Origin of the sequence: Pelagerythrobacter rhizovicinus (genome assembly GCF_004135625.1) — a bacterium.
GTDB lineage: Bacteria > Pseudomonadota > Alphaproteobacteria > Sphingomonadales > Sphingomonadaceae > Pelagerythrobacter > Pelagerythrobacter rhizovicinus.
In genome coordinates this window covers 1,242,869-1,299,971 of the sequence record NZ_SDPV01000002.1, presented here as the reverse complement: position 1 = coordinate 1,299,971, position 57,103 = coordinate 1,242,869, and the positions used below count along the sequence as shown (strand labels likewise).

Below are 57,103 nucleotides of genomic sequence, written 5' to 3'. Positions count from 1 at the left end.
TATGCGCCGAGCCGCTTGGCCGAAATGACGAACTCGCGGCCGAGCTCGCCCGATCCGAGGAGGAGAATCTTCGCAGTGAAAGCCATGCGCCGCTCTTAGCGGCAATGCGCCGGCACGGCCACGGCGAACGGCCTCACGCGCGCCGACGGCCCCCGTCCGGCAGATCCTCGTCCGCTTCGATCCTGCCCCGTCCACGCCCTTTGGCGGCGAGCAGTGCAAGGTCCGCACGGCGAAGCGTGTCGTCGGCGGACAGATTCAGCGCAGCCAGTCCGACGCTGGCCGACAGGCGCGGCTCGTCCGAAGGGCGCGGCGGCGACGCCTCCGCGAGCGCCGCGAGCACCGCCGCGACGGTGCTCCTTGCGGCGGCAAGGTCGTGGTCGGGCAGGAGGACACCGAAGCTCTCGCCGCCGATCCGGGCCACGATGTGCTCGTGCCGCAGCGTGCTGCGCAGGAAATCGGCGAAAGCGACGAGCACGCGGTCGCCGGCGCTCGCGCCGTGGCGCAGGTTGATCGCGCGAAAATGGTCGATGTCGAACAGCGCGAGGGTGCCGCCCTGCCGCCGGCGGACGAGGTGGCGCAGCATCATCTGGAACGCACGGCGGTTGGCAAGGCCGGTGAGCGGATCTGTGACCGTGGCGGTGAACAGCCGCTCCTCGAGCTCTCGCCGTTCCTCGAGCGACCGCATGATGCCGATCGCCCCGCTGGCCCGCCCGTCCATATCGAGCAAGGGACGGAGCTGAAGCGTGAACCAGTTCGTGCTTCCGTCCGCCATGTGCGCGGCGAATTCGAACCAGCCGGTTGCCGATCCTCCGCGCATGACGACCTCGAGAAAGGCGCGCAGCTTCTCGGCCTGCGCCGGCTCGGCGAGGTCGGCCAGATGCGGTGCGATCAGCATGTCGGGAATGGCGAGACCGAGCCGCCCGATGGCCGCCGAGGCATGAACCACATAACCCGCACGATCGACCTTCAGGACGATGTTGCGCCCGCCCTCCGCCAACAAGTCATACAATGCCGCCCCTTCATGAAGGGTGAAATCTTCCACCATGCGATTACGCCCCGACCTTTGCCCGCCTACGCCGATTCACAAATGATGAAGAACAATATCGGGAGAGAACTCCCGGTATGAATTGCACTCCACAATTACCGTTATACGTGTTGTATAACTTAACTGACTTGCGAATCGTCTTATGCAGATATTAACCAAGCCGATGAATTTTCGGGAGTCATTTCACGTACTGCGACAAAGTTTTGCAAAGACTGGTCTTACAATTCGATCATGATCCTGATCTTAGCCGGCTCGGTTCCGAAGGCGCGGGCGATGACCTCGCGGCTATGTGCGAGCACTTCGCGGGCCTCCGCGCTGTCGTGTACGTCCGCCAACTCCTGCTCGGACACGCCCAGCACATCGGCGATCGCGGCGATCCGGCTCTCGATCGGGCGCGCCTTGCCCTTCTCCCAGGCCCAGACCGTCGGCTTGCTGACGTCGAGCCGTTCGCCGAGCTGTGCGAGCGTGAGCCCGCGTTCCTTGCGCAGACGCTGCAGCCGGCTGCCGAAGGATTCAGGCGCCGATGCGTGCACGCGCTCCAGCTTCAGGCCCGCGTCGCTGCGCAGCTCCGCCGCGGCGAGCGTGCCGGGAGAGATCGGCTCGTCGAAACGGCAGCCGTAGAGCGTGCCGCTCGCCCAGACGACGCGGGCGGGCGTCACTCCGGCGTGCGGGAAGTCGATGTCGATCCCCTCGTCAATGGAGAGTTCGGCGTCGCACTCGAGTAGCAGCCCGGTGCGCGAGGCGTTGTGCACCCGGACCGGGAGAACCTCGCCCGATTCGCGCCCGCCGACGGTTTCGAAGCGCAACGTCAGGCGCTGCGCGTCTCGCCTTGCCTGATCGCTGCGTTCGAGATGTGCCGCGATTACCATATGTGCCGCTCCTTTCGCTCAAGGAGTCGGCGCTTGCGGTTAAGGAATCGTTAGCCCGGAGGCCTCCCGCGACTAACGGGCCTCAGGCCGCCTCGTCGCTCGCGTCCAGCCCGTAGGCGGTGTGCAGCACGCGGACGGCGAGCTCGGTCTCGTCTTCGTCGATCATGACCGAGACCTTGATCTCGCTGGTCGAGATCGCCTGGATGTTGATCCCGCGCTCCGCGAGCGACTTGAACATCGTCGCCGCGACGCCTGCATGGCTCTTCATGCCCACGCCCACGACCGAGATCTTCGCGATCTTGCTATCGGTGATGATGCGGTTGAAGCCGATGTCCGGCCGCCGATCCTCGAGCAGGGCCTGCGCACGCGCGAGGTCGGCCTGCGGCACGGTGAAGGTCACGTCGGTCTCACCCTTGTCGCGCCCGACGTTCTGAATGATCATGTCCACGTTGATACTCGCCTGCGCGAGCGGCTCGAAGATATGCGCCACCGCGCCCGGCTTGTCGGGCACGCGGGTAAGGATCACCTTGGCCTCGTTCTTGTCGTGCGCGATGCCGGTGACGAGCTGGCGTTCCATATCGCCCTTCTCCACTAGTTCGTTCATTTCCTCTTCCGACACGATCATCGTGCCGGGAAGGTCGTCGGCGGGGGCCGCATCATCGCCGATGAAGCTGGAGAGCACCTGGACGCGCACCCCTTCCTTCATCGCGAGCCCGACCGAACGGGTCTGCAGCACCTTCGCCCCCACGCTCGCAAGCTCGAGCATCTCCTCGTACGTCACGGCCTTGAGCTTGCGCGCTTTCGCGACGATCCGCGGATCGGTGGTATAGACCCCATCGACGTCGGTATAGATGTCGCATCGGTCGGCTCCGACCGCCGCTGCAACCGCCACGGCGGACGTATCCGAGCCGCCGCGGCCGAGCGTCGTCAGCCGGCCGTCGGCACCGATGCCCTGGAAGCCGGGGATGACCGCGATCTCGCCCGCCTGCATCGAGGCGATCAGGTCGTCCGAATCGATATCTTCGATCCGCGCCTTGGCGTGCGCTTCGACCGTGCGCACCGGCAGCTGCCAGCCGAGCCAGCTGCGCGCCTTGCAGCCGAGCGACTGGAGCGTCAGCGCGAGCAGTCCGCTCGTCACCTGTTCGCCGCTGGCGACGACGACGTCGTATTCGGCCGGATCGTACAGCGCATTCGCCTCGCGGCAAAAGTTGACCAGCCGATCGGTCTCCCCCGCCATGGCGGAGACGACGACGGCAACCTCATGCCCGGCGGCCTGCTGCTTGCGCACGATACTGGCGACGCGGCGGATGCGTTCGGTTCCGGCCATCGAAGTGCCGCCGAATTTCATCACGATACGCGCCAAGTCCGTGCCTCCCCTGCATTGGTGCCCGTCAGGCGGGCGCTGGTGCCGGTCTGTGCGCGCTGTTAGGGAGGGCGCATGGGCGATGCAACAATATCGGGCGAAACCAATTCTTCAGGCGGACAAACCATCCGCCCCGAAGAAGCCGCCCACTTCGGTAGTCTGGCGCGCGACTGGTGGGACCCGAAAGGCTCTTCCGCCATGCTGCACAAACTCAACCCCGTGCGGCTGCAGTTCGTGCGCGCGGCGATCGACGCACACTGGGGCGCCGATCCGGAGAGCCTGCAGCCGCTCGCGGGCAGGAGCGCGCTCGACGTCGGCTGCGGCGCGGGCCTGCTGTGCGAACCCCTCGCGCGGCTCGGCGCGGACGTTACCGGAGTGGACGCCGCGCCGGAAAACACCGCAGCCGCTGCGCAGCACGCCGAAGGCGTCGGCCTCGATATCCGCTACATCGCGGGCGAGATCGCGGCGCTCGATATCGGCACGTTCGATCTCGTGACCTGCATGGAAGTGATCGAACACGTCGCCGATCAGCACGCCTTCGTGGCCGCCCTCGCCGACCGCCTTGCTCCCGGAGGGCTGCTGATCCTGTCGACGCCCAACCGGACGCCGCAGTCGCAGCTCCTGCTCGTGCGCGCCGCCGAAGCCTTGGGCGCAATCCCGAAGGGCACGCACCACTGGGACGATTTCGTCACGCCCGAGGAGCTGCGGGGTCTGCTTGCCGATGCGGGGCTTACGATGGGCGAGCCGCGCGGGATAGGCTTCTCGCCCGGCAAGGGCCTGCACCTGTCCGGCGATCTCGCGCTCAACTACATCGTCACCGCCACCCGCGCCTGAGCCTTGCCACGAAGACAGGGGGAAAACTCGCACCGCGGGTTCACCGGCTCCGACAGGCTGGCTATCGAGCGCGCCAACCGATTCTCACATCATCCGGAGTTAGAACATGGCCGAAGCCACCGACGACCGCCTGCGCCTTCTGATCGAACGCATCGAGCGCCTCGAGGAGGAGAAGAAGGGCATCGCCGACGATATCCGCGACGTCTATGCCGAGGCGAAGGCGGTCGGCTACGACGTCAAGATCATGCGCCAGATCGTCCGCCTCCGGAAGATGAAGCCCGACGACCGCGCGGAAATGGAAATGGTGCTCGACACCTACAAGGCGGCGCTCGGGCTGGGCTGATCCGCCGCCGCGGCGGAGCGGGGAACGAGGCTCCGCTCCCGTCGATTGCTTTCGTGAACACCCGATTCACGGAGCGAACGATGAACGATTCAACCGAAACCGTCGACAAGGCCTTCATCGAGGAAACGAACGAAGAGCCGAAACTGCCCGGTCACGAGACTGCGATGGACGACAAGCCCGAGTGGGAGCCCCGCTATCCCGGCTCCGGCCGGCTCAAGGGCAAAGTGGCGATCGTCACCGGCGGCGACAGCGGCATCGGCCGCGCCACCGCGGTGCTGTTTGCGCGCGAGGGTGCGAAAGTCGCGATAGCCTACCTCGAGGAGGACGACGACGCGCGCATTACCATCGACGCCATCGAGCGCGAGGGAAGCGAAGGCCTGTTCCACCGCGGCGACCTCGGCGATCCGGAAGTCTGCAAGGCTCTGGTCGCAAAAGTCATCGATAAGTGGGGCCGGCTCGACGTGCTGGTCAACAATGCCGGCGAGCAGCATCCCGACAAGGAAGTGACCGAGATCACCGCCGAACAGCTCCAGCGCACGTTCCAGACCAACATCTTCTCGATGTTCTATCTCGTCCAGGCGGCGCGGCCGCATCTCACCAAAGGCGCGGCGATCGTCAACTGCACCAGCGTGACGATGTACAAGGGCTCGGGCGGACTGCTCGACTATTCCGCGACCAAGGGCGCGATCACCGCCTTCACCCGCTCGCTGAGCGAGAACCTGATCAAGGATGGCATCCGCGTGAATGCCGTCGCGCCCGGGCCGATCTGGACACCGCTCAATCCCTGCGGCGGCGCGCCGCCCGAGAAGGTCGAGCATTTCGGCGAGGGCACGCCGATGGGCCGCCCGGGCCAGCCGAACGAGGTGGCGCCTGCGTTCCTGTTTCTTGCATGCGAGGATTCGTCCTATATGTCGGGGCAGGTCCTGCACCCCAATGGCGGGATCGTGGTCAACGGCTGAGGAGTTTCGGATGGCTGGTCCTTGGAAGGATGCGAGGGGCATCGTCGTCACCACCACGCCCACGATCGAGGGGCGGCCGATCCAGGACTATCTCGGCATCGTCACCGGCGAGGTGATCGTCGGGGCGAACCTGTTCCGCGATCTCTTCGCCAATATCCGCGACATCGTCGGCGGCCGCTCGGGCAGCTACGAGCGGATCCTGCGCGATGCGCGCGAGCAGGCGATTCAGGAGCTGCAGGCCGAATGCGGCTCGCTGGGCGGCAACGCCGTGGTCGGGGTCGATCTCGACTACGAGGTGATCGGCGATACCGGCTCGATGCTGATGGTCTCCGCCAGCGGCACCGCGGTGCGTATCTGAGCACGGGCTCCGACTTCTCGGTCGCGCGGATCGCCCGCGGCGACCTCGCGCGCTTCCGCGCGATGAACCGCCTGTTCGCGGAGGTCTTCGACGACCCCGAAAGCTACGCCTCGCGCCCGCCCGACGACGCCTATGCCGAAGCGCTGCTTGCGCGGGCCGATACGGTGCTGCTTGCAGCGGAGGCGGACGGCGAAATGATCGGTGCGCTTGCAGGATACATCCTGCCCAAGTTCGAGCAGGCGCGCAGCGAGCTCTACATATACGACCTCGCCGTCACCGAGAGCTGGCGGCGGCGTGGCGTCGCCACCGCGCTGATCGAAGAGACGCGGCGGATCGCGCGCGAGGCGGGCGTATGGGTCATCTACGTCCAGGCCGACACCCAGCCGGAGGACAAACCCGCGATCGCGCTCTACGACAAGCTCGGCACGCGCGAGGAAGTGCTTCACTTCGACATCGCACCCTGACCGCCCGCCGCCGATTGCTCGTGCGCCCCGGCTTCGCTAGGAGCGCGTCACAATGCGGCCCGCACCGCCGGGTCACAGGACAGACCAAATCCCGGGGTTACTATGGCAGGCCATTCCAAATTCAAGAACATCATGCACCGCAAGGGAGCGCAGGATAAGAAGCGCTCCAACCTCTTCTCCAAGCTGAGCCGCGAGATCACCGTCGCGGCGAAGATGGGCGCCCCAGACCCCGACATGAACCCGCGCCTGCGGCTGGCGATCAACAACGCCAAGGCGCAGTCGATGCCCAAGGACAACATCCAGCGCGCGATCGACAAGGCATCGGGCGGGGACGAGGATAACTACGAGGAAGTCCGCTACGAGGGCTACGGCCCCGGCGGCGTCGCGCTGATCGTCGAGGCGCTGACCGACAACCGCAACCGCACCGCCACCGCCGTGCGCACGGCCTTCTCCAAGAACGGCGGCAATCTCGGCACCGAAGGCTCGGTCGCGCACGGATTCGAGCGCAAGGGCCTGATCGAATATCCGGCGAGCGCGGGCGACGAGGAGAAGGTTCTCGAAGCCGCGATCGAGGCGGGCGCCGACGACGTCGAAAGCGACGAGAACGGCCACACGATCTGGACCGAAATGGAAGCGCTGCACGAAGTCGCGAGCGCGCTGGAAAAGACCCTGGGCGAGGCGGAGAACGTCAAGCTGGCGTGGAAGCCGAACATCACCGTGGAGATGGACGAGGGCTCGGCCGGCACGCTGCTCAAGCTCGTCGACGCACTCGATGACGACGACGATGTCCAGACCGTGTGGGGCAACTACGAGATTCCCGACGAAGTGATGGAGAAGCTGGGTTGATCCCATTCCCCTCCCGCTTGCGGGAGGGGTCAGGGGTGGGCTTCGGTCGACCTCTCACCCGCCCCCTGCCCCTCTCGCGTGGGCGGGAGGGGGAGGAGGAATGCTGATCCTCGGCCTCGATCCTTCGCTCAGTTGCACCGGCTGGGGTCTTGTGCGGGCGGAGGGCGCGCGGCTGTCGCACGTCGCCAACGGGCAGATCCCGACCGATGCCAAGGCCCCGATGGCCGAGCGGCTCGCGGCGTTGCATTCGGCGGTCTCCGCAGTGATCGCGCAGCACCGCCCGGACCGCGCCGCGGCGGAGGAAGTCTTCGCCAACAAGAATCCGCAATCGACGCTCAAGCTCGCACAGGCCCGCGGCGCAGTGCTCGCCGCCTGCGGGGCGGCAGGGATCGAGGTGCACGAACATGCCGCGCGGCTCGTTAAGAAGGCGGTCGTCGGCACCGGCGGCGCCGAGAAGCAGCAGGTGCAGGCCATGCTCAAGATCCTGTTGCCCGGGGCGGCGATCGCCGGGCCGGACGCGGCCGATGCCCTCGCCGTTGCGATCGCCGATGCACACCTGAAAGGACGCTGATGTTTCTCGTCGTATTCCGTAACCGCAAACGAGCCGACATCGATTACCCCGCCTATGACGCCGAAGCCGACCGTATGCTCGAACTCGCACAGGCGCAGCCCGGCTTCCTCTCGTTCAAGAGCTACACGAGCGACGACGGCGAGGTGATCGCGCTCTCGGAATGGCAGGACGAAGCCTCCGCCCGCGCCTGGGGCCGCGTGGCCGAGCACCGCGTGGTGCAGAACCGCGGCCGCAGCGAGTTCTACGAGAGCTACACCCTGTTCGCCTGCGACGCCCCGCGCATCCACCGGTTCAACAGCAAGGACGCAGCATGAGCATCGAGGTTTACGGCATCCCCAACTGCGACACGATCAAGAAGGCCCGCCAGTGGCTCGACGCGCGCGGCGTGGACTACGCGTTCCACGACTACAAGAAGGAAGGCGCCGATCCCGGGCGGCTGCGGACGTGGATCGCCGCGCGAGGCGTCGACGCCATATTGAACCGGCGCGGGACGACTTTCCGCAAGCTGTCGGACGCGGAGAAGGCGGACATCGATGCCGAGAAGGCCGTCACGCTGCTGCAACAGCACCCGAGCATGATCAAGCGGCCGGTGGTCGAGCACCCCGGCGGTCTGCTCGTGGGGTTCAAGGAGGACGAATGGGCCGCAGCTTTTTCCTGAGCGCGCTGGCCGCGCTCGCGCTGGCAACGCCGGTGGCGGCGCAGGATGCTTCGGACGTGCTCGTGATCGCACACCGCGGCGCAAGCGGCGAGCGGCCCGAGCACACGCTTGCGGCTTACGAGCGGGCGATCGATCAGGGTGCGGACTATGTCGAGCCCGATCTCGTCGCGACCAAGGACCTTGTGCTTGTCGCACGGCACGAGAACGAGATCTCCGGCACGACCGACGTGGCGGATCGCCCGGCGTTCGCCGACCGGCGCAGGACCAAGACAATCGACGGGCGGCCGGTGACCGGCTGGTTCGTCGAGGATTTCACGCTTGCCGAGCTGCGCACGCTGCGGGCGAAGGAGCGGTTGCCGCACCTTCGCCCGGTGGGTGCGCGATTCGACGGGCTCTTCCAGGTTCCGACCTTTGCCGAGATCGTCGCGCTGGTGAAGGCCAAGGAGGCGGAGACCGGCCGCCGGATCGGCCTCTACCCCGAACTCAAGCACCCGCAGTTCCTGCTGCGGGACGAAGGCATCGACACGGTCGACCTGCTGCTGCGCGAACTGGCAGCGGCCGGGATCGGAGCAAACGACCCGATCTTCATCCAGAGCTTCGAGATCACACCGCTCAGGCGCCTGGACGAGCGCAGCGATTACAAGCTGGTGCAGCTCGTCGGGGCCGCTGGCGGCCCGGCGGACGAGCCCTCCATGCGCTATGGCGCGATGGTCACCATGGATGGAGCGGCGCGGATCGCAGACTATGCCGATGCCATCGGCGCGGACATCAGGCTCCTGCTGGAGGAAGACGGAACGCCCAGCGGGCTGGTCACCGCCGCCCACGCGGCAGGACTGAAGGTACATGCGTGGACTCTGCGCAAGGAGAACGCCTTTCTTCCGCCGCCGCTGCGGCACGGGGAGAGCGAAGGCGGGCGCGGTTGTCCCGAGAAGCTGTGGACGCTGCTGGTGCGTGCCGGCGTGGATGGGGTGTTCACCGACGATCCGGCCATTGCCGTGGCGGCCCGCCAAGGCTCGACATGCGGCCAGCCATAGCGCGCCCGATGGGCCTTTATCGGCAGTCGCATTCGTATCCACGGCCGCGCTTTCCCTTGTCTTGGCCCGCGCCTCTGGCGTAGCGCAGCATCCATGCAAAAGCTCGATCCGCGCGCCCGCAAGGTCAAGATTCTCGCCACCACCGGCCCCGCCAGCCGCGAGCCCGACATGCTGCGGCGGCTGTTCAAGGCCGGCGCAGACGCCTTCCGCGTCAACATGAGCCACGGCGATCACGCGACCCACGCGCAAACAATCCAGGCGATCCGTGCGCTGGAGAAGGAGTTCGGGCGGCCGATCGCGATCTTCTGCGACCTGCAGGGCCCCAAGCTGCGGGTCGGCGAGTTCAAGGATGGGCAGGCGGTGATCCGCCATTCCGGCCACTTCACGCTCGACCGCAATCCCGAGCCGGGCGACGAGACCCGTGTCCACCTGCCCCACCCCGAGCTGTTCGGGCTGCTCGCCAAGGGGCAGCGGCTGCTGATCAATGACGGCAAGATCCGCCTGCGCGTCATCGAGGCGGACGAGGACCGGATTTTCTGTTCTGCAGAGGTCGGCGGCGTGATCTCGAACCGCAAGGGCGTGAACGTACCCGATGCCGAAATACCGATCCCGGCGCTGACAGAGAAGGACCGCAAGGATCTGGCCTTCGCGGTCGAGCACGGCGCAGACTGGATCGGCCTCTCGTTCGTGCAGCGGCCGGAGGATCTGGCCGAGGCGCGCAAGCTGATGGGTGGCCGCGGCTCGCTCTGCGCGAAGATCGAGAAGCCGATGGCCGTGCGACGGCTGGACGAGATCGTCGAGCTTGCCGACGGAATCATGGTTGCGCGCGGCGATCTCGGCGTAGAGCTGGAACCGCAGGAAGTGCCGCCGCTGCAGAAGAAGATCGTGAACAAGACCCGCACCGCCGGCAAGCCGGTGATCGTCGCGACGCAGATGCTCGAATCGATGATCGAGAGCCCCGCGCCAACCCGCGCCGAAGTGTCGGACGTGGCCAACGCGGTCTATGATGGCGCCGATGCAGTCATGCTCAGCGCCGAGACCGCTGCAGGCGAATGGCCCGAGGAAGCGGTAACGATCATGGACAAGATCGCAACCCAGGTGGAGCGCGACGATGCCTACCTGGACCGCGTCCGCTTTCTCGACACCCCCCCCGACCGTACCACCGCCGATGCGCTCGCCCATGCCTGCATGACCATCGCGGACACGGTCGCGATCGAGGCTGTGACGGTCTTCACCGGTACCGGCTCGACCGCACGGCGCGTCGCGCGCGAGCGGCCGTCGGTGCCGATGCTGGTGCTGACCCCGTCGATGACGACCGCGCGCCGCCTCGCGCTGCTATGGGGCGCGCACGCCGTCGTCACGAAGGACATCGGGAGCTTCGAGGAGATGATCGCCAAGGGCAAGCGCATGGCGCTGCGGCACGGCTTCGGTCGGGCGGGCAGCAAGCTGATCGCGCTCGCCGGCGTGCCGTTCGGGACCCCCGGCTCGACCAATCTGCTCCACGTGGTGACGCTGGTCGGCAACGAACTGGAGAAGCACGGGGCGTAGGCCGAGGCCCCCTCGCGTCATCCCAGCGAAAGCTGGGATCGCGGGCCGTGAAGTCCGACCTGGCGGATAGCGATCCCAGCTTTCGCTGGGATGACGATCATTACTATCCCTTCGCCGCCCGCTCCAGTCTCGCGCGCGCCTCGACCTCGCCGATCAGCGGCAGCAACTCGGCCATGTCCGGTCCGTGGTCCATGCCGGTGAGCGCCTGGCGCAGGGGCAGGAACAGCGCCTTGCCCTTGCGCCCGGTCGCCTGCTTCAGTGCGGCGGTGAGCGCGTGCCATGGATCCTCGCGCCATTCGAGCAGCCGCGCCGCTTCGGCGAGATAGGCGCGGTCTTCGTCCGAAAACGCGGGTTGCGCAATCGGCCCGGTCACCAGCCGCCACCATTCGGCGGCGTCGCCGACGGTCGCGAGATTGGGCTGCACGGCATGCCAGCCCGCGGCGTCCATGCCCTGCGGCAGCCGGTCCGCGACCACCGCGTAATCGAGCTGATGGACGATCGCGGTGTTGATCCGCTCGAGTTCGGCTTCATCGAACCGGGCCGGCGCCCGGCCGAACGTCGCGAGATCGACGCTCGCAACCAGCACACTGCGGTCGGCGATCGGCTCGACCGGAAGGGAAGTACCGATCCGGGCGAGCAGCGCGACCAGCGCCTCCGGCTCGATCCCGCGCTCGCGGAAGGCGTCGCAGCCGAGCGAGCCGAGCCGCTTCGACAGCTTGCCCTCGCTGCCGACGAGCAGCGCCTCGTGTGCGAAGCGCGGCATCGCCCCGCCGTCGCCGGCAGCGATAAGAGCGCTGAACATCTGGATCTGCACGGCCGTGTTCGAGACGTGGTCCTCGCCCCGGAGGACATCGGTCACGCCCATGTCGAGATCGTCCACCGCGCTCGGCAGCATGTAGAGCCACGATCCGTCCGCCCGGCGGATGACAGGATCGGAAAGCTGCGCCGGATCGAACTTCTGCGCTCCGCGAATGCCGTCGTCCCAGGCGATCGGCTCATCGTGATCCAGCTTGAAGCGCCAGTGCGGCGCCACGCCCGCCGTCGCCTTGGCCGCGTGATCGTCCTCGGTCAGCGCCAGCGCCGCGCGGTCGTAGACTGGCGGCAACCCGCGCCCGAGCAGGACCTTGCGCTTGAGATCGAGCTCCTGCGCGGTCTCGTAGCAGCGATAGACCCGGCCCGCCGCGCGCAGCCGCTCGAACGCGGTCTCGTAGCGGTCGAGCCGCGCCGACTGCCGCTCCTCCCCATCGGGATCGAGCCCGAGCCAGGCGAGATCGGCGCGGATCGCGTCGACGTATTCCTCGCGGCTGCGTTCCGCATCGGTGTCGTCGATCCGCAGCAGGAATCGACCGCCGGCCTTCCGGGCGAGCATCCAGTTGTGCAGCGCGGTGCGGATATTGCCGACGTGCAGGCGCCCCGTGGGCGAGGGGGCGAAGCGGGTGGTCACGGTCATGACCGGCCCGATAGCCGAGCCACGCGGCTATTGCGAGAACAGGGTGACGCTGTGACCGCCGCCCGTCAGTTCGATCCCGTTCGAGGGCGTCCGCTCCGCCCGCGTCACCGCATCGAGCGCGGCCGCGAGCCGCTGCTTCTCCGGATGAACCGCGATTTCGCATATCGGTGCATCCATGGGGCGATCTGTGGTCAATGCGCCACTCTCGTAAGTGTACGTCCACTCGAGGCCCGCGCAGCGCGGATCGTAGAAGATGCTCTCCTCGGTGATCGACAGGGCGATGCCGATCTGCCCGCCAACCTCGGTGCCGTCGATGCCGGCGACGCGGTATTCGCCGACCAGCGAAGCCGGCGCATTCGCCGCGGGTGCCGGCGTGTTGCTGTCCGTGGCGCCCGTGGGCGTCGCCGCCGCGCCACTGTCGGCGGGAGGCGTGGCGGGCGCGGCAACCTCGTCGGTTTGCTGGCAGGCCGCCAGCGCGGCGGAAGCGGCGAGGATGATCAGCATTCGGCGCATGTCCGGCGTTCTCCCGTGCGAGTGCGAAGACGCCGCAGGCTAGCCCCGATCGCGCGCACGAAAAAGCCCCGCCGGATCGCTCCGGCGGGGCTTCGTGTCGCTTGGGACGGGTGTCTTATTCCCCGTCGGCAGTCTGGGTGGCTTCGCCCTCGTCCGACTGCTGCAGGTATTCGCCCGCATCCGCATCGGTGCCGTGGGTCTCGCCTTCGACCCGTGCCAGCGGATCGTCGCCGATCGCCGCTTCGGGGCCCTGGGCGAGCTCCGCCTCGTGCTCTTCGGCAGCCGTCTGCGCCGCGACCAGCGCTTCCTGCTGCTTCTTCCACTGGGCGCGGAGGGCAGCGTCGCGGCTGGAGGCGGTGATGCGAACGCGGTTCATCGCCGCGCCGGTGCCGGCGGGGATGAGACGGCCCACGATCACGTTCTCCTTGAGGCCGATCAGCGTGTCCTTCTTCCCTTCGACCGCCGCCTGCGTGAGCACGCGGGTGGTCTCCTGGAACGAAGCGGCCGAGATGAAGCTGCGCGTCTGCAGGCTCGCCTTGGTGATCCCGAGCAGGATCGGCGTGCCCTCGGCCGGCTTCTTGCCCTTGGCGAGCTTGGCATTGACCTCGTTCATCTCCTCGAGGTCCACCTGCTCGCCCGGCAGCAGCGTGGTGTCGCCGCCGTCGGTGATCTCGACCTTCTGCAGCATCTGGCGAACGATCACCTCGATGTGCTTGTCGTTGATCTTCACGCCCTGGAGCCGGTAGACTTCCTGGATCTCGTTGACGAGGTACTCGGCAAGGGCCTCGACCCCCATCACCTCGAGGATGTCGTGCGGGTTCGGGCTGCCCGAGATCAGGGTGTCGCCCTTCTTGACGAAGTCGCCTTCCTGGACGTCGATCACCTTGGTCTTGGGGATCAGGTACTCGACCGCATCCCCTTCCTCCGGCACGATCGCGATCTTGCGCTTGGCCTTGTACTCGCGGACGAACTCGATCTTGCCGGAGATCTTGGCGATGATCGCATTGTCCTTGGGCACGCGTGCCTCGAACAGCTCGGCAACACGCGGCAGACCGCCGGTGATGTCGCGCGTCTTGGCCGCTTCACGCGAGGCACGGGCCAGGATGTCGCCGGCCTCGACCTGCTGACCGTCCTCGACCGAAAGCGTGGTGCCGGGGGCAAGCAGATAGCGCGCCGCCTCGGTCTCCTCACCCTTCTTGCCGCCTTCCTCGCCCAGCAGGGTGAGGCGCGGACGGAGATCGTCCTTCTTCTTGCGGCCACTGGAGCGCAGTTCGGTGACGACGCGCTGGGCGATTCCGGTGGCCTCGTCCACACGCTCTTCCATCGTCTGGCCGTCGATCAGGTCCTGATAGCGGACGACGCCCGACTGCTCGGTGATGATCGGCAGGGTGAACGGATCCCACTCGGCCAGGCGATCGCCTTCTTTCACCTTGGCGCCGTCCTTGTGCATCAGCACAGTGCCATAGGGGACCTTGTGGATCTCGCGCTCGCGCCCTTCGGCATCGATCACCGCCAGCTCGCCGTTGCGGGCGAGGCTGAGGATCCGGCCCTTCTTGTCGGTGATGGTCGGCATGTCGCGATAGACGACCTTTCCGTCCGACACCGCCTCGAGGTGGCTCGTCTCGTTGAGCTGCGCCGCACCGCCGATGTGGAAGGTCCGCATCGTGAGCTGCGTGCCCGGCTCGCCGATCGACTGCGCCGCGATGACGCCCACGGCCTCACCGATGTTGACCGGCGTGCCGCGCGCGAGGTCACGCCCGTAGCAGCAGGCGCAGACGCCCTGCTCGGCCTCGCAGACCAGCGGCGAACGGATCTTCGCCACCTGCACTTCGGCGTCCTCGATCGCCTTGACCATCGGCTCGTCGAGCAGCGTGCCCGCCTTGACGATGACTTCGCCGGTCTTGGCGTTGACGAGGTCCTCCGCCACGGTGCGGCCGAGGATGCGCTCGCCAAGCGACGCAATGACCGAACCGCCCTGCACGATCGCGCGCATCTCCAGCGCGTTCTCGGTCTTGCAGTCGTCCTCGACGATCACGCAGTCCTGCGACACGTCGACCAGACGGCGGGTCAGGTAGCCCGAGTTCGCCGTCTTGAGCGCGGTGTCGGCCAGGCCCTTGCGGGCGCCGTGGGTCGAGTTGAAGTACTCGAGAACGGTGAGGCCTTCCTTGAAGTTCGAGATGATCGGCTGTTCGATGATCTCGCCCGAGGGCTTGGCCATCAGGCCGCGCATGCCGGCAAGCTGCTTCATCTGCGCCGGCGAACCACGCGCGCCCGAGTGGCTCATCATGTAGATCGAGTTGATCTGCGTCTCGCGGCCGTCGTCGTCCTTCGCGCGCGACTTGATCTTGTCCATCATCGCGTCGGCCACCTGGTCGCCGCAGCGGCTCCAGGCGTCGATCACCTTGTTGTACTTCTCCTGCTGGGTGATCAGGCCGTCCTGATACTGCTGCTCGTAATCGGCCACGAGCGCCTTGGTATCCTCGACCAGCTTCACCTTCTCGTGCGGGATGATCATGTCATCCTTGCCGAACGAGATGCCGGCCTTGAACGCGTGACGGAAGCCGAGCCCCATGATCGCGTCGGCGAACAGCACAGTGTCCTTCTGGCCGGTGTGGCGATAGACCTGGTCGATGACGTCGCCGATCTCCTTCTTGGTGAGAAGGCGGTTGACGATGTCGAACGGAACCTTGTGGTTCTTGGGCAGGCATTCGCCGATCAGCATGCGGCCCGGCGTCGTCTCGAAGCGCTTCATGACGACATTGCCGTCCTCGTCCGCCTGGGGGACGCGGCTGACGATCTTCGAGTGCAGCGTGACCGCGCCGACGTGCAGCGCCTGGTGCACTTCGGCCATGTCGGACAGCATGCGGCCTTCGCCCGGCTCGCCTTCGCGATCCATCGACAGGTAGTAGAGACCGAGCACCATGTCCTGCGAGGGCACGATGATGGGCTTGCCGTTGGCGGGCGAGAGGATGTTGTTGGTCGACATCATCAGCACGCGCGCTTCGAGCTGGGCTTCCAGCGAAAGCGGGACGTGCACGGCCATCTGGTCGCCGTCGAAGTCGGCGTTGAACGCGGCGCAGACCAGCGGGTGGAGCTGGATCGCCTTGCCCTCGATCAGCACCGGCTCGAACGCCTGGATGCCGAGACGGTGAAGCGTCGGCGCGCGGTTCAGGAGGACGGGGTGCTCGCGGATGACTTCATCCAGGATGTCCCAGACTTCCTTGCGCTCCTTCTCGACCCACTTCTTCGCCTGCTTGAGCGTCATGCTCAGGCCCTTGGCGTCGAGGCGGGCGTAGATGAACGGCTTGAACAGCTCGAGCGCCATCTTCTTCGGCAGGCCGCACTGGTGCAGCTTGAGCTCCGGACCGGTCACGATGACCGACCGGCCCGAATAGTCGACGCGCTTGCCGAGCAGGTTCTGACGGAAGCGGCCCTGCTTGCCCTTGAGCATGTCGCTGAGCGACTTGAGCGGGCGCTTGTTGGCGCCGGTGATCACGCGGCCGCGGCGGCCGTTGTCGAACAGCGCGTCGACAGCTTCCTGCAGCATGCGCTTCTCGTTGCGCACGATGATGTCGGGCGCGCGCAGTTCGATCAGCCGCTTGAGGCGGTTGTTGCGGTTGATGACGCGGCGATAGAGGTCGTTGAGGTCCGAGGTCGCGAAGCGGCCGCCGTCCAGCGGCACCAGCGGGCGCAGCTCGGGCGGAATGACCGGAATGACCTCGAGGATCATCCACTCGGGGCGGTTGCCCGATTCGATGAAACTCTCGACGACTTTCAGGCGCTTGATGATCTTCTTCGGCTTGAGCGCGGACTTGGTGGTCTCGAGCTCCTGCAGCAGGTCGGCCCGCTCCTGCTCGAGATCGAGGTCCATCAGCATGATCTTGACGGCTTCCGCGCCGATCCCGGCGGTGAAGGCGTCCTCGCCGTATTCGTCCTGCGCCTCGAGCAGTTCGTCCTCGGTGAGGAGCTGGAACTTCTCAAGCGGCGTCAGACCCGGCTCGGTGACGATGTAGGCCTCGAAGTAGAGCACGCGCTCGAGCTGCTTGAGCTGCATGTCGAGCAGCAGGCCGATGCGACTCGGCAGCGACTTCAGGAACCAGATGTGCGCGACCGGTGCGGCCAGCTCGATGTGGCCCATGCGCTCGCGGCGGACCTTGGTCACAGTCACTTCGACGCCGCACTTCTCGCAGACGACGCCCTTGTACTTCATGCGCTTGTACTTGCCGCACAGGCACTCGTAGTCCTTCACCGGACCGAAGATGCGCGCGCAGAACAGGCCGTCACGCTCGGGCTTGAACGTGCGGTAGTTGATCGTCTCGGGCTTCTTGATCTCGCCGAAAGACCACGAACGGATGCGCTCGGGGCTCGCGATGCCGATCTGGATCTGGTCGAAAGTCTCGGGCTTGGCGAGCTGGTTGGTGAATTTGGTCAGTTCGTTCATTTCTTCTTCCTTTGTCCCCCTCCCGCTTGCGGGAGGGGTTAGGGGTGGGTCTGTTCCGGGCGGGCGGTCAGGCCCACCCCCCGACCCCCTCCCGCGAGCGGGAGGGGGAGAAACGCGTTATTCCGCCGCTTCCGGCCACTGGTCCTCGTCGTCTTCCTCGTCGGTCAGCGACTTGAGTTCGACGTTGAGGCCGAGGCTGCGCATTTCCTTCACGAGCACGTTGAAGCTCTCCGGAATGCCGGCTTCGAAGGTGTCGTCGCCCTTGACGATCGCCTCGTAGACCTTGGTCCGGCCGATCACGTCGTCCGACTTCACGGTGAGGATTTCCTGCAGCGTGTAGGCGGCGCCGTAGGCCTGGAGCGCCCAGACCTCCATCTCGCCGAAGCGCTGGCCGCCGAACTGCGCCTTGCCGCCCAGCGGCTGCTGGGTGACGAGCGAGTATGGGCCGATCGAGCGTGCGTGGATCTTGTCGTCCACCAGGTGATGCAGCTTGAGCATGTACATGTGCCCGACGGTCACCTTGCGGTCGAACGCGTCACCCGTGCGTCCGTCGTAGAGCGTCACCTGGCCCGAGCCGTCGAGCCCGGCGCGTTCGAGCATCCGGGTCACGTCGGCCTCGCGCGCGCCGTCGAACACCGGGGTGCCCATCGGAACGCCCTTGGTCAGGTTGCCGGCGAGCTCGACGACTTCGACGGGCGAACGCGCGTCGATCTCGTCGTGATACTGCTCGCCGTAGACCTCCTTCAGCTTGCTCCGCACCGCCTCGGGCGCCTGCCCCGCTTCCGGATCGGGATTGGCCGCACGCCATTCCTCGAGCGCCGCGGCGACTTGCTGGCCGAGGCCGCGGGCCGCCATGCCGAGGTGCGTCTCGAAGATCTGCCCGACGTTCATTCGCGACGGCACGCCGAGCGGGTTCAGCACCATGTCGACGTGGGTGCCGTCTTCCATGAACGGCATGTCCTCGACCGGCAGGACGCGGCTGATGATGCCCTTGTTGCCGTGGCGGCCGGCCATCTTGTCGCCGGTCTGCAGCTTGCGCTTCACCGCAACGAAGACCTTGACCATCTTGAGCACGCCAGGGGCGAGCTCATCGCCGCGCTCGAGCTTTTCCTTGCGATCCTCGAACTTGTCCTGGATGCCCTTCACCGCCTCGTCGTACTGCGACTTGACGGCCTCGATCTGCGCCTGGCGATTGTCGTCCGCGACCGCGAACTTGAACCACTCGTGCCTCTCGACCCCGTCGAGCACCTCTTCGGTAATCTCGGCGCCCTTCTTGACGCCCTTGGGCGCGGCCGAAGCGGTCTGGCCGAGCAGCATGTCCTTGAGGCGGTTGTAAGTCGCCCGGTTGAGGATCGCGCGTTCATCCTGGCTGTCCTTGCGCAGGCGCTCGATTTCCTCGTTCTGGATCGCGCGGGTGCGGTCGTCGATCTCGATGCCGTGACGGTTGAACACGCGCACTTCGACGATCGTGCCTGAAACGCCCGGCGGCAGGCGCAGCGAGGTGTCGCGCACGTCGCTCGCCTTCTCGCCGAAGATCGCGCGGAGGAGCTTCTCCTCCGGTGTCATCGGGCTTTCACCCTTGGGCGTGATCTTGCCGACGAGGATGTCGCCCGGATGCACTTCGGCGCCGATGTAGACGATGCCCGCCTCGTCGAGGTTGCGCAGGGCCTCCTCGCCGACGTTCGGGATGTCGCGGGTGATGTCCTCCGGCCCGAGCTTGGTGTCGCGGGCCATGACCTCGAACTCCTCGATGTGGATCGAGGTGAACACGTCGTCCTTGACGATGCGTTCGGAGATCAGGATCGAGTCCTCGTAGTTGTAGCCGTTCCAGGGCATGAACGCGACCAGGCTGTTCTTGCCCAGCGCCAGCTCGCCGAGATCGGTCGAAGGACCGTCTGCGATGATGTCGCCCGGCTCGACCGTGTCGCCCACCTTCACCAGCGGGCGCTGGTTGATGCAGGTGTTCTGGTTGGAGCGCTGGAACTTCTGCAGCGTGTAGATGTCGACGCCCGACTGGCCGGGTTCGACATCGCCGATCGCGCGGATCACGATACGGGTCGCGTCCACCTGATCGACCACGCCGCCGCGGGTGGCGGAGATCGCCGCGCCCGAATCGCGGGCCACGGTCTCTTCCATGCCGGTGCCGACGAACGGCGCCTCGGCCTTGAGCAGCGGCACGGCCTGGCGCTGCATGTTCGAGCCCATCAGCGCGCGGTTGGCGTCGTCGTTCTCGAGGAACGGGATAAGCGACGCGGCAACCGAGACGAGCTGCTTGGGGCTGACGTCCATTAGCGTGATCTGCTCGCGCGGGAGCATCACGAACTCGCCGTTCTGGCGAGCCGAGACCATCTCCTCGACAAACGAGCCGTCCTCGTTGAGCTCCGCCGAAGCCTGCGCCACGGCATGCTTCTGCTCTTCCATCGCCGAAAGATAGACGACTTCGCTCGTCACCTTGCCGTCGACGATCTTGCGGTACGGCGTCTCGATGAAACCGTACTTGTTGACCCGGCTGAAGCTGGCAAGCGAGTTGATGAGGCCGATGTTCGGCCCTTCCGGCGTCTCGATCGGACAGATGCGGCCGTAGTGGGTCGGGTGCACGTCGCGGACTTCGAAGCCCGCACGCTCACGCGTGAGGCCGCCCGGCCCGAGCGCCGAGACGCGGCGCTTATGCGTCACTTCGGACAGCGGATTGGTCTGGTCCATGAACTGCGAGAGCTGCGAGGAACCGAAGAACTCGCGCACCGCGGCCACCGCGGGCTTTGCGTTGATCAGGTCGTTCGGCATCACGGTCGAGACGTCGACCGAGCTCATCCGCTCCTTCACCGCCCGTTCCATGCGCAACAGACCGATGCGGTACTGGTTCTCGAGCAGCTCGCCGACCGAGCGGACGCGGCGGTTGCCGAGGTTGTCGATGTCGTCGACCTCGCCCTTGCCGTCCTTCAGGCCGACCAGTTCCTTGACCACCGCGAGGATGTCTTCCTTGCGCAGCGTGGTCACCGTGTCCTCGGCATCGAGGCCGAGGCGCATGTTGAGCTTCACGCGGCCGACCGCGGAAAGGTCGTAGCGCTCCGCGTCGAAGAAAAGACCTTCGAACAGCGCTTCGGCGGTTTCCTTCGTCGGCGGCTCGCCCGGGCGCATGACCTTGTAGATCGCCTCGAGACCCTCTTCACGGTTCTCGGCCTTGTCGGCCTTGAGCGTGTTGCGGATCCAGGGGCCGGTGTTGATATCGTCGATGTCGAGCAGCTCGATCCGGTCGACGCCCGCCTTGTCGAGCACCTCGAGGTTCTCGGGGCCAACTTCGTCGCCGGCTTCGATCCAGATGCGGCCCGTCGCTTCATCGATCATGTCGTTCGCGGCGTAGCGGCCGAGGATTTCCTCGGTGGGGATCAGCAGGTCCTTGAGACCGTCCTTCTGCGCCTTGTTTGCGGCGCGGGGAGAGATCTTCTGGTTGGCGGGGAACACCTCCTCGCCGGTCGCGGCATCTACCAGCGGGAAGGCCGGCTTGGCGCCGCGCCACTGCTCGGGCACGAACGGCATCTTCCAGCCTTCGCCCTTCTTGCCGGAGACGCGCTCCCACACGACGGTGTCGTAGAAGTAGTGAAGAATCTGCTCGCTATCGAGGCCGAGCGCATAGAGCAGCGCCGTGACCGGCAGCTTGCGCTTGCGGTCGATCCGGACGTTCACGATGTCCTTCGCGTCGAACTCGAAGTCAAGCCACGAGCCGCGATAGGGGATGACGCGCGCCGCGAACAGCAGCTTGCCCGAGCTGTGCGTCTTGCCCCGGTCGTGATCGAACAGCACACCCGGCGAACGGTGCATCTGCGAGACGATGACGCGCTCGGTACCGTTGATGAGGAAGGTGCCGTTCTCGGTCATGAGCGGCATGTCGCCCATGTAGACGTCCTGCTCCTTGATATCGAGCACGGAACGGGTCTCGGTCTCCTGGTCGACCTCGAACACGATCAGGCGCAGCGTGACCTTCATCGGCGCCGCGTAGGTGATGCCGCGCTGGCGGCACTCGGTCGTGTCGTACTTCGGCGGCTCGAGCTCGTAGTGCACGAAATCGAGTTCGGCGGTGCCGGCGAAGTCGCGGATCGGGAAGACGCTGCGCAGCGTCTTTTCCAGGCCGGAGACGTAATCAATCGAAGGATCGGAGCGCAGGAATTGCTCGTAACTCTCGCGCTGGACTTCGATCAGGTTCGGCATCTGCACGACTTCGTGGATGTCGCCGAAAATCTTGCGGATGCGCTTCTTTGCGGTGCCGGTGTTCGCCGATGCCTTCGCGCCGGTCGCCTTTGCCTTGGTCGCCATGGAGGTGATTCGCCTCTTCGTGCTGCGCCGGAGGCATCGCGCCGCCGGCATTGAAATTCATGCGCTGCGCGTGGAGCACCACATCGCGAGACGCCAGAAAGCCGCAGCAAATCGCGCCCTTACGGGGCCTGCTGCAGCTCGATCGAACGTCGCGAATATGGAAAGCCGCTTCCATTCCTTGGTCCGATCCCGCGCATGAACGGACCTTGCTCGAAGCGTGCGGTCGGAGGGCATGTAGGATTTGCCGCCTGCGCTGTCAACGGGCCGGCAGATATCCAAAACAAAGCGCCATATCGTTTTTCGATATTATCGATTGACAATAAGGCCGGGCGATATTATCGACTATCGATATCAACTGCTAAAGGGGAGAATCATCATGAAGGATCCATTGCTGCGGCTCAGCCGCTTCGCCATCTGGATCATGGCGGGAGTATTCGCCGCCGGCGGCGCGTTGCTCCTGATCGGTCTCGTGACCTATATCGTCTGGCAGACCGGCGCCCTTGGGCTGATGCCGCCATCGGCGAGCGCACTTGCTCCCGAACACCTCTCCGAGTTGCCGCTGGCACTCCTTCTGGCGCTGCTGGCTTCCGGAATCGCTTTGTTTTTCGCGCTTCAGCTAGGCCGCATCGTGGACAGCGTCGGAGCAGGCGATCCATTCTCCTGTTTGAATGCTGACCGTTTGCGGACGATGGCGCTGCTCGCCATCGCGTATCAGGCTGTCTCTTTCGGTCTGTTCTCAATAGGGATTACCGTAGCCCGCATGGAGCCGATGGAGGCACTGGTTTCGGGCGAGGACATATCGCTGAACGGACTGATGCTCGCGCTCGTCCTGTTCATTCTCGCGCGCGTTTTTCGCCAAGGGGCCACCATGCGCGAAGACCTGGAAGGGACCGTGTGATGTCCCTTACGAATGTAACCGCAGAAGGGAGCAGAATCATGGTGCATCTCGACGACCTGCTGCGCGAACGCCGCATGACCCTGACCGAACTGGCGGAGCGCGTGGGCCTTACGCTCGCCAACCTCTCCATTCTCAAGACCGGCAAGGCCAAGGCCATCCGCTTCTCGACTCTCGAGGCGATCTGCCGCGAGCTCGAGTGTCAACCGGGAGATCTGCTCGTCTATGACGAAGGAGATGCAAATTAGTTCGTGATTCCGGGAACCGAGCGGGATTGTGGCAATTATATGGCGAGTAACCAAAGGAGCCTACCCATGAAAAAGCTCGCACTTGCCGCCCTTCCGCTCGCCATTGCGCTCGGCGCATGCGGTGATCCTGCAACCGATACCGAGGTGCCGGAAGACACGACGGCCGACACGATGGCCAACGACACGATGACCGATCCGGCGCTGACCGACGACACCATGGCCGATCCCACGATGACCGACCCGACCATGACCGACGACACAATGGCGGACGACACGGTGACGGACGATACGACGACTTCGGACGAGGAGCCGACAACCGAGCCGATGTAAGTCGGCCGGCCCCGCGGTGGCTTGACCCGCCCGGACTTTCTGCTAGAGGCCCGCCCCGACCGGCGGGCCTCTTTGCGTTTCGCCAGTCATCCGTCCGAGACAGCCGGTGCCCCGTCAGGGGCTTAATCTCCGGCCTAGACGGGGAAAAGAGTTTCTCCCGCAGGTGCCTTGCACCCGCGGTTCGCGCCAGTCGGCGCATCTCCTTCCCTGATCGACGGACTCGCCCGTGCCGGGTTTTCGGCACGGACAACGTAGCCGGTCGTCCGGGAGCCTCCCGGTCGGCCACAGTGAAGGAGTATGGCATGGATCGTACGCAAAAAGCCGATGCGGTCGCCCAGCTCAATGCGGTCTTCAACGAGGTCGGCGTGGTGGTTGTCACCCGCAACCTCGGCCTGTCGGTGGCGCAGTCCACCGATCTGCGCGGAAAGATGCGCGAAGCCGGTGCGTCCTACAAGGTTGCGAAGAACCGCCTTGCCAAGCTCGCCCTGAAGGACACCAAGTACGAAGGCCTGGAGGAATACCTCTCCGGGCCGACGGCTCTCGCCTGGTCGGAAGACCCGGTGGCAGCGGCCAAGGCCGCAGTGGACTTCGCCAAGTCGAACGACAAGCTCGAGATCGTGGGCGGTTCGATGGGTGGGCAGTTGCTCGACGAAGCCGGGGTCAGGGCGCTTGCCTCGATGCCCTCGCTCGACGAGCTGCGCGGCACGCTGGTGGGCCTCGTCAACGCCCCGGCGACCAAGATCGCCCGGGTCGTCAACGAACCCGCGTCCAAGCTCGCCCGCGTCTTCGGTGCCTATGGCGCCAAGGAAGCGGCGTAAACGGTTCTCGCATAACGCGATTTTCCCCGGGGCAACCTGCCCCAGCCGAATTTATCTGGAGTGAAACATCATGGCCGATATCGCCAAGCTCGTTGAAGAACTTTCGAAGCTGACCGTCCTCGAGGCGGCCGAACTCGCCAAGGCGCTGGAAGAAGAGTGGGGCGTTTCCGCCGCCGCTGCCGTCGCCGTTGCCGGCCCCGCCGCCGGTGGTGGCGAAGCTGCTGCCGCCGAAGAGAAGGACGAGTTCGACGTCATTCTCACCGGCGACGGTGGCAAGAAGATCCAGGTCATCAAGGAAGTCCGCGCCATCACCGGCCTGGGCCTGACCGAAGCCAAGGCTCTCGTCGAAGGCGCGCCGAAGCCGCTCAAGGAAGGCGTGAACAAGGCCGAGGCCGAAGAGGTCAAGAGCAAGATCGAGGCAGCCGGCGGCACCGTCGAGCTGAAGTAATCGACTTCTTCTCTCGAGAACACGCGAAGGGGGCGGTGCCGCAAGGCGCCGCCCCCTTTTGCTGGGCGGCTATATTGCTTGCCGATGCACCTTCATCCATCGCACCCCCCGCAAGCGGTCTTGCCCAAACAGGTAAGGCTCGGGCCGATCGGTCGAACAGATCGCAGCGCGGTCGGCCACGTTCGCAAACCAACGCCTACAGCGTCTTCAGGTATTCGATGAGCGCGGTCCGCTCGGCCGGATCGCGCACTCCCGGGAAGACCATCTTGGTGCCGGGCACGACGTTTCGCGGATCTGCGAGATAGGCGTCGAGCGTCGCCTCGTCCCACACGAGACCAGACGAACGCATCGCGCCGCTGTAGGCATAAGTCGGCTCGTGCGCCGCCGGCGCTCCATAGACGCCGGCGAGCGACGGACCGATCCCGTTGCGCCCCGGCGCGGTCTGGTGGCAGGTGGCGCAGCGGGCAAAGGCTGCCGGCCGTGCCGCTTCCTTCGTCGCCGACGGCTCGGCCGAACCTGCCGCCTGTTCGCGGGCGCGGTCGCCCGACCCGCAACCGGTCAGCACCAGCGCCAGCAGCGCGACTTCCATGCCTCGTCTCATGCGCCGATCCTTGCCGTGCCGGTGCGCCGCACGCAAGCTGTGGCACCAAGGACGCGCTGGCGCCGAATTCATGCATGGGCAGGCATTTCCGCTTCCCGTTGCCGCCGGCCGCCCCTACCCGGGACGGCTTTATGTCCGACGCACGCACCCTCTCGCCCTGGCGCACCGAAATCGCGGCGACCTACCGCCTCGCATGGCCGCTTGCGCTCGCGAATCTGCTGCAGATGCTCACCTATGCGATCGACGTGATCTTCATCGCGCGGCTGGGCGAGGCGCCGCTCGCCGCATCTGCGATCACAGTCGCGCTTTTCGGGCTTGTCCTGTGGGCGCTGTCCGGACTGACCGGGGCGGTCGCGCCGCTGATCGCGGAGGAGCTGGGCGCGCGGGCGCCGGCGCTGCGCCCGGTCCGCCGCGCGACCCGCATGGCGCTGTGGCTTGCCGTTCTCAGCGGTGCGGGCGGAATGGGGCTGTGCCTCCTGCTCGAACCGGTCATGCGGCTGACGGGTCAGCAGGAAGAGATCATCGGCCTAGCCAGCACCTACAACCTCGTGATCATCTGGTCGCTGGTCCCGATGGTGATCAACAACGTGCTGCGTAACTTCGTATCCGCGCTCGGCCGTCCGGTCTTCGCCACAGCCATCACCGCGAGCGGAATCGCGGTGAACGGATTGGCGAACTACGCCTTCATCTTCGGCAATCTGGGCGCGCCCGAACTCGGCCTGCGCGGCGCGGCGGTGGCGACGATCATTACCGGCATCGTCACCATGCTCGCCTATGTCCTCGCAATTCGCCTCGACCCGCGGCTGCACCGTTATCACATCTTCGGCTTCTGGTGGCGGCCCGACTGGCGGCGGCTCGTCCAGATCGTGCGAGTCGGCACGCCCATCGCCCTGACCATCACCGCCGAGGCGGGCATCTTCGGCGCGGCGGCATTCCTGATGGGCAACATCGGCACCTCGCAGCTCGCCGCGCATACCGTCGCGCTGCAGATCGCGGCGCTGGCGTTCCAGGTGCCGTTCGGGATCGGGCAGGCCGCCACCATCCGGGTCGGCTATTTCTTCGGCGCCCGCGACCGCGACGGAATCATGCGGGCGGGATGGACCGCGATCGTCATGGGCACCGCTTTCATGACAGTGACTGCGGGCGCAATGATCGCAATCCCGAAACCGCTGCTGGCGATCTACATCGATCCCTGGGCGCCGGAGAACGCCGTGCTGGTCGGTTTCGCACTGCAATACCTGGTCATCGCCGCCGCCTTCCAGCTGTTCGACGGGGTCCAGGCGGTCGCGGCCGGGGCGCTGCGCGGCCTGCAGGACACGCGCGTCCCCATGTGGATTGCGATCTTCAGTTACTGGGTACCGGGCCTGGGCGTGGCGCTGGCGCTCGGCTTCGCGACGTCGCTCGAAGGTACGGGAGTGTGGATCGGGCTCGCCGCCGGTCTGATCGTCGCGGCCCTGCTGCTGGTGTCCCGCTGGCGCCGGCGCGATCGGCTGGCGCTCACGATCCGGCATCCGGCGAACATCCCGCAGCCCGCCTGACCGGCCCCTCGTCCGGCGCGATTTTTTTTGCGCGCGCGCCTGTTGACTAGCACCCTGCTCATCCACATATGCGCCGCGCTGGCACTCTCATACCGAGAGTGCCAACAGCAACTCATTCACTCTTAGCAGAGAGGTCACACCAATGGCATTTCGTCCGCTGCACGACCGCGTACTGGTCCGTCGCATCGAAGCCGAAGAAAAGACCGCCGGGGGCATCATCATCCCCGATAACGCCAAGGAAAAGCCGAGCGAAGGCGAAGTGATCGCCGTCGGCTCGGGCGCCAAGGCGGAAGACGGCACGATCACTCCGCTCGACGTCAAGGAAGGCGATCGCGTGCTGTTCGGCAAGTGGTCCGGCACCGAGGTCAAGCTCGACGGCGAAGACCTGCTGATCATGAAGGAAAGCGACATCATGGGGATCATCTCCTGATGATTTCTGAGTCCCCGCGAAGGCGGGGACCTCAGGCCGCCTGGTCTGAAACCTTCGACCCAGAACACCGAGACCCCCGCCTCCGCGGGGGATCATGAGACACCAGGAGAACATCAATGGCAGCCAAGGACGTGAAATTCTCGCGCGACGCGCGCGAAGGCATCCTGCGCGGCGTCGACACTCTCGCCAATGCGGTGAAGGTCACGCTCGGCCCCAAGGGCCGCAACGTCGTGATCGACAAGAGCTTCGGTGCGCCCCGCATCACCAAGGACGGCGTCACCGTCGCCAAGGAAATCGAGCTCAAGGACAAGTTCGAGAACATGGGCGCCCAGATGCTGCGCGAAGTCGCCAGCAAGACCAACGATCTCGCGGGTGACGGCACCACCACCGCCACCGTGCTCGCCCAGTCGATCGTGCGCGAAGGCATGAAGTCGGTCGCCGCCGGCATGAACCCGATGGATCTCAAGCGCGGCATCGACCTTGCGGTCAACAAGGTTGTCGAGAACCTCAAGGGCCGTTCGAAGGACGTGTCCGGCTCCAACGAGATCGCCCAGGTCGGCATCATCTCGGCCAACGGCGACCGCGAAGTCGGCGAGAAGATCGCCGAGGCGATGGAGAAGGTCGGCAAGGAAGGCGTGATCACCGTCGAGGAGGCCAAGGGTCTCGAATTCGAGCTCGACGTCGTCGAAGGCATGCAGTTCGACCGCGGCTATCTCAGCCCCTACTTCATCACCAATCCCGAGAAGATGGTGGTGGAATTGGATAACCCGTACATCCTGATCCACGAGAAGAAGCTCAGCAACCTGCAGTCGATGCTGCCGGTGCTCGAAGCTGCCGTGCAGAGCGGCCGCCCGCTTCTCATCATCGCCGAGGACATCGAAGGTGAGGCGCTGGCGACCCTGGTGGTCAACAAGCTGCGCGGCGGCCTGAAGGTCGCGGCGGTCAAGGCCCCCGGCTTTGGCGATCGCCGCAAGGCGATGCTGCAGGACATCGCGATCCTGACCAAGGGCGAGATGATCAGCGAGGATCTCGGCATCAAGCTCGAGAACGTCACGCTGGGCATGCTCGGTGAAGCCAAGCGCGTCACCATCGACAAGGACAACACCACGATCGTCGATGGCGCCGGCTCGGCCGACGACATCAAGGCGCGCGTGGGCGAAATCCGCACCCAGATCGAGAACACCACCAGCGACTACGACCGCGAGAAGCTGCAAGAGCGCCTCGCCAAGCTCGCCGGCGGCGTTGCCGTGATCAAGGTCGGCGGTGCGTCCGAGGTCGAGGTGAAGGAACGCAAGGACCGCGTCGACGACGCGCTGCATGCGACCCGCGCCGCGGTCGAGGAAGGCATCGTCCCGGGCGGCGGCACCGCGCTGCTCTACGCCACGGCCGCGCTTCAGGGCGTGAGCGGCGAGAACGACGACCAGACGCGCGGCGTCGACATCGTCCGCCGTGCGCTGCAGGCGCCGATCCGTCAGATTGCCGAGAACGCCGGTCATGACGGCGCGGTGGTCGCCGGCAAGCTGATCGACGGCAACGACGAGTCGCTCGGCTTCAACGCCGCGACTGATGTCTACGAGAACCTCGTCCAGGCTGGCGTGATCGACCCGACCAAGGTCGTTCGCACCGCTCTGCAGGACGCGGCCTCGGTCGCCGGCCTGCTGATCACCACCGAAGCGGCGATCAGCGAGAAGCCGGAAGACAAGCCGGCCGCTCCCCCGATGCCCGACATGGGCGGCATGGGCGGCATGGGCTTCTAAGCCCGGCCATCCGGTCAGACGATACGAGGGCCCGGCGGAGCGATCCGCCGGGCCCTTTCTTTTGCCCCGCGCGGGCACGATCGCGAGCGCACGTCGTTGAGCGGGAGAAGCGATCAACACGACGGGCGGGGCCTGCCCCGATCGCGCGAGACGCGGGCCCTCGCCGGAAAGGCGCGATCTTGGCCGACTACGACAAGCAACGCGAAAACATGGTGCAGCGGCAGATCCGCGCCCGCGGCATCACCGACGAACCGATACTGCAGGCCTTCCGCGAGGTGCCGCGCGAGCGTTTCGTGCCCGAGGACATGGCCGAATTCGCGTACGAGGACGGCCCGCTGCCCATCGGCGAGGGGCAGACGATCTCGCAGCCCTATATCGTTGCCAGCATGATCGATGCGGCCGAGGTCGCCCCGGGCGACCGCGTGCTCGAGGTGGGCGCCGGCTCGGGCTATGCCGCCGCGGTCCTTTCGCGCATCGCGCGGCGCGTCTTCGCCATCGAGCGCCACGCGATCCTCGCCCGGCAGGCGCAGGAACGCGTCGCGGCCCTTGGCTACGACAATCTCGACGTGATCGCGGGCGACGGGATGCAGGGATGGCCCGAGGAGGCCCCATTCGACGCCATTCTGGTCGCCGCGCGCGGGATCGAGGTGCCCGAAGCGCTCAAGCAGCAGCTTGCCGTGGGCGGTCGGCTGATCATCCCCGTCGGCGGCGAGGACGTCCAGCAGCTCCGCTGCGTCGTCCGCACGGGCGAAGACGCATGGGAGAGCCATGACATTGCGCCGGTGCGCTTTGTTCCCCTTCTTCCCGGCGCGGTTCCGGAAGGTGGCACACGCGCGGCCAGCAACCACCAGCCGGCCCGCACAAAGAGTCTGCCCGAGCTGATCGCCGATGCCGCGATCCCGCTCGGCGACGTCGACGAGCCCGGCTTCGCATCGGCGTTCGACCGCTTCGCCGACCGCCGCGTGGTCATGCTCGGCGAGTGCAGCCACGGCACGCACGAGTTCTATGCCGCGCGCGCCGCGATCACGCGTCACCTCGTGGAACGCCACGGCTTCACGGTTGTCGCGATCGAAGGCGACTGGCCCGATGCCGCCGCCTACGACCGCTATATCCGCGGGCTGCCACAGCGGGAGGATGCGCCAATGCCCTTCCAGCGCTTCCCCACATGGATGTGGCGCAACACGGTCATGCCCGGTTTCCTGCGCGATCTCAGGACGATCAACGAGGGCCGCGGCGAGGACGACCAGGTCGGCTTCTACGGCCTCGACATCTACAACATGTCCGGTTCCATCGAAGCGGTGCTTGCCTACCTCGACGAGCACGATCCGGAGGCCGCGGCGGTGGCGCGCGAGCGCTACGGCTGCCTCACCCCGTGGCAGGCCGATCCCGCGACCTACGGCCGCGCGGCGCTACGCAAGGGCTATGCCGAGTGCGAGCAGGCCGTCGTCGCGCAGTGCCGCGATCTGCTCGAGCGCGCGCTCGGCGCGGACGGCGAGAGCTTCGGCGCCGCGATGAACGCGCGGCTCGTCGCCTCGGCCGAGCGCTACTACCGCGTGATGTATTACGGCGGCGCGGAGAGCTGGAACCTGCGCGATAGCCATATGGCCGAGACGCTTGAACATCTGCTGGAAGCACGCGGGCCGCGCTCCAAGGCGGTGGTCTGGGCGCACAACAGCCATATCGGCGACGCGCGCGCGACCGAGATGGGCGCGGCACGCGGCGAACACAACATCGGCCAGCTCGCGCGCGAGAAATGGGGCGAGGAGGTCGCGCTGATCGGCCTCGGCACGCACACCGGCACGGTCTCGGCAGCGACCGACTGGGACGGCGATCGCGAGGTCAAGCGCGTCGTTCCTTCGCGCCGCGACAGCTACGAGCGGCTATGCCACGACAGCGGCGTGCCGCGCTTCCTGCTCGATCTCTCGAGCGACCCCGCGCTGGCCCGGCGCCTGTCGGAACCGCTGCTCGAACGCTTCATCGGCGTGATCTATCGCCCCGAGACCGAACGTTGGAGCCACTACAGCGAATCGGTGCTGCCCGAGCAGTTCGATGCCTACGTCTGGTTCGACGAGACCCGCGCGCTCGAACCGCTCGCGCGGCACGAGCCGCACGACCAGGCGCCCGAGACCTGGCCGTCCGGGGTCTAGACCTCAGCCGCCCTTGCGGCTCGCCTCCACCGCCGCGACAACCTCGGCCGGCCAGGTGACCTGCGTCTGCGTCTGCGGGTTGAAGACGTCGCCCGGATACTGGGCGGCGGTCGCCGCGGCGATCTCGGCCTCGGTCAGGAACTCGCTCGGCTCCAGCGCGAAGACGTCGAGCCCGCGGGTGATCTCGGTTGCGTAGATGCGGCCCTTGTACCAGTAGGCCGACCAGTAGCCGCCGGTGACGAGCTGGTCCTTGTCGACCGGTCCGCGGTCGAAATAGGCGATCTCGATCGGGTTCTCCGCATCGGTGAAGTCGATCACGCTGATCCCGCCCTGGTACCAGGCCTGGACGAAGATGTCGCGCCCGGGCACCGGGATGATCGAGCCGTTATGGGCGACGCAGTTCTCCACGTCGGTCTGCGGCGCGGGCAGCTTGTAGAGGCTCTTGAACTCGAGCTGGCCGTTTTCGATCGCGTAGATCGCATCGGCGCCCCAGTTCTTCGGATCGCCCGCCTGGCAGCGCGGGCGGCCGCCGCCGCCCCATTCGTCGGTGAACAGCACTTTGGTGCCGTCGTTGTTGAAGGTCGCCGAGTGCCAGTAGGCGAAGCCCTTGTCGGTCACGTCGTCGATCCGCACCGGCTTCAGCGGGTCGGAGATGTCGAGGATGATGCCGTTCCCCGAGCAGGCCCCGGCGGCGATGTTCTTGGCCGGAAACACGGTGATGTCGTGGCACTGGTCGGTCCGGCTGGTGCTCTGCGTGCCCTCGCCGTGGTCCCCGCCGCGCCAGAGGCCCGCGATCTGCCCGTCGGCGGCAAAGACGCGCGGGCGATCGACAATCCGCGCTCCGGCAGGGTTCGCGACGGGGATCTCGATCACGTCGATGGAGAACAGGGCGGTGTCATCGCCCGCCGTGTCGCGGCAGCCCTCGAGCTCGTCCTCCTCGCGCACGTACGACGTGCCCGAGTTGTAGACCACGATCCGCCGCTCGTCGGACGAGACGATCGAATGCGTGTGGCTGCCGCGACAGGTCTGCACCTGCCCGACCTGCACCGGGCGAGTAACGTCCGAGATGTCGAAGATGCGCAGGCCGCGGAAGCGTTCGGGGCTGGTCCGCCCGCTGACACCCTGCAGCCCGCAATCGATCCGCCCGCGGCTGTCCTCGACGCTCATGATCAGCAGGTCGCCGACGATCGAGACGTCGCCTTGTCCCCCCGGGCAAACGGTCGAGCTGACGAGCTGCGGCACGCCGTCCTCGCCCAGGCGATAGGCGTTGAACCCGTGGTAGTTGCCGGCCACGAGCAGGCCGCCAGAGAAGGCCATGTCGGTGTTCGCGAACGATAGCAGCGATCCGCGCTCACCGAACTCCGGCTTGTCCTCTTCGGTCGCTTCCTGGTCCTTGTCCGGCCCCTCGTGACCCTCGTGCCCGGCCCCTTCTTCTTCCTTCTCCGGCTTGAGCGGGCGGAGTTGTGCCGGGTTCTCGGGATCGAAGAAGCCCGCCGGTTTCGGCAGGGCGACGACGTGGCGCAGGTTGCTGATCGCCTCGCCCGCATCGCGGAGACCCGCCTTCAGCGCCACGCGCGGGTCGGTGGAAAGCCCGGCAAGGACCGTGTTCATCCGGTCGATCTCAGCCTGCTGGTCGTTCACCACCTCGTTGGTGAATTCGAACATCACCGGCTCGTATGCGGTGCCGGGCTGATCGTGCAGTTCCTCGACCATGTCGATCGCGCCCAGGTGGTGCGGGATCATCAGTTGGAGGAACAGCCGGTCGAACGCGGTGCCGTTGGACGCGGCGAGCTGGGCCATCTGTTCGGGCGTCGCCATGCCCTTCATCCCGGCGTGATGGTGCGCGTGGCCCATGCCGGCCATCGAAACCTGCTGGTTCCGCTCGCGCAGCCACTCGGTCATGAAGCCGATCTCGTCCTTCTGGCTCGCGTCGATGCGGCCCGCGACAGCAACGATGTCCGGATTGTTGGTCCGCCCCTCCACCAGCGCCGCCATGTCGACCGCCTGCTGGTGGTGGACGATCATGCCTTGCATGAACGCGACGTCGGCGGGCGAGAAAGCCGTGTTCGCAAGCTGCGTCGCCTGCTCGGCCGAAAGAGTCTTCGTCGCCTCGCCCGGCGCGCCGGGCTGCACGATCGGCGCCCCTTGCGCCGCAAGAGCGCTGGCAGTGGCAAGCAGACTGACGGCCAGCGGCAGGCGGGCGAAACGGTAAGCGGTCATGATCGTGCGTCCCCTCAAAGGAATATCCCCAAGGCGGAAATGGGGACCATCGCGCCGCTCAAGTCAAGACGCCGCCCGTCGAGCGGTATGAGCGGTTCGTCGTCGGCGCCCCCTCTCTTTTCCGCAACTATCGCCGCGGTTCGGCCGCGTCGTTCGGTGCCGTCCGCACGGCGGCGGGACGCGCGCGCGGCAACGATACCGCGGCTCGCCCGTTGGTGACATCGAAAGGAGAGCCAATCCATGAAGTTGCCGCACAAGGCCCACGTCGTGTTGGTGGACGGAGAGAACTTCGTCGTCATGCGAAACAAGGGCCAGCCGTTCGAACCCAACCTCGAGCTGGTAGGCAGACCAGACCTTTCCCTCACCAACTTCAGCGCCGGAGTGCGCCATCAGGATCCGGGCAGCCAACAGCCGGAGCGCAACGATCTCAACGAGCTCGCCCGCGCCGCCGCTGCCGCGGAATGGCTCAATGCCAAGGCAATAGCAGGCGAGATCGATCAGGTGCTGGTGATCGCCGATCCCAAGAAACTGGGGGAGATGCGGCGCCACTATCATACCGAGCTTGAAAAGCGGCTGGTCGGCGAGATCCCCAAGACCATGATCCACGACACCACCGACCGCATCGCCGAGGCGATCACCGCCGCCTGACCTTTCCTCCGGCGAACGCCCTGCGATGCCTTCACCGCTGCTGAGCAACCTCTCGTCGCCCGCCCGCTTGCCCGTGGGAATCCGAGCCCGTTAAGTTATTGGCAACCATGGGAGGAATAGACAGAGGGCATGGCTCTGGGATCGCGATTCATGAGGGGACTGGCGGGGGCGTTCGCATTCGGCCTCGTCGTGGCGCAACCTGCCCAAGCGCAGACCACCAGCTTCGAGGCGACGTTCGACAGTGCGCTCGGCACCGAAACGCGTGCCCCGCGCACCTTCGAGGCCGTATACGAGACTGGATTCAAGCAGCAGATCGCGCGGCTGGCCGACGGCAGCAACGGCCGCATCGGCGTGGCCGTGCTCGACCTCGCGACGGGGCAGGAATTCTCGATCCTCGGCGACCAGCGCTTCCCGATGGCGAGCACCAGCAAGATCGCCGTCGCCGCCACCTTCATGGAAGGGGTCGAACAGGGACGCTGGAGCCTGTCGAGCGAGTTTCCGCTCCTGATACCCGCCCGCTCCGAGCCGTTCTCGAGCGTCAAGGCGCCGGTCCGCAAAGGGAAGTACCTGCCCGCGAGCCAGCTGATCGAGCTGATGATCACGCGCTCGAGCAATCCGGCGACCGACGCGCTGCTCGCCGCCGTGGGCGGGCCGGAGGCGGTGAACGACTGGATGCGGCGCGCCGGAATTGAGGAGTTCCAGCTCACCCGCGATATCGCCACGCTGGTCCGTGACGACGGAGAGATCGATCCGGCGACCGCTATCGACATCCGCGACAGTGCGACCCCGCGTGCGATGACCCAGCTTCTCGCCGGCCTCTATCAGGGGCGCTGGCTTTCCAAGAGAAGTCGCGAGGTCATTCTCGGCGCGATGGAGCGCTGCATTACCGGCAAGCGCCGGATTCCAGCGCTGCTTCCCGCCGGGGTGACCGTCGCCCACAAGACGGGCTCGCTCAACAACACCTCGAGCGACATCGGCATCGTGCGCACCCCCGGGGGGCAGGCATTCGCGGTTGCGATTTACGTGACCGGTCAGGGGACGCGCCCGGCTCGGGAGAACCGGATCGCGCAGATCGCACGAGCGGTCTATTCCGGATACGATGATCCGCAAGGCATCACCTGGGCGCAGGCGACCTACGGGTCCGGCGAGGCGGCAGCGAAGGCACTGCCCTGATCTCCACAGGGCGCGGGGATGAGACGCCGCGGAGCCCGCACGCCTTTCGCGCAGGAACTAGCGTGCGAAGGAGGGGATTACGCCCCTGAGGCGTTTGGCCGTTGCCTCGCCCGTGACAAGCGGATACCCCGCGGCCGGATATGACGACTCCGAGAGAGCAGGCCGCGCGGGAGTTCCGGCGCATGGCAAAATGGATCACTCTCGCGGGTGTCCTGATGGTGATCGCGGCGCTGGTCTATCTGTACCTCGTCGGCACCTGGACCGTCCATGCAGTGGTGGCGACCATCCTGGGCGTGTTCGTCTCGGTCCTTCTCGGCTGCGGCCTGTTCGCGCTGGCCTTTTTCAGCGACAAGAGCGGACATGACCGCGACGTGACGCGGACCACGTCCAGGCGCAGCGACGAAGACGGCGGCGATTGAAGGTTTGGCGGCCGACCGCCTCCGCACCGGAAAAGCCAACCGTACGTACGTCGTAAAGAGAAAGGGCGGCGCCTCGCGGCACCGCCCTTTCCTTTTTCGCTAGACGAAAGCGAAGATCAGTCGGCCTGAGCTTCGGTGGTCGTCTCGTCCTGCACTTCGGCTTCGGCATCGGCAGCAGCTTCATCGGCCGCGGCAGCGGCGTCGTTGGCCGCGTCTTCGACGGCGGCGCCGGCTTCGGCGGCGGTGCCTTCGACTGCTTCGCCAACGGCGTCGGCGTTCGCTTCGGTGTCGGCAGCGGCGCTGTCGACGGTCTGCTCAGCGGAGTCCTGGGTGCCTTCCGAGCAAGCGGCGAGGGTCAGGGCGGCGCCGGCAGCAGCGGCAGCGAGAACGATCTTGCGCATATGTCAGTTTCCTTGAACAGCGAGTGGTTTCATCGTGGCCCCGCGAGGCCGCGACGCGAAGCCCACAAGCATGTAGACTTCAGCCCGTCGCAATAATGGCGATTTTGTGGCCTTGCAAGCTGTTTGACATTTTTACGCCGCAATTGCGGTGCGTGTCCCGCGCGAACGAAACCGGCTGACCAGCGGAATTTGCGCTGCTACCACGTCTGCGATGGCAGACAAACAGCATCTCTACCTGGTCGACGGCTCGGCCTATATCTTCCGCGCCTACCACCGGCTTCCGCCGCTGACGGACCCGCAGGGAACGCCGGTGGGCGCGGTCTACGGATATACCACGATGCTGTGGAAGCTGGCCGACGATCTCGACAAGGCGGACGGACCAACACACCTCGCGGTCATCCTCGACAAGGGCTCGACCAGCTTCCGCAACGAGATCTACGACCAGTACAAGGCCAACCGCCCTCCCCCGCCGGAGGACCTGGTGCCGCAGTTTCCGCTGATCCGCGACGCCACCCGCGCCTTCAGCCTGCCGTGCATCGAAGAGGACGGGCTGGAGGCGGACGACCTGATCGCGTCCTACGCCCGCGTCGCCACCCGGCGCGGATGGGATGTAACGATCGTATCGTCCGACAAGGACCTGATGCAGCTCGTCGGCAGATGTGCGGAGCCGGACGACGGCGTGCCCGAAGGCGGCTGCATCGACATGCTCGATACGATGAAGAACCAGCGCATCGGGCCAGACGAAGTGGTCGAGAAGTTCGGCGTTCCGCCCGAGCTGGTCGGCGACGTGCTCGCGCTGATGGGGGATTCGGTCGACAACGTGCCCGGCATTTTCGGCATCGGGCCCAAGACGGCCTCCAAGCTGGTCGTCGAGCACGGCGGCCTTGCTGCCGCACTCGATGCCGCGCCGGAAATGAAGAAGTCCAAGCTCAGGGACCGGCTGATCGAGGGGCGCGAAATGGCCGAGCTCAGCCGCGTGCTCGTGCAGCTCAAGGAAGACTGCGAGCTGCCGATGCCGCTGGAGGACTTCAAGCTCACCACAGTCCCGCGCGATCCGCTCGCGGCCTTCCTCGAGAAGCACGGCTTCACCAGCCTGCTGCGCCGGCTGGATGGCGGAAACGGCAGCCTAAGCCGTCCGACCAACCTTCATCCCGCAAAGCCGGTCAACAAGGGCGCCGAAGCGAGCCAAGGCGGCAACCGCCAGCCCCTCCCGCAAATGCCCGAGATCGACCGCAGCACCTACGAATGCGTGCAGACGATCGAGCGGCTCGAACGCTGGATCGAACGCGCCTTCGCCGCGGGGCTGGTCGCGATCGACACCGAGACGAGCGCGCTCGACGCGATGCGCGCGGACCTCGCAGGGATCAGCCTCGCGCTCGGGCCGAACGACGCCTGCTACATCCCGCTCGCGCACGGCGGCAGCGACATGTTCGCCGAGCGGCCCCAGCAGGTCGCGCGCGAGACCGCGCTGACCATGCTGCGCCCGCTGCTCGAAAGCGATGCGGTGCTGAAAGTCGGGCAGAACGTGAAGTACGACCTCAACGTCCTCGCCCGGCACGACATCGCCATGGCACCGGTCGACGACACGATGATCGTCTCCTTCGCGCTCGACGCCGGGCGCAGCCTCGACGGAATCGGCGGCGGCCACGGGATGGACGAGCTTGCGCAGCGCCATCTCGGCCACACCACTCTGACGTTCAAGGACATCTGCGGCAGCGGCAAGAAGGCGATCCCCTTCGGCGAAGTGCCGCTCGACAGGGCGACCGAATATGCCGCCGAGGATGCCGACGTGACCTGGCGCCTCTACGCGAACCTCAAGCCGCGCCTCGCGACCGAGGGCGGCAGCCGGATCTACCAGCGAGTCGACCGCCCGCTGATCCCGGTCGTCGCACAGATGGAGCGGCACGGGATCAAGGTCGATCGCGGGCAGCTCGCCAAGCTGTCGGAGGAATTCGCAGCCGAGACCGGCCGGCTCGAAGCCGAGATCCATGCGATCGCGGGGGCGGCGTTCACCATCGGCAGCCCCAAGCAGCTCGGCGACGTGCTGTTCGACAAGATGGGCTACAAGGGCGGCCGCAAGGGCAAGAGCGGGCAATACTCGACCGACCAGGCGATCCTCGAGCGGCTCTCCGCCCAAGGCGCGGAGATCGCCGACAAGGTCCTCGAGTGGCGACAGCTCACCAAGCTCAAATCGACCTATACCGACGCGCTGCAGGCCGCGATCCATCCCGATACCGGCCGGGTCCACACGAGCTACAGCCTCGTGGGAGCGCAGACCGGGCGGCTGTCCTCGACCGATCCCAACCTGCAGAACATCCCGATCCGCACCGAGATCGGCCGCCAGATCCGCGAGGCTTTCGTGGCCGAGGACGGCAACGTGCTGCTCGCGGCCGACTATTCGCAGATCGAGCTGCGCCTCGCCGCGCACATGGCCGACGTGCCCGAGCTGAAGCAGGCCTTCGCCAACGGGGAGGACATTCACGCGCGCACCGCTGCAGAGATGTTCGGCGAAGTCACCCGCGACACCCGCGCGAGCGCCAAGACGATCAACTTCGCCATTCTCTACGGAATCAGCCGCTGGGGTCTCGCCGCGCGCCTGAAGGTCGAGGCGGACGAGGCGCAGGCGATGATCGACACCTACTTCCAGCGCTTCCCCGGCATCCAGCGCTACATCATGGAGACGCTCGAGACCGTGCGCGAGCGCGGCTATTCGGAAACGCTGTTCGGCCGCAAGACCTGGTTCCCGCGCATCGGCTCGAAGAACCAGACCGAGCGCCAGGGCAGCGAGCGGGCGGCGATCAACGCGCCGATCCAGGGAACCAGCGCCGACATCATCAAGCGCGCGATGGCGCGGATGATGCCCGCCCTCGAAGCGGCCGGGCTCGGACATGTGCGCATGCTGCTGCAGGTGCACGACGAGCTGGTGTTCGAACTGCCGGCGACCGACGTCGCGGCGGCGTCTCCGGTCATCGAGCGCGTCATGGCCGAGGCGGCCACGCCCGCCGTGTCGCTCGACGTGCCGCTGGGGATCGAGATCGGCACCGGTGCAAGCTGGGGGCAGGCGCACTGATCCGGCCCCGTCTCCGCCGCCCACGCGTGGGCAATCTGGCGGTGCTGGGGCTGATCGCCTTCGCACTGTTCGCCGGCCTGTTCCTGGTCTACCAGACGATCGAAGCCGAGCGCGCCGAGCGCGAGCAGATGCGCGAGACGAGCGAGGTCCTGCTCGAATTGCGCAACATCAACCGCGCGGCTCTCAATGCCGAGACCGGGCAGCGCGGCTATCTCCTTACGCTCGACCGGCGCTATCTCGAGCCGTATCTGGTCGGCCGCGAGCAGTATCGCCCGGCGCTGCGGCGGCTGCGCGAGCTGGTCGGACCGGATGCGACGGCGCGGCAGCAGGAGCTGCTCGACGAGATCGAGTCTCTCGCCGAATCGAAGTTCGCCGAGATGACCGAAACCGTCGAACTGGTCGAACAGCGCCAGGTGATCGAGGCGCGCCGCCGGATCCTGTCCGACGAGGGAGCGGAGGCAATGGTGCGCCTGCGCCGCGCAACGCGCGAGATGGAGCAGATCGAGAACCAGATTCTGATCCGGGCGGCGAGCGAGACGGCACGCTCGGAAGGCAGGGTCCTTCCACTGCTCGGCATGGTCGTGCTGATGCTCGTCGTCGCGCTGGGGCTCGGCTATGTCCTCGTCACCCGCGCCGCCCGTGCCGAGGCGGAAGCGGCGCAGGCCGCGGCACTCGGCGAGGCGCGCGACCGCGCCGACTTGCTCGCGCGCGAGCTCAACCACCGGGTCAAGAACCTGTTCGCGGTCATCCTGGCTATCGTGCGGATGAGCGCGAAGAACGCACCCGAGGCGCAGCCGGTCGTCGAGCGCATTTCCGAGCGGATTCACGCGTTGCTCACCGCGCACGAAGTGACGCAGGGTACGCTGGAACGGCCGGTCGCCTCGCTGCGCGCGCTGATCGAGACGACGCTCGCGCCCTATCGCTCCGACAAGCTGCCGGCCGAGATCGAAGGGCCCGAGATCGACCTGCCGGCCAAGCAGGTCACGCCGCTCGGCCTGGTGCTGCACGAGCTGACCACCAACGCCGTCAAATACGGCGCCTGGAGCCAGGGCGGCCTGCTTGAGGTGCGCTGGCGGGAGAGCGACGGATCGATCGTCGTCGACTGGCGCGAACACGGCAACACGACAGACGCGGAGCCGGACCGCAAAGGCTTCGGCAGTCTCCTGATGACCAGTGCCGCGCGTCAGTTGCGTGGCGAGATCGACCGGCGGTTCGGCAAGGACGGCGTCGAGGTTACGATCACGATACCGCGCGTGCCATGAAGTTCACCGGCTTGCCAGTACACGGCTGAAGCCGTAGCTCCTCCGGGATGTTCGAGCGCTACGATCCGCGGAACTGGACCATCGCCTGGGGCGAAGTCGCAACGGCGATCATCGCAGTCGGGATCGCGGTTGTCGCCGCCTTCGTGATTCACCGGATCGTGTTCGGACTTCTCCTGCGCCTCGCCCGCAGTTCGCAATCCGAGGTCGACGAGCTCGTCTTCGCCCGTCTCGCCGGCCCGATCCGCTGGTCGGTCGTCGCGATCGCGATCGCGGCGGTGGCGCAGACGAACCCCAATATCCACGCCGTCTGGCGCTGGACGGCGCCATTCGTCGTTCCAGCACTGGTCGGCTGGGTCGCGCTCGCTCTGGTGCGCGCCTTCGCTGCGGCGCTGCAGATGCGCAGCGAGCTTTCCTCCGATCCGATCACGGCCCGCAGCCGCCGCACGCGCGTCGCGATCCTCTCGCGCACCGCGGCGTTCCTCATCGTCCTGCTGACGGTGGCGATGATGCTGTTGGCGATCCCCGGCGTGCGCGATGTCGGCGTGACGCTGATGGCCTCGGCCGGTCTCGCGGCGCTGGCGGTCGGCGCGGCGGCGCAGCCCGCGCTCAAGTCGCTGATCGCCGGTTTGCAGATGGCGCTCACCGAGCCGCTGCGCATCGGCGACCTGGTCGTGATCGAGGGCTTCTCCGGCCGGGTCGAGGAAATCCGCATGAGCTTCGTCATCGTGCGCACGTGGGACGAGCGCGCGATCATCGTGCCGACCAGCACCTTTCTCGAGAAGAGTTTCGAGAACTGGTCGCGCGAGAGCGAGCGACTGACCGGACCGGTCTTCCTCCACCTCGACCCGGCTGCCGAGATCGCGCCGATCCGCGCCGAGTTCGAACGTTTCGTCGCCACGCGCGAGGAATGGGACGGACGCACGGCCGAGCTGCTGATGACCGAGGCATACCCCGAAAGCATCGAACTGCGCATCGCCGTGAGCGCGGCCACGATCGGCGACCTGTGGACGCTGCGCTGCGCCGTCCGCGAGCACATGATCGAATGGCTGCGCATAAACCTGCCGGATGCGCTGATCCGCCACCGCCTAGGTGTCGACGACGCCAACGCGGCCGTCAAAGCGAACGATTGAGCCGGTCGCCCCTCCTCTCCAGGGAGGGGAGCGCCGCGTTACCCGTGCTTCTTCTCGCGGGTCGATTCGACCATGCCTTCGCTGATGAAGCCGATCGGCATCGCCTCGGCCGCGCGCTTCTTCAGCTCGCCGCGCATTTTCCGGTACTCAACCTCCATCGCCTCGGTGACGGTTGCGCGCGAGTCCTTGAGCGCTTCGGCGAAGTCGGCGGCGGAGACTTGTTCCACGTCCCCGCCCACACGGCGCAGCGCGTTGAGACCGGCGCGGCGCACGACGTCTTCCAGATCCGCGCCGGTGAAGCGGTTGGTCTCGGCAGCCAGACCGGCGAGGTCGACGTCGCCTGCAAGCGGCATGTCGGCGGTGTGGATGCCGAGGATCTGCGCGCGTCCCTTCTGATCGGGCGTGCCGACGTAGACGAGCTCGTCGAACCGCCCGGGCCGTAGCAGCGCGGGGTCGACCAGCGTGGGCCGGTTGGTCGCGCCGATCACCACGACCGACTGCAGTTCCTCCAGCCCGTCCATTTCGGCCAGGATCGTGTTGACCACGCGGCCCGTGACTTGCGGCTCGCCCTGGCCGGAGCCGCGCGCAGGCACGAGACTGTCGATCTCGTCGATGAAGATCACGCAGGGAGCCACGGCCCGGGCGCGGGCGAACATGCGGGCGATCTGCTGCTCGCTCTCGCCGTACCACTTGGAGAGGAGGTCGGAACTCTTCATCGAGATGAAGTTGGCCTCGGCCTCCTTGGCAACCGCCTTGGCGAGCAGCGTCTTGCCCGTTCCCGGCGGGCCGTAGAGCAGGAAGCCCTTGGCCGGGCGGATGCCCAGACGACGGAATGCGTCGGGATTCTTGAGGGGTAGCTCGATGCCCTCCCTGAGCGTACCGATCGCGTCGTCGACGCCGCCGATGTCGTCCCAGCCGACGCGGGGCACCTGGACCATGACCTCGCGCATGGCCGAGGGCTGCACGCGCTTGAGCGCCGACAGGAAGTCCTCGCGAGTCACCGAGAGGGTGTCGAGCACCTCGGCGGGAATCGTGCGTTCGTCGAGGTTGAGCTTGGGCATGATCCGGCGGACCGCGTCGATCGCCGCCTCGCGCGCGAGTGCGGCGATATCGGCGCCGACGAAGCCATGCGTCACCCGCGCGAGCTCGTCGAGGTCGACCCTGTCGCCCAGCGGCATGCCGCGGGTGTGGATTGCGAGAATCTCGCGCCGGCCCTTCTCGTCGGGCACTCCGATCACGATCTCGCGGTCGAAGCGGCCGGGGCGCCGGAGCGCCTCATCGACCGCATCTGGCCGGTTGGTCGCGGCGATAACGACGAGATTCGATCGCGCCTCGAGCCCGTCCATCAGCGTCAGGAGCTGCGCGACGAGGCGCTTCTCCGCCTCGCCCGCGACCTGCGCACGCTTGGGCGCGATCGAATCGATCTCGTCGATGAACACGATCGCGGGCGCGTGCTTGGTCGCCTCCTCGAACACTTCGCGCAGGCGCTTCTCGCTCTCGCCGTAGCCGGAGCCCATGATCTCCGGCCCGTTGATGGTGAAGAACTGCGCATCGCTCTCGTTCGCGACCGCCTGCGCCAGCCGGGTCTTGCCGGTGCCGGGCGGGCCGTGGAGGAGCACGCCCTTGGGCGGATCGACGCCGAGCCGCGTGAACAGCTCCGGATAGCGCAGCGGCAGCTCGACCATTTCGCGAAGCTGCTGGATCGTGTCGTCCATGCCGCCGACGTCGTCGTAATTGACCACCGCACGCCCGGTCGGCGCCTCTTCGAATTCGGCGCGCAGCTCGACTTCGGTGTTCTCGTCGATGTGGACGATGCCCTTGGGCGCCGTCGACACGACCGTCAGGCGAATCTGGGTGAGCGCATAGGCCGGCGCGTTGAACATGCGCTGAACCTCGGCCGGCATGTTCTGGACCGGCTGCTGTCCCGTGGTTGCGACCAGATCGCCCGCGACGAGCGGCTTGCGGAAGAAGTTGCGCTTCAGTGCCTGGGTCGGCCCTTGGAGGCGCATCTCGCGGCTCGCGGGGGCGAAGACCACCCGCGAGGCAGGGCGCGATTCGGCGGCCTCCACACGCACGTGCTCGCCCGACCCGCACTCGGCGTTGTTGCGCTGGAGCCCGTCGAGACGGACCACGTCGAGCGACTGGTCCTCGTCGTAGGCCGCCATGGCGATCGCCGCCGTCATGCGCTTGCCGTGAATCTCGACCACGTCGCCCTCGGTGATGCCGAGAGCCTGGAAGGCGGAGCGGGGCAGCCGCGCGACCCCTCTTCCGCTTTCTTCCTGCCGAGCCGCCGCCACCTGGAGCCGGACCGCCTTATCCTCTACCGCCGTGTCGAGTTCGGCCATCCGTCCATTTCTCCGTGCTCTCGTCCAATGAGGTTACCGCCCTTAGCTAGGAACGGTTCACTGCGAGTCAAATGAACGAGCAGGCCATCGGTTGCCGGGCACGGCGCCGGGCGCTGCAAAGAAAAAAGGCCCGGTCGCGAGGACCGGGCCTTGAAAGTCTTGGGAGAGGATGCCTGTAAAGGCCTGCCCTATGTGCACTGCAGCACACTTTTGTGCAAGTGCGAAAAGCTCATTCCATAGTGCAAAATATGCAACTGTTATCGCTAACTTGTTCGATTTCATTCCATTCTTTGTCATGATCCCGTCATGAACCCCCACCGCCGCCGTCGGCACGAATCGCACATGCAGCGTAACCGGGGGTGACAGCAGATCGCGCTATGCCTAACAGCTTGGCACGATATGGAGGCCCGATGAACAAGCTCTATCCCGATGCCGTCGCCGCCCTCGAGGGGGTGCTGAAGGACGACATGCTCATCGCCGCGGGGGGCTTCGGCCTGTGCGGCATTCCCGAACGCCTGATCGACGCGATCCGCGATAGCGGGGTCACGGGGCTGACCTTCTGCAGCAACAATGCCGGCATCGACAACGAGGGGATCGGCAAGCTCCTGCGCACGCGGCAGGTGAAGAAGATGATCTCCTCCTATGTCGGCGAGAACAAGGAGTTCGAACGGCAGTTCCTCGCCGGCGAGCTCGAGGTCGAGTTCTGCCCGCAGGGAACCCTGGCCGAACGCATGCGCGCCGGCGGCGCGGGCATTCCGGGCTTCTACACCAAGACTGGCGTCGGCACGAAAGTGGCCGACGGGAAGGAAGTGAAGACCTTCGACGGGGAAGACTACATCCTCGAGCGTGGGATCTTCGCCGACCTCTCGATCGTCAAGGCATGGAAAGCCGACGAGACCGGCAATCTCATGTTCCGGAAGACGGCGCGCAACTTCAACCTGCCTGCCGCGACGTGCGGCAAAGTGTGCGTGGTCGAGGTCGAGGAAGTTGTGCCGGCCGGCACACTCGATCCGGACTGCATCCACCTGCCCGGCGTCTACGTCCAGCGGATGATCGTCGGCGCGCCCTACGACAAGAAGATCGAGTTCCGCACAGTCCGGGAACGCGAGGCTGCATGATCGTGCGGCGGCTCCAGGCCGCCCTCGCGGCATCGGCGCTCGCCCTCGTGCTCGGCGGCTGCGTCGCCGCGGCGATTCCGCTGGCCGCCGGGGGCGTCGTCCTTCGGAACGAGGCCCTGGACGACGACGAACCTGAGACGGAAGGCGCGCGCGAAGCTGATCAGGCGGACGCGATCGCGACCGAAGGCGAGCCTTTCGCGCCAGTCCTCGCCCAGGCCGGCGCGTACAATGCCTTTTTTACCTATGCGCGCGAACAGGCGGCGCTCGCCCCCGTTGCCGAGCCGCGCCATTCGGCGATCCTTGCGACGCCCGGCTCGCTGCAGCCCGAGAGGGTGGAATGCTCGGTTCGTCCCTCCGCTGTTCTGGTCGACCTCGACCCGGCTTCCGGTGCCCGCGATTTCGCCGCGCTTCCGTCCGATCCGGCGCTGGCACAAGGCCTTCACGCGCTGCGGCTGGAAGGCGTGTTCGTCTTCTGGATCAGCGATGCCTCGGCGGCGGAAGCCGGTACGCTGCGCAGACGCCTGACCGAGACAGGGCTCGATCCCACGACCGACGACGGCATCCTGCTCATGCGCCGGGCCGAGGACCGCAAGCAGCTTCGCCGCCAGGAGCTGTCGCAGACCCACTGCCTGGTCGCCATCCTCGGCGACGAGCGCGCGGATTTCGACGAGTTGTTCGACTACCTCAAGGACCCTGCCGCCGCCTCCGCGCTCGAGGCGCTCATCGGCAATGGCTGGTTCCTCGTCCCCACACTTCTCAACACCAAGGAAAGCTGACCATGCCCTGGGACCGCAACCAGATGGCCGCGCGCGCGGCGCAGGAGCTGCAAGACGGATACTACGTGAATCTCGGCATCGGCATCCCGACGCTGGTGGCGAACCATATCCCGGCCGGCATGCACGTCACGCTGCAGAGCGAGAACGGCATGCTCGGCATCGGCCCCTTCCCTTACGAGGGCGAGGTCGACGCCGACCTGATCAATGCCGGCAAGCAGACCATCAGCGAACTGCCGCACAGCGCCTATTTCGACAGCGCAGCGAGCTTCGCCATGATCCGCGGCGGGCATATCGACCTGACCGTGCTCGGCGCGATGGAAGTGGCCGAGAACGGCGACATCGCCAACTGGATGATCCCCGGCAAGATGATCAAGGGCATGGGTGGCGCAATGGACCTCGTCGCCGGCGTGAAGAAGATCATCGTCGTGATGGAGCACACCGCCAAGGACGGCAGCCCCAAGTTCATCCCCCAGTGCACCCTGCCCCTGACTGGCACCAACGTGGTCGACATGATCGTGACCGACCTCGCCGTGTTCCAGCGCCCCGACCACGACAGTCCGTTCAAGCTGATTGAGCTGGCACCGGGCGTCAGCGCCGAGGAAGTCGCCGAGAAGACGACGGCGAACTACGTCCGCTGAGCGCGCGATGAGCGGACCGGACACGCCGCTCGCCGGCCTGCGGGTGGTTGAGCTGGCCCGCGTCCTCGCGGGCCCGTTCGCCGGGCAGACGCTCGCTGATCTCGGCGCCGATGTGATCAAGATCGAAAGCCCCGAGGGCGACGGCACGCGCCGGTGGGGACCGCCGTGGATCGAGCACCGAGGCGAAACCGCGGCCGCGTATTACCACGCCTGCAATCGCGGGAAGCGCTCGGTCGTCGCGGACTTCGGCAAGGCGGAGGACCGCGCGATGGTCGCCGCGCTCTGCGCCGGGGCGGACGTGGTGATCGAGAATTTCAAGGCGGGCACGCTGGAGCGCTTCGGCCTCGATTATGCCGCCGTGGCGCAGGCCAACCCGCGCGTCGTCTATTGCTCCATCACCGGCTTCGGACAGGACGGTCCGCGGCGCGAGGAGCCGGGCTACGACTTCGTGATCCAGGGCATGAGCGGCCTGATGGCGATCACCGGGGAGCCCGGCGGCGCGCCGATGAAGATGGGCGTGTCGATCTCCGACCTGACCTGCGGGCTCTATTCGGTCATCGCGATCCAGGCCGCGCTCATGATGCGCGAGCGGACCGGCAAGGGGCAGCACATCGACATGGCACTGCTCGATTGCTCGGTCTCGCTGCTCGCCAACCAGGCAATGAGCTTTTTCGCAAGTGGCACGAGCCCGCCGCGCATGGGCAACGCGCACGCGCAAGTCGTCCCTTACGGGGTCTACCGGACGGCGGACGGCGAGGTGATCCTCGCGCCGGCGAACGACAAGCTATTCAAGGCGCTGATGCGCGCGCTCGGGCGCGACGACATGGCCCACGACCCCCGCCTGGCCGACAATGCAGGGCGGATTGCCAACCGCGAATGGATGGAAAGCGAGATCGTGCGGGAAGTGCGCAAGTGGCCGAACGAGGACCTGCTCGCCGCCTGCCGCGAGGCCGGCGTGCCGGCTGGCCCGATCAATGACTGCGTAGCCACGTTCGCCGATCCGCAAGTGAAGGCGCGCGGCATGGCGATCGCGCCCGGCGGCATTCCCGGTCTGCGCAGCCCGTTCTGCTTCTCGGATGCGGAGCTCGCGCTCGATCGCCCTTCCCCGCGCCATGGCGAACACCGCGCGGACAGGGGCTGGCGCGACCAGTCAGCCTAGCGCAGCCTTGAGGTCGGCAACGAGGTCGGTGCGCTCCCACGGGAAGTGGTCGCCCTCGGCCGCGCGGCCGAAATGGCCGTAGGCGGCGCTCTTGCGATAGATCGGCTTGTTGAGCCCCAGGTGCGTGCGTATCGCGCGCGGAGTCAGGCCCCCCAGCTTGTCGATCCCGCGGATCGCATCCTCGATGCGGTCGTCCGCGACCGTGCCCGTGCCGTGCGTGTCGACGTAGAGCGACAGCGGCTCGGACACGCCGATCGCATAGGCGAGCTGGATCGTGCAGCGCCGCGCGAGGCCAGCCGCGACGATGTTCTTGGCAAGATAGCGGCTGATGTAGGCGGCCGAGCGGTCGACCTTGGTCGGATCCTTGCCGCTGAATGCCCCGCCGCCGTGCGGGGCCGCCCCGCCGTAGGTGTCGACGATGATCTTGCGGCCCGTCAGGCCGGCGTCGCCGTCGGGCCCGCCGATCACGAACGTGCCGGTCGGGTTGATATGCCACTTGGTCTCGTCGGACAGGAACCCTTCCGGAAGAATCTCGCCGACGACCTGCTTCACATGGGCCTTGAGCTCGGCTTCCTTCTCGCCCTCGTCGTAGCCTTCGGCGTGCTGGGTCGAAACCACGATCGCGGTGGCCGCTTCGGGTTTGCCGTCGCGGTAACGCAGCGTGACCTGGCTCTTGGCGTCGGGCTCGAGAAACGGTGCCGCGCCGCTCTTGCGGTCCGCGGCCAGCCGCTGGAGGATCTTGTGGCTGTAGTCGATCGCCGCCGGCATCAGGTCGGGCGTCTCGTCACAGGCGAAGCCGAACATGATACCCTGGTCGCCGGCGCCTTCATCCTTGTTGCCGCTGGCATCGACCCCTTGTGCGATATGTGCGCTCTGCCCGTGCAGATGGTTTTCGAAAGTCAGCGTCTCCCAGTGGAAGCCGTCCTGCTCGTAGCCGATCTCGCGCACCGTATTGCGCACCGTGCTCTCGATCTCCGCGAGCGCACCATCGATCCATCGGCCGCTTTCGTAAACGCCCTTGCAGCGGAGCTCGCCTGCCAGCACGACGCGCTGCGTCGTCGTCAGCGTCTCGCACGCCACGCGCGCTTCCGGGTCCTTCGCCAGGAGCAGGTCGACGATTGCGTCGGAGATCTGGTCCGAAACCTTGTCGGGGTGTCCCTCGGAAACGCTTTCGGAAGTGAAGAGATAAGTGCTGCGCATGGGCGAAATTTCCGATATAAAGATAACTTTATGTCCGAAGCAGCGTCCTAGCCGCGCCGCAGCCGCGTGGCAACCAGCGATCCGGCGATCAACAGCACGGCCCAGCCGAGCGGGAGGCAGTTGCCGAGCTGCGCAAACCAGGTCGGCGCGAAAGCCGGCGGAATCACGCCGTCGATCCGGTCGGCCTGTCGCATGCCGATGTGCTGGCGGACAACGCCGCGCGCGTCGATCACCGCGCTGATCCCGGTGGTGGTGGAGCGCAGCACGGGCAGCCCCTCCTCGATCGCGCGCATGCGGGCCTGGGCGAGGTGCTGCGGAGGGCCCCAGGCGCCGAACCAGCCGTCGTTCGACGGATTGAAGATGTAATCGGGCCGATCGCCGCGATCGACAACCTGGCCGGAGAACACGATCTCGTAGCAGATCTGGATACCCGCCCGGCCCCATTCGCCGAGGTCGAGCGTGCGCGGCCCCGGCCCGGGCCAGAAGTCGATCGTCCCTGCCACCAGCCGCGTCGCGCCGAGCGGCTCGAGCAGCCAGCGCAGCGCCAGGTACTCTCCGAACGGCACGAGATGCGCCTTGTCGTAGCCGCCCACGATCTGCCCCTCTGCGTCGATCGCCGTCACCGCGTTGCGTGCGCCCGCGGCGCGGCCGTCGACGATCTCCAGATCGACCGCGCCGGTCAGCAGCATGCCGCCCTCGCCGATCACCCGGCCGATCCGCCAGCGAGCATAAGCCGGATCGCCCGCGGCGGTCATCTGATCGTAATAGCGCTGAGGATAGCCGTCCCGCAGGTAGTCGGGCACGCCCGATTCGGGCCACAGCACCAGCCGCCGCTCGCCTTCCTGTCCCGGCGCACGGGGCGCAGTGAGGCTGGCAATGCGCGCGAACTGCTCTTCGAACTTGGCGGGGTTGTCGAGGTCCTGCTGGCGAATGTCGGGCTGGATCAGGGTGTAGCGCAGTGTGCCTTGCTCGGCCGGCGGCGCGGGCCAGTACATGCCGATCACGAGAAGCCCCGAAACCGCCCCGAAAGGCACCCAACGCCGCTCGCGCAGCAGCACGACCAGGAGGAACCCGATCAGCGCGGCGAGGCCCGACAGCGCGTAGGTCCCCGTCCACGGCAGCAGCGCGGCGAGCCCCGGCCGGTCGAACGGGCCCAGAAAAATCAGCCCCAGCGGATCCCAGGCAAAGCCGGTGAAGACCCAGCTCCGCAGCCATTCGGAGATCGTCCATGCGCCGCCGAGCAGGCAGGCCGCGGCGCCCGCGCCGAGGCGGCGGCCGAGCCACCAGACGGTCAGCCCAGCGACTGCCGGATAGATGGCGAGGTACAGCGCAAGCAGCGGTACGGCGAACCAGCCGAGCCAGGCGGGCATCTCGGATTGATAGGTGAAGGCCGTCGCGATCCAGTTGTTCGCGAGCGTGAAGTGCGCGAGGCCGAAAATCCAGCCGCGCAAGAGGGCCGCGCGCCAGGTCGGCGCCGCCAGCGCGAGCATGGCGAAACCGCCGATCGCGAGCAGCGCCAGCGGCCAGAGGTGGAGCGGCGGGAAACCCGTCGCAGCGGGCAGCCCACACAGCGCCGCGGACAGACCGGGATGCGCGGTGAACCAATTGCCGATCCGGCCCATACGGCTCATGCCCGCACCGCCCCGACTATCGCTTCCCGCTGGCCGAGATCAGCCGACCGCCTGCACCGTTTCGCCCCCGTCGGCGGCGTCGGCCGCCTCGGCAGGTTCCGCGGTCTTGCGAGCACGCGAGACACGCTTCTTCTTCGGCGGCTCGCCTTCGGTCTTGTCGCCGATCGCGGGAGGAAGGGCCGAGGCGTCGATCTCGCCATCGTCCGTTGCAGGCGATTCGCTGCGCGCCTTGCGCGTCCGTCGCCCTTCGCTCCGCGGCTTGCCTGTGCGCTTGAACGGGTTCTCGGCAGGTTCGAACTCGGAACCCTCGCCTTCGCCCGCCTCGCCGTCGTCGCGATCGCCGGCATCCGCGCGGCCGTTCGCATCGTCGCGGCGGCTGCGCGTGCTGCGCGGCTGACGGCGACGGCTTTCGCCCTCGTCCTCGTCTCCGTCCTCGTCGTCCTGATCGCGCTCCTCGTAGCGCTTGCCGCGCTGCTCGTCCTGGCGTGCCTTGTTGTCGGCGATGACGCGGAAGTAGTGATCGGCGAACTGCAGGTAGTATTCCGCCTGCACGCGGTCGCCATTGTGCTGGGCGTCCTGCGCCAGCTTCTTGTACTTGTCGAGCAACTGGGGCGCGTTGCCGCGGGCCCTGCTATCGATCCGGTTTGCCTGGTTGCCGCCGCCCTGCGGGCGATTGCCGCGGCCGCGGCGGCGATTACTACGATGATTGTTCAAGGAAATCTCTTCCTCATTCGGGACCGCCCTTACGGCACCATTGCCCGCGCGGTCGCATGACCCCTCGCCGCGTCCGCGCGTATGCGGATCGCGGGTGTCCGATCTGCACCTCTACAGGTCTGCTGCCCGGTAGGTTGCAAATGTCGGAACGAGACCCAGCCGGGAGGCGAACAAGTCGCGAACCGGGAGGTCTTGCCCCAGAGTTAGCTATCGCAATGCCCTTTGCCAACCCCCTTACGCAAAATCAGCGCCCGTGGCCGGTCGGCGAGATCGCGGCGCAGCTCCGCCGAGAAGCCCGCCTGACGGGCGATGGCGGAGACCGCATCCGCCTGCGCCGCCCCAATTTCGAGCACCGCCAGTCCTGCGGGTGCGAGCAAGGCGGGGAGCTGGGGAATCAGCGCGCGATAGTCGTCGAGCCCCTCCGGCCCGGCAAACAGCGCCCCGGCCGGCTCGTACCGGCGTACCGAGGGGGCGATCGTAGCCGCGTCCTCGACATAGGGCGGGTTGGCGATCACGCGGTCGAACTGGCCGAGATTCTCTCCCCAGCCGGGCACATGCCAGTCGCGGGGAAGCAGCCGCGCCCGGCGCTCCACGTCCAGCCGGGCCGCGTTGTCTCTCGCCACGGCGAGCGCGCCGGGCGAACGGTCGATCCCGACACCTTGCCAGCCCGGCCTCTCCGCCAGAAAGCTCAGAAGGAGCGCGCCAGAGCCCACGCCCAGGTCGAGCACGCGGCCGCGTGCGCCTGCGCCTTCCAGCGCCGCGGCAAGCGTCGCCTCGCTGTCGGCGCGCGGGATCAGCACGTCGGGGGTGACGCGGAACGATCGTCCGTAGAATTCCTGCTCGCCGACGATGTAGGCCACCGGCTCATGCGCTGCGCGCCGTTCGAGCAGCGCCGCGAACCCTTTCGGCGCAGCATCGCGCATGTGCCGTAGCAAGAGCTCCGAGCGCGACACGCCGAGCGCATGAGCCATCAAGACCTCGGCATCGAGTCGCGCCGTGTCCGAGGTCACCTCCAGCCGCTCCGCCGCCGCGCGCAGCGCCCCGGCGACCGTCGCGTGATCCTCAGCCATCCATCGCGGCGAGGCGCTTGGCCTCGTCTTCAGCGGTGAGGGCGTCGATCAGTTCGGCAAGGCCGGGGCCGGCGAGGACTTCGTCGAGCTTGTGCAGGGTCAGGCCGATGCGGTGGTCGGTCACGCGCCCTTGCGGGAAGTTGTAAGTGCGGATGCGTTCGGAGCGGTCGCCGCTGCCGACCATGGCCTTGCGCGCCTCGGCCTCGGCCCCTTGCGCCTCCGCGCGTTTGAGGTCGTAGAGCCGGGTGCGCAGGACCTGCATCGCCTTGGCGCGGTTCTTGTGCTGGCTGCGCTCGTCCTGCTGGATCACGACGAGGCCGGTCGGCAGGTGGGTCAGGCGCACGGCGGAATCGGTCGTGTTGACGTGCTGCCCGCCCGCGCCGGACGCGCGATAGATGTCGATCTTGAGGTCCTTGTCGTCGATCTCGACATCGACCTCGCTCGGCTCGGGCAGCACGGCCACCGTCGCCGCCGAGGTATGGATGCGCCCGCCGCTCTCGGTTACCGGCACGCGCTGGACCCGGTGGACGCCGCTTTCGAACTTGAGCTTCGCGAACACGCCCTGGCCCGAGACGTTGGCGACGATCTCCTTGAACCCGCCGATGTCGCTAGCGTTCATCGAGATCGTCTCGACGCGCCAGCCGTTCTCCGCAGCGAAGCGCTCGTACATGCGGAACAGGTCCGCCGCGAACAGTGCCGCTTCGTCCCCGCCGGTGCCGGCCCGGATTTCGAGCATCGCGGGCCGCGCGTCGGCGGCATCGCGCGGGAGCATGGCCACCGCCAGCGCGCGCTCCGCCTCGGGCAAGTCGGCCCGCAGGCGCATGATCTCTTCCTCGGCCAGCGCCTTCATGTCGGGGTCGGCGTCATCGAGCTTCTCGAGCTCCACCAGCTCGGCGCGCATCGTCCGCACGTCCTCCGCCGCGCGCGCGACGGGCTCGAGCTCGGCATAATCGCGGCTCGCGGCCACGAAGGCCTCGCCCTCGAGCGTGCCCGACGCCAGACGCGCCTCGAGCTCGGCGAAGCGATGCGCGATCTGGTCGAGACGTTCGGCGGGGATGGTCATGCGAGGCCTTCCCCGTGCCCGTCATGCTGAACGCGTTGCAGCGTCGATCGAGCCTCCGCCGCCGTCTGCGCCGTTGGAGAGATGGACCCTGAAACGAGTTCAGGGTGACGAAGAAGACAGATCATCGATTCTCTGCTTCAATGATCGGACGGATCAGCTCTGCAATCCTCTCGACCAACTCGGTGGAGCCGCGCAAACCCGAAACGACCTTCTCGTTGTCGATATTGAGGCTGACGATGGCCCGCGCGTTAGACTTCGCCGCCTTGTCGAACCGCTTTTTTGGTGAACCGCTAGCGATCATATCCACTGATAACCCCGAACGACGGAGCTGGGCGAGAATCCTCTGTCCAGCGACGGCGGCACGGTCATCCTCAACGGCGATGCTCACATCCAACGCATCGATCGCAATCTGACCTGCTTCTCCCACCAGCATCGCCAGCCGCTCGATCCCGGCGGCCCATCCCACCGCCCGCGTCGCGGGGCCGCCGAGGCTTTCCATCAGGCCATCGTAGCGCCCGCCGCCAATCACGGTTCCCTGCGCGCCGAGGCGGTCGGTGACGAATTCGAAGGCGGTGTGGCGGTAGTAGTCGAGCCCGCGGACCAGCGAGGGTTCGCGAGCCCATGCGACGCCTGCGGCGTCCAGCCCGGCGGTGACCGCGCCGAAGAAGTCCTGCGCCTCGCCGCTCAGGAAGTCGTCGATCTTCGGCGCATCGGCGACGAAGGCGCGGTCGCGCGGGTCCTTGCTGTCGAGAATGCGCAGCGGATTGCGCTCCAGCCGGTCCTGCGAATCCTCGCTCAGCTCCGCGCGGTGGGCGGCGAAGTAGTCGACCAGCGCCGCGCGCCAGGCCTCGCGGCTGTCGCCGTCGCCGAGCGTGTTCAGTTGCAGCGTCACCCCGTCCGCGATCCCGAGCTCCTTCAGGAGCTGGTCGGCCATCGCCAGCAGCTCGACGTCCGCCTGCGGTTCGGCCGCGCCGATCACCTCGGCGTCGAGCTGGTGGAACTGGCGGTAGCGGCCCTTCTGCGGCCGCTCGTAGCGGAACAGCGGCCCGTGCGTCGCGACCTTGAGCGGCGCGTACTGGCGCCAGCCGTTCGTCAGATAGGCGCGCGCGATCCCGGCGGTGAATTCGGGCCGCAGGGTCAGCGATTCGCCGCCGCGATCCTCGAACGAATACATTTCCTTCGAAACCACGTCGGTCGTCTCGCCGAGCGAGCGGGCGAAGACCTCGGTCCGCTCGAACACCGGCATCTCCACCCGGCGGAAGCGGTAGAGCCGCCGCACGCGTTCGAACGTCTCGACCACGTGGGCGAAGGCCTCGGCCTCGGCTCCGAAAATATCCTGCGTTCCACGGATGGCCTGAGGAGTCTTGCTGGGCGTCTTCGACATGGTTCGCGCGATTAGGAGCATGCGCCCCCTTCCGCAATCCTGCACCAGCCGCTAGACGCGCCGGCGCGAAGTCCTGGGAGAGGGGCCGACCGCAGAAAAACGAGAGAACGCATGCGCATCGACATGGTCCCTGTGGGCGACAACCCGCCCGAAAGCCTCAATGTCATCATCGAGGTTCCGACCGGCGGCGAGCCGGTGAAGTACGAGTTCGACAAGGAAAGCGGTGCACTGTTCGTCGACCGCATCCTGCACACGCCGATGCGCTATCCGGCGAACTACGGCTTCGTGCCGCATACGCTGAGCCCCGACGGCGACCCACTCGACGCGCTGGTCATCTCGCGCAGCCCGTTCATCCCCGGCTGCGTCGTGCGCGCGCGGCCGATCGGGGTGCTCAACCTCGAGGACGAGCACGGCGGCGACGAGAAGCTCGTCTGCGTGCCGATCGACACGACATTCCCCTATTATTCGGACGTGGCGGAGACGAAGGACCTGCCCTCGATCATCTTCCAGCAGATCGAGCACTTCTTCACCCATTACAAGGATCTGGAGAAGGAGAAGTGGGTTCGCATCGGCCAATGGGGCGACGCCGCCGCCGCCAAGCGGATCGTGCTCGAATCGATCGAGCGGGCGAAGGGCTGAGCCCCCCGCGAAGGCGGGGACCTCTGGCTTCTGTTGCGAGCCCCAGCGGAGGCTGGGGCCTCAGGCAGTTAGGGCGACTAGGCGGCCTGAGGTCCCAGCCTTCGCTGGGACTCGGGTTATTGTCATTCCCCGGTAGTTGTTAGCCGCTACTCCACCGGCCGTTTCGGGTCGAGCAGGTCCTGGCCGCCATCCTGGGCGCGCTCCGCCTCGACCATTCTTGCGACCTCTTCGTGGGGCGCCACGTCGGGCGGCTCTTCCTCACGGGCTCGCGGCGCAGGCGGAGCGGCGGCTTCTCCGTCCTGCGTCTCCGCCGTGTTCCCGAACGGAAGTGGCGCGGAACGAGGGTCGAAACGGAGGCGATAGATCGGCTCGGGCAGCGCAAATCCGCCTGCCTCCAAAGTCGCCTTGACCGCCGCGATCGCGCGGCTGCGCGCCTTGTACCAGTCGGTCTCCCGCTGATCGACCCAGCCGAAGAACCTGAGCACGATGTTAGAATCGCCGACTTCGACCACGCCGGCGTCGGGAGCCGGATCGGCCAGGACGAAGGGTAAGGCCGCCAGCGCATCGCGCCCGACCCGGCGGCCGGCATCCGGATCGTCGCCGGCATCGATCCCGAGGTCGAAGTCGAAGCGTCGCTGCGGGTTGCGCGTATAGTTGACGATCACGGCCTTGAAGACAGTCGAGTTGGGAATGCGCAGGTGATTGCCATCGAGCGTCATCAGCACCGTCGCGCGGCTGGTCAGGCGAACCACGCGCCCTTCCATCTGGTCGATCAGCACGTGATCGTTGGCCCGGAACGGCTGGCGCAGGCTGAGCATCAGCGAGGCGACGTAGTTCTCGATCGTTTCGCGCATGGCGAAGCCCAGCGCGATGCCGATCACGCCGGCACCGCCGAGCACCGCCCCCATCAGCGCACCTGCACCGAGGAGGTCGAGCGCGACAACCACACCGATCAGGACGAAGCCGAACCGGATCGCGCTCGCGACGAGATCGGCGAGGAACACGTTCGGCAGGAGCCGCCGCCAGAGCCCGCCGAGTCCGGCGATGAAGTATCCGGCAAAGGCGAACGCCAGCGCGAGTGCGAACGCCACGCCTATCAGCGGGAGCATGGCGAGGAACGCCTGGAAACGCTCCGACACGCTGCCGAGCGCGGTGAGGTTGCGATCGACCGAGACGTCCCGCGCGATTCGGTTCTCGACCGTCGCGACGCCCGCGACCCGGCTGGCGATCCGCTCGGCCCGTTCGATGTCATCGGCAGCCGGGACGGTGCCCGCAAGAGTCACCACTCCCTGGCGGACGGCGACCTCCACGCCCGAGAGTGCCTCGATCTCGCCGAAGATCGCCCGGATGCGCCCGGCAATGCGCGCATCGGCCCCGGCGTCCTGCCGGTCGGCGATCGCCGGTTCGGGTGTCGACGGGGTTGCGACATCCTCTGGTGTGGCCGGTATCACCGCAGCCGCGGCCGGTGCGGCGATCAGAAGCAGCCCCACCGCGAGCGCGTGGACCGCACGCGCCGTCACGCCCCCGCCACCGTCATGCCGTCCACCCGCAGCGTGGGGACATTGACCGCGCGGTGCATCTCCAGGTCGTCGGCTGCACGAAGGCCTGCGAACATTGCCAGCAAGTTCCCGGCGATGGTGAATTCGGCGATGGGGCCGGCGACTTCGCCGTTCACGATGCGAAAGCCCGAAGCGCCCCGGCTGTAATCGCCCGTGACCGGGTTGACGCCTTGGCCGACCAGCTCGGTGACGAGCACGCCCTCGGCGACATCCGCCATCAGCTCCGCGCGCGAGACAGGGCTTGCGGGGATGTGCAGATTGCTCGCCGAAACACCCGGTGTCCCCCCGCCGCGGGAGGCGTGGCCGGTGGGGGCGAGGCCGAGCTTGTTCGCACTCGCCACATCGAGCAGCCAGCCGCCGAGCACGCCGCGCTCGACCAGCTTGCGCGGCAGGCATCCCAAGCCCTCGCCGTCGAACGGACGCGAGCGCAGGCCGCGCTGCAGGTGCGGATCTTCGACCACCTCGATCGCTTCGGGAAAGACCGCCGCGCCTTCGCGACCGAGCAGAAAGCTCGATCCGCTGGCGATCGCCGGGCCCGCCATCGCGCCGACGAGGTGGCCGACCAGCGATGCACCGACGCGCGGATCGAACAGCACGGGCATCCGACCGCCTTTCGGGACTTCGGGATTCAGCCGGGCGACGGTCCGTTCGCCGGCGAGGCGGCC

At 66.9% G+C, this 57,103-nt stretch carries 51 protein-coding genes (2 of these 51 cut by a window edge); 31 read left to right on the top strand and 20 right to left on the bottom strand.

The genetic code is table 11. The annotated features are described in order from the left end of the window. The 4 genes from purT to ETX26_RS14100 form a co-directional block, all read right to left on the bottom strand. On the bottom strand, positions 1 to 86 hold the start of the coding sequence (gene purT / locus ETX26_RS14115) for a formate-dependent phosphoribosylglycinamide formyltransferase (protein WP_129525275.1). The gene continues 1,081 nt to the left of window position 1, outside the view; 86 of the gene's 1,167 nt are visible here — the first part of the coding sequence; the start codon lies at positions 84 to 86; its stop codon lies beyond the left edge, outside the window. Between the two features lie 47 nt (positions 87 to 133). After that, complete coding sequence (locus ETX26_RS14110; RefSeq protein ID WP_129525274.1) at positions 134 to 1,045, bottom strand: sensor domain-containing diguanylate cyclase; 912 nt, start codon at positions 1,043 to 1,045, stop codon at positions 134 to 136. 218 nt (positions 1,046 to 1,263) lie between these two features. Further along, entirely contained in the window at positions 1,264 to 1,914 is a 651-nt protein-coding gene (locus ETX26_RS14105; protein ID WP_129525273.1) for a helix-turn-helix domain-containing protein, read from the bottom strand. Positions 1,915 to 1,996: 82 nt separating this feature from the next. Beyond that, positions 1,997 to 3,277, bottom strand: a complete 1,281-nt coding sequence (locus ETX26_RS14100; RefSeq protein WP_129525272.1) for an aspartate kinase — start codon at positions 3,275 to 3,277, stop codon at positions 1,997 to 1,999. Between the two features lie 75 nt (positions 3,278 to 3,352). On the opposite strand from ETX26_RS14100, the gene ubiG reads away from it, so the two are divergent. The 11 genes from ubiG (at position 3,353) to pyk (ending at position 10,892) form a co-directional block, all read left to right on the top strand. Then, on the top strand, positions 3,353 to 4,111 hold the full coding sequence (gene ubiG / locus ETX26_RS14095) for a bifunctional 2-polyprenyl-6-hydroxyphenol methylase/3-demethylubiquinol 3-O-methyltransferase UbiG (RefSeq protein ID WP_129525271.1): 759 nt from the start codon (positions 3,353 to 3,355) through the stop codon (positions 4,109 to 4,111). 106 nt (positions 4,112 to 4,217) lie between these two features. Beyond that, entirely contained in the window at positions 4,218 to 4,454 is a 237-nt protein-coding gene (locus ETX26_RS14090) for a DUF2312 domain-containing protein (protein WP_119511886.1), read from the top strand. Positions 4,455 to 4,534: 80 nt separating this feature from the next. Next, entirely contained in the window at positions 4,535 to 5,413 is an 879-nt protein-coding gene (locus ETX26_RS14085) for an SDR family oxidoreductase (RefSeq protein ID WP_129525270.1), read from the top strand. A 10-nt stretch (positions 5,414 to 5,423) separates the two neighbouring features. Further along, entirely contained in the window at positions 5,424 to 5,771 is a 348-nt protein-coding gene (locus tag ETX26_RS14080) for a heavy metal-binding domain-containing protein (RefSeq protein WP_191984726.1), read from the top strand. Beyond that, positions 5,768 to 6,235, top strand: coding sequence for an AAC(3)-I family aminoglycoside N-acetyltransferase (locus ETX26_RS14075; RefSeq protein ID WP_225425813.1), 468 nt, complete (start codon positions 5,768 to 5,770; stop codon positions 6,233 to 6,235). Before ETX26_RS14080 ends, ETX26_RS14075 begins: the two co-directional genes overlap by 4 nt. A gap of 102 nt (positions 6,236 to 6,337) precedes the next feature. Beyond that, complete coding sequence (locus tag ETX26_RS14070) at positions 6,338 to 7,081, top strand: YebC/PmpR family DNA-binding transcriptional regulator (protein WP_129525268.1); 744 nt, start codon at positions 6,338 to 6,340, stop codon at positions 7,079 to 7,081. Between the two features lie 100 nt (positions 7,082 to 7,181). After that, on the top strand, positions 7,182 to 7,652 hold the full coding sequence (ruvC, locus tag ETX26_RS14065; protein WP_129525267.1) for a crossover junction endodeoxyribonuclease RuvC: 471 nt from the start codon (positions 7,182 to 7,184) through the stop codon (positions 7,650 to 7,652). Next, positions 7,652 to 7,966, top strand: coding sequence for an antibiotic biosynthesis monooxygenase family protein (locus ETX26_RS14060; RefSeq protein ID WP_129525266.1), 315 nt, complete (start codon positions 7,652 to 7,654; stop codon positions 7,964 to 7,966). Before ruvC ends, ETX26_RS14060 begins: the two co-directional genes overlap by 1 nt. Beyond that, positions 7,963 to 8,310, top strand: a complete 348-nt coding sequence (locus ETX26_RS14055; protein WP_129525265.1) for an ArsC family reductase — start codon at positions 7,963 to 7,965, stop codon at positions 8,308 to 8,310. Before ETX26_RS14060 ends, ETX26_RS14055 begins: the two co-directional genes overlap by 4 nt. After that, positions 8,289 to 9,344 (top strand): glycerophosphodiester phosphodiesterase, encoded by a 1,056-nt coding sequence (locus ETX26_RS14050; protein ID WP_129525264.1) that lies wholly within the window; start codon positions 8,289 to 8,291, stop codon positions 9,342 to 9,344. The genes ETX26_RS14055 and ETX26_RS14050 overlap by 22 nt, the downstream gene beginning before the upstream one ends. Positions 9,345 to 9,437: 93 nt before the next feature. Next, positions 9,438 to 10,892: a pyruvate kinase gene (pyk, locus tag ETX26_RS14045; RefSeq protein ID WP_129525263.1), complete on the top strand. Its 1,455-nt coding sequence runs from the start codon at positions 9,438 to 9,440 to the stop codon at positions 10,890 to 10,892. A gap of 103 nt (positions 10,893 to 10,995) precedes the next feature. On the opposite strand, the gene gltX is transcribed toward pyk, so the two are convergent. The 4 genes from gltX to rpoB form a co-directional block, all read right to left on the bottom strand. Then, complete coding sequence (gene gltX / locus ETX26_RS14040; RefSeq protein ID WP_129525262.1) at positions 10,996 to 12,342, bottom strand: glutamate--tRNA ligase; 1,347 nt, start codon at positions 12,340 to 12,342, stop codon at positions 10,996 to 10,998. A 27-nt stretch (positions 12,343 to 12,369) separates the two neighbouring features. Beyond that, a complete protein-coding gene (locus tag ETX26_RS14035; RefSeq protein WP_129525261.1) occupies positions 12,370 to 12,855 on the bottom strand; it encodes a hypothetical protein in 486 nt (161 codons plus the stop codon). Positions 12,856 to 12,970: 115 nt separating this feature from the next. Then, a complete protein-coding gene (rpoC, locus tag ETX26_RS14030; RefSeq protein ID WP_129525260.1) occupies positions 12,971 to 17,296 on the bottom strand; it encodes a DNA-directed RNA polymerase subunit beta' in 4,326 nt (1,441 codons plus the stop codon). 117 nt (positions 17,297 to 17,413) lie between these two features. Continuing rightward, complete coding sequence (gene rpoB / locus ETX26_RS14025; RefSeq protein WP_129525259.1) at positions 17,414 to 21,607, bottom strand: DNA-directed RNA polymerase subunit beta; 4,194 nt, start codon at positions 21,605 to 21,607, stop codon at positions 17,414 to 17,416. 376 nt (positions 21,608 to 21,983) lie between these two features. Here rpoB and ETX26_RS14015 point away from each other — a divergent pair, with 376 nt between their 5' ends. The 5 genes from ETX26_RS14015 to rplL all read left to right on the top strand — a co-directional run bounded on the left by ETX26_RS14015 (position 21,984) and on the right by rplL (position 24,346). Then, positions 21,984 to 22,505 (top strand): DUF2975 domain-containing protein, encoded by a 522-nt coding sequence (locus tag ETX26_RS14015; RefSeq protein WP_129525257.1) that lies wholly within the window; start codon positions 21,984 to 21,986, stop codon positions 22,503 to 22,505. 38 nt (positions 22,506 to 22,543) lie between these two features. Further along, on the top strand, positions 22,544 to 22,750 hold the full coding sequence (locus tag ETX26_RS14010) for a helix-turn-helix domain-containing protein (protein WP_129525256.1): 207 nt from the start codon (positions 22,544 to 22,546) through the stop codon (positions 22,748 to 22,750). 66 nt (positions 22,751 to 22,816) lie between these two features. Beyond that, the gene (locus tag ETX26_RS14005) at positions 22,817 to 23,080 is read left to right on the top strand and encodes a hypothetical protein (RefSeq protein ID WP_129525255.1); all 264 of its coding nucleotides are present in this window, start codon (positions 22,817 to 22,819) and stop codon (positions 23,078 to 23,080) included. A 302-nt stretch (positions 23,081 to 23,382) separates the two neighbouring features. Continuing rightward, on the top strand, positions 23,383 to 23,898 hold the full coding sequence (gene rplJ / locus ETX26_RS14000; RefSeq protein WP_129525254.1) for a 50S ribosomal protein L10: 516 nt from the start codon (positions 23,383 to 23,385) through the stop codon (positions 23,896 to 23,898). Positions 23,899 to 23,968: 70 nt separating this feature from the next. After that, positions 23,969 to 24,346, top strand: a complete 378-nt coding sequence (rplL, locus tag ETX26_RS13995; protein WP_129525253.1) for a 50S ribosomal protein L7/L12 — start codon at positions 23,969 to 23,971, stop codon at positions 24,344 to 24,346. A 196-nt stretch (positions 24,347 to 24,542) separates the two neighbouring features. On the opposite strand, the gene ETX26_RS13990 is transcribed toward rplL, so the two are convergent. Further along, positions 24,543 to 24,947, bottom strand: a complete 405-nt coding sequence (locus ETX26_RS13990; RefSeq protein ID WP_225425791.1) for a c-type cytochrome — start codon at positions 24,945 to 24,947, stop codon at positions 24,543 to 24,545. 131 nt (positions 24,948 to 25,078) lie between these two features. Between ETX26_RS13990 and ETX26_RS13985 the strand changes: the two genes are divergently transcribed. The 4 genes from ETX26_RS13985 to ETX26_RS13970 all read left to right on the top strand — a co-directional run bounded on the left by ETX26_RS13985 (position 25,079) and on the right by ETX26_RS13970 (position 30,819). Then, positions 25,079 to 26,485, top strand: a complete 1,407-nt coding sequence (locus ETX26_RS13985; protein ID WP_129525251.1) for an MATE family efflux transporter — start codon at positions 25,079 to 25,081, stop codon at positions 26,483 to 26,485. Between the two features lie 142 nt (positions 26,486 to 26,627). Next, positions 26,628 to 26,915 (top strand): co-chaperone GroES, encoded by a 288-nt coding sequence (gene groES, locus ETX26_RS13980; protein ID WP_129525250.1) that lies wholly within the window; start codon positions 26,628 to 26,630, stop codon positions 26,913 to 26,915. Positions 26,916 to 27,031: 116 nt separating this feature from the next. Then, complete coding sequence (gene groL, locus ETX26_RS13975; protein WP_129525249.1) at positions 27,032 to 28,672, top strand: chaperonin GroEL; 1,641 nt, start codon at positions 27,032 to 27,034, stop codon at positions 28,670 to 28,672. A 179-nt stretch (positions 28,673 to 28,851) separates the two neighbouring features. Beyond that, positions 28,852 to 30,819, top strand: a complete 1,968-nt coding sequence (locus tag ETX26_RS13970) for a protein-L-isoaspartate(D-aspartate) O-methyltransferase (protein WP_129525248.1) — start codon at positions 28,852 to 28,854, stop codon at positions 30,817 to 30,819. A 3-nt stretch (positions 30,820 to 30,822) separates the two neighbouring features. On the opposite strand, the gene ETX26_RS13965 is transcribed toward ETX26_RS13970, so the two are convergent. After that, positions 30,823 to 33,039, bottom strand: coding sequence for a DUF305 domain-containing protein (locus tag ETX26_RS13965; RefSeq protein ID WP_129525247.1), 2,217 nt, complete (start codon positions 33,037 to 33,039; stop codon positions 30,823 to 30,825). 240 nt (positions 33,040 to 33,279) lie between these two features. On the opposite strand from ETX26_RS13965, the gene ETX26_RS13960 reads away from it, so the two are divergent. From ETX26_RS13960 to ETX26_RS13950, 3 genes are all read left to right on the top strand, one after another. Next, positions 33,280 to 33,687 carry a baeRF12 domain-containing protein gene (locus ETX26_RS13960; protein ID WP_129525246.1) on the top strand — a complete coding sequence of 136 codons (408 nt, stop codon included), beginning with the start codon at positions 33,280 to 33,282 and terminating at the stop codon, positions 33,685 to 33,687. 150 nt (positions 33,688 to 33,837) lie between these two features. Continuing rightward, positions 33,838 to 34,860: a class A beta-lactamase gene (gene bla, locus ETX26_RS13955; protein WP_129525245.1), complete on the top strand. Its 1,023-nt coding sequence runs from the start codon at positions 33,838 to 33,840 to the stop codon at positions 34,858 to 34,860. A 140-nt stretch (positions 34,861 to 35,000) separates the two neighbouring features. Continuing rightward, positions 35,001 to 35,279, top strand: a complete 279-nt coding sequence (locus tag ETX26_RS13950; protein WP_129525244.1) for a hypothetical protein — start codon at positions 35,001 to 35,003, stop codon at positions 35,277 to 35,279. Positions 35,280 to 35,395: 116 nt separating this feature from the next. Here the strand turns inward: ETX26_RS13950 and ETX26_RS13945 are convergent, their stop codons facing one another. Continuing rightward, entirely contained in the window at positions 35,396 to 35,680 is a 285-nt protein-coding gene (locus tag ETX26_RS13945; protein ID WP_129525243.1) for a hypothetical protein, read from the bottom strand. A gap of 211 nt (positions 35,681 to 35,891) precedes the next feature. Between ETX26_RS13945 and polA the strand changes: the two genes are divergently transcribed. The 3 genes from polA to ETX26_RS13930 are packed head-to-tail and all read left to right on the top strand — an operon-like array spanning position 35,892 to position 41,142. Beyond that, positions 35,892 to 38,750, top strand: a complete 2,859-nt coding sequence (gene polA, locus ETX26_RS13940; RefSeq protein ID WP_129525242.1) for a DNA polymerase I — start codon at positions 35,892 to 35,894, stop codon at positions 38,748 to 38,750. Positions 38,751 to 38,776: 26 nt separating this feature from the next. Continuing rightward, positions 38,777 to 40,012, top strand: a complete 1,236-nt coding sequence (locus ETX26_RS13935) for a CHASE3 domain-containing protein (protein WP_225425790.1) — start codon at positions 38,777 to 38,779, stop codon at positions 40,010 to 40,012. Positions 40,013 to 40,059: 47 nt separating this feature from the next. Next, positions 40,060 to 41,142: a mechanosensitive ion channel family protein gene (locus ETX26_RS13930; protein ID WP_129525241.1), complete on the top strand. Its 1,083-nt coding sequence runs from the start codon at positions 40,060 to 40,062 to the stop codon at positions 41,140 to 41,142. A gap of 38 nt (positions 41,143 to 41,180) precedes the next feature. Here the strand turns inward: ETX26_RS13930 and ETX26_RS13925 are convergent, their stop codons facing one another. After that, positions 41,181 to 43,487, bottom strand: a complete 2,307-nt coding sequence (locus tag ETX26_RS13925) for a CDC48 family AAA ATPase (protein WP_129525240.1) — start codon at positions 43,485 to 43,487, stop codon at positions 41,181 to 41,183. Positions 43,488 to 43,897: 410 nt separating this feature from the next. On the opposite strand from ETX26_RS13925, the gene ETX26_RS13920 reads away from it, so the two are divergent. The 4 genes from ETX26_RS13920 to ETX26_RS13905 are packed head-to-tail and all read left to right on the top strand — an operon-like array spanning position 43,898 to position 47,178. Then, on the top strand, positions 43,898 to 44,605 hold the full coding sequence (locus ETX26_RS13920; RefSeq protein ID WP_129525239.1) for a CoA transferase subunit A: 708 nt from the start codon (positions 43,898 to 43,900) through the stop codon (positions 44,603 to 44,605). Continuing rightward, positions 44,602 to 45,381 (top strand): HAD family hydrolase, encoded by a 780-nt coding sequence (locus ETX26_RS13915; protein ID WP_129525238.1) that lies wholly within the window; start codon positions 44,602 to 44,604, stop codon positions 45,379 to 45,381. Before ETX26_RS13920 ends, ETX26_RS13915 begins: the two co-directional genes overlap by 4 nt. A gap of 2 nt (positions 45,382 to 45,383) precedes the next feature. After that, positions 45,384 to 46,019, top strand: coding sequence for a CoA transferase subunit B (locus tag ETX26_RS13910; RefSeq protein WP_129525237.1), 636 nt, complete (start codon positions 45,384 to 45,386; stop codon positions 46,017 to 46,019). A 7-nt stretch (positions 46,020 to 46,026) separates the two neighbouring features. Next, positions 46,027 to 47,178, top strand: coding sequence for a CaiB/BaiF CoA transferase family protein (locus tag ETX26_RS13905; RefSeq protein WP_129525236.1), 1,152 nt, complete (start codon positions 46,027 to 46,029; stop codon positions 47,176 to 47,178). Here the strand turns inward: ETX26_RS13905 and metK are convergent. The 6 genes from metK to hisS all read right to left on the bottom strand — a co-directional run bounded on the left by metK (position 47,170) and on the right by hisS (position 54,240). Next, positions 47,170 to 48,378 (bottom strand): methionine adenosyltransferase, encoded by a 1,209-nt coding sequence (gene metK, locus ETX26_RS13900; RefSeq protein WP_129525235.1) that lies wholly within the window; start codon positions 48,376 to 48,378, stop codon positions 47,170 to 47,172. The genes ETX26_RS13905 and metK overlap by 9 nt on opposite strands. Before the next feature lie 47 nt (positions 48,379 to 48,425). Then, on the bottom strand, positions 48,426 to 50,000 hold the full coding sequence (gene lnt, locus ETX26_RS13895) for an apolipoprotein N-acyltransferase (protein WP_129525405.1): 1,575 nt from the start codon (positions 49,998 to 50,000) through the stop codon (positions 48,426 to 48,428). 48 nt (positions 50,001 to 50,048) lie between these two features. Next, on the bottom strand, positions 50,049 to 50,723 hold the full coding sequence (locus ETX26_RS13890) for a DUF4167 domain-containing protein (protein ID WP_129525234.1): 675 nt from the start codon (positions 50,721 to 50,723) through the stop codon (positions 50,049 to 50,051). Between the two features lie 203 nt (positions 50,724 to 50,926). Next, on the bottom strand, positions 50,927 to 51,793 hold the full coding sequence (gene prmC, locus ETX26_RS13885) for a peptide chain release factor N(5)-glutamine methyltransferase (RefSeq protein ID WP_129525233.1): 867 nt from the start codon (positions 51,791 to 51,793) through the stop codon (positions 50,927 to 50,929). Then, entirely contained in the window at positions 51,786 to 52,856 is a 1,071-nt protein-coding gene (gene prfA / locus ETX26_RS13880) for a peptide chain release factor 1 (protein ID WP_129525232.1), read from the bottom strand. Before prfA ends, prmC begins: the two co-directional genes overlap by 8 nt. 121 nt (positions 52,857 to 52,977) lie before the next feature. Next, entirely contained in the window at positions 52,978 to 54,240 is a 1,263-nt protein-coding gene (hisS, locus tag ETX26_RS13875; protein ID WP_129525231.1) for a histidine--tRNA ligase, read from the bottom strand. A gap of 111 nt (positions 54,241 to 54,351) precedes the next feature. On the opposite strand from hisS, the gene ppa reads away from it, so the two are divergent. Further along, positions 54,352 to 54,879 carry an inorganic diphosphatase gene (gene ppa, locus ETX26_RS13870; RefSeq protein ID WP_129525230.1) on the top strand — a complete coding sequence of 176 codons (528 nt, stop codon included), beginning with the start codon at positions 54,352 to 54,354 and terminating at the stop codon, positions 54,877 to 54,879. A gap of 146 nt (positions 54,880 to 55,025) precedes the next feature. Here ppa and ETX26_RS13865 read toward each other — a convergent pair whose 3' ends face one another. Both ETX26_RS13865 and ETX26_RS13860 read right to left on the bottom strand, forming a co-directional pair. Next, positions 55,026 to 56,399 carry a mechanosensitive ion channel family protein gene (locus tag ETX26_RS13865; RefSeq protein ID WP_129525229.1) on the bottom strand — a complete coding sequence of 458 codons (1,374 nt, stop codon included), beginning with the start codon at positions 56,397 to 56,399 and terminating at the stop codon, positions 55,026 to 55,028. Further along, positions 56,396 to 57,103, bottom strand: the 3' portion of a protein-coding gene (locus ETX26_RS13860) for a TldD/PmbA family protein (RefSeq protein WP_129525228.1). 636 nt of this gene lie beyond the right edge of the window; 708 of the gene's 1,344 nt are visible here — the last part of the coding sequence; the start codon falls outside the window, past its right edge; the stop codon is at positions 56,396 to 56,398. The genes ETX26_RS13865 and ETX26_RS13860 overlap by 4 nt, the downstream gene beginning before the upstream one ends.

Coding starts and splice junctions, on each gene's coding strand:
- ETX26_RS14110 (WP_129525274.1), bottom strand. CDS start 1,045: ATGGTGGAAGATTTCACCCTTCATGAAGGGGCGGCATTGTATGACTTG.
- ETX26_RS14105 (WP_129525273.1), bottom strand. CDS start 1,914: ATGGTAATCGCGGCACATCTCGAACGCAGCGATCAGGCAAGGCGAGAC.
- ubiG (WP_129525271.1), top strand. CDS start 3,353: ATGGGCGATGCAACAATATCGGGCGAAACCAATTCTTCAGGCGGACAA.
- ETX26_RS14090 (WP_119511886.1), top strand. CDS start 4,218: ATGGCCGAAGCCACCGACGACCGCCTGCGCCTTCTGATCGAACGCATC.
- ETX26_RS14085 (WP_129525270.1), top strand. CDS start 4,535: ATGAACGATTCAACCGAAACCGTCGACAAGGCCTTCATCGAGGAAACG.
- ETX26_RS14080 (WP_191984726.1), top strand. CDS start 5,424: ATGGCTGGTCCTTGGAAGGATGCGAGGGGCATCGTCGTCACCACCACG.
- ETX26_RS14070 (WP_129525268.1), top strand. CDS start 6,338: ATGGCAGGCCATTCCAAATTCAAGAACATCATGCACCGCAAGGGAGCG.
- ruvC (WP_129525267.1), top strand. CDS start 7,182: ATGCTGATCCTCGGCCTCGATCCTTCGCTCAGTTGCACCGGCTGGGGT.
- ETX26_RS14060 (WP_129525266.1), top strand. CDS start 7,652: ATGTTTCTCGTCGTATTCCGTAACCGCAAACGAGCCGACATCGATTAC.
- ETX26_RS14055 (WP_129525265.1), top strand. CDS start 7,963: ATGAGCATCGAGGTTTACGGCATCCCCAACTGCGACACGATCAAGAAG.
- ETX26_RS14050 (WP_129525264.1), top strand. CDS start 8,289: ATGGGCCGCAGCTTTTTCCTGAGCGCGCTGGCCGCGCTCGCGCTGGCA.
- pyk (WP_129525263.1), top strand. CDS start 9,438: ATGCAAAAGCTCGATCCGCGCGCCCGCAAGGTCAAGATTCTCGCCACC.
- gltX (WP_129525262.1), bottom strand. CDS start 12,342: ATGACCGTGACCACCCGCTTCGCCCCCTCGCCCACGGGGCGCCTGCAC.
- ETX26_RS14035 (WP_129525261.1), bottom strand. CDS start 12,855: ATGCGCCGAATGCTGATCATCCTCGCCGCTTCCGCCGCGCTGGCGGCC.
- rpoC (WP_129525260.1), bottom strand. CDS start 17,296: ATGAACGAACTGACCAAATTCACCAACCAGCTCGCCAAGCCCGAGACT.
- rpoB (WP_129525259.1), bottom strand. CDS start 21,607: ATGGCGACCAAGGCAAAGGCGACCGGCGCGAAGGCATCGGCGAACACC.
- ETX26_RS14015 (WP_129525257.1), top strand. CDS start 21,984: ATGAAGGATCCATTGCTGCGGCTCAGCCGCTTCGCCATCTGGATCATG.
- ETX26_RS14010 (WP_129525256.1), top strand. CDS start 22,544: ATGGTGCATCTCGACGACCTGCTGCGCGAACGCCGCATGACCCTGACC.
- ETX26_RS14005 (WP_129525255.1), top strand. CDS start 22,817: ATGAAAAAGCTCGCACTTGCCGCCCTTCCGCTCGCCATTGCGCTCGGC.
- rplJ (WP_129525254.1), top strand. CDS start 23,383: ATGGATCGTACGCAAAAAGCCGATGCGGTCGCCCAGCTCAATGCGGTC.
- rplL (WP_129525253.1), top strand. CDS start 23,969: ATGGCCGATATCGCCAAGCTCGTTGAAGAACTTTCGAAGCTGACCGTC.
- ETX26_RS13990 (WP_225425791.1), bottom strand. CDS start 24,947: ATGAGACGAGGCATGGAAGTCGCGCTGCTGGCGCTGGTGCTGACCGGT.
- ETX26_RS13985 (WP_129525251.1), top strand. CDS start 25,079: ATGTCCGACGCACGCACCCTCTCGCCCTGGCGCACCGAAATCGCGGCG.
- groES (WP_129525250.1), top strand. CDS start 26,628: ATGGCATTTCGTCCGCTGCACGACCGCGTACTGGTCCGTCGCATCGAA.
- groL (WP_129525249.1), top strand. CDS start 27,032: ATGGCAGCCAAGGACGTGAAATTCTCGCGCGACGCGCGCGAAGGCATC.
- ETX26_RS13965 (WP_129525247.1), bottom strand. CDS start 33,039: ATGACCGCTTACCGTTTCGCCCGCCTGCCGCTGGCCGTCAGTCTGCTT.
- ETX26_RS13960 (WP_129525246.1), top strand. CDS start 33,280: ATGAAGTTGCCGCACAAGGCCCACGTCGTGTTGGTGGACGGAGAGAAC.
- bla (WP_129525245.1), top strand. CDS start 33,838: ATGAGGGGACTGGCGGGGGCGTTCGCATTCGGCCTCGTCGTGGCGCAA.
- ETX26_RS13950 (WP_129525244.1), top strand. CDS start 35,001: ATGACGACTCCGAGAGAGCAGGCCGCGCGGGAGTTCCGGCGCATGGCA.
- ETX26_RS13945 (WP_129525243.1), bottom strand. CDS start 35,680: ATGCGCAAGATCGTTCTCGCTGCCGCTGCTGCCGGCGCCGCCCTGACC.
- polA (WP_129525242.1), top strand. CDS start 35,892: ATGGCAGACAAACAGCATCTCTACCTGGTCGACGGCTCGGCCTATATC.
- ETX26_RS13930 (WP_129525241.1), top strand. CDS start 40,060: ATGTTCGAGCGCTACGATCCGCGGAACTGGACCATCGCCTGGGGCGAA.
- ETX26_RS13925 (WP_129525240.1), bottom strand. CDS start 43,487: ATGGCCGAACTCGACACGGCGGTAGAGGATAAGGCGGTCCGGCTCCAG.
- ETX26_RS13920 (WP_129525239.1), top strand. CDS start 43,898: ATGAACAAGCTCTATCCCGATGCCGTCGCCGCCCTCGAGGGGGTGCTG.
- ETX26_RS13915 (WP_129525238.1), top strand. CDS start 44,602: ATGATCGTGCGGCGGCTCCAGGCCGCCCTCGCGGCATCGGCGCTCGCC.
- ETX26_RS13910 (WP_129525237.1), top strand. CDS start 45,384: ATGCCCTGGGACCGCAACCAGATGGCCGCGCGCGCGGCGCAGGAGCTG.
- ETX26_RS13905 (WP_129525236.1), top strand. CDS start 46,027: ATGAGCGGACCGGACACGCCGCTCGCCGGCCTGCGGGTGGTTGAGCTG.
- metK (WP_129525235.1), bottom strand. CDS start 48,378: ATGCGCAGCACTTATCTCTTCACTTCCGAAAGCGTTTCCGAGGGACAC.
- lnt (WP_129525405.1), bottom strand. CDS start 50,000: ATGGGCCGGATCGGCAATTGGTTCACCGCGCATCCCGGTCTGTCCGCG.
- prmC (WP_129525233.1), bottom strand. CDS start 51,793: ATGGCTGAGGATCACGCGACGGTCGCCGGGGCGCTGCGCGCGGCGGCG.
- prfA (WP_129525232.1), bottom strand. CDS start 52,856: ATGACCATCCCCGCCGAACGTCTCGACCAGATCGCGCATCGCTTCGCC.
- hisS (WP_129525231.1), bottom strand. CDS start 54,240: ATGTCGAAGACGCCCAGCAAGACTCCTCAGGCCATCCGTGGAACGCAG.
- ppa (WP_129525230.1), top strand. CDS start 54,352: ATGCGCATCGACATGGTCCCTGTGGGCGACAACCCGCCCGAAAGCCTC.